Genomic DNA, 57,671 nt, shown 5'->3' with positions numbered 1-57,671 from the left:
AATATCGGACGCCCTTATCGACCACTTCATGGCGTTTGACCCTTCATCAAAAGTAGCTTGCGAAACATTAGTAACCACTGGTCAAGTAATTTTGGCGGGTGAAGTAAATACTAACACTTACTTAGACGTACAGAGTATTGCACGTGAAGTAATCCGCAAAATTGGTTATACAAAATCTGAATATATGTTCGAAGCAAATTCTTGTGGTATCCTTTCGGCTATTCACGAGCAATCTGCTGATATTAACCAAGGTGTTGATCGCAAGAACCCAGAAGAACAAGGTGCTGGTGACCAAGGTATGATGTTCGGTTATGCTACAAAAGAAACCGAAAACTATATGCCATTGGCATTGGATTTGGCTCACAAAATCTTGCAAGAACTTTCTTACATCCGTAACAATGAGCCAGCTTTGATTGGTTATTTGCGTCCAGATGCTAAGTCTCAAGTAACAATCGAATATTCTGATAACAACGAACCTCAAAGAATTGATACAATCGTAGTGTCTACTCAGCACGATGATTTTGACTCAGAAGAGGCTATGTTGGCAAAAATCAAAGAAGATATTATTGCCATTGTTATCCCTCGCGTAAAAGCAAAGTTGACTCCTGAGTTACAAGCTTTGTTTAGGGATGAGATTACTTACCATATCAACCCAACTGGTAAATTTGTAATCGGTGGCCCTCACGGAGATACAGGTTTGACAGGTCGTAAGATTATCGTAGATACTTACGGTGGAAAAGGTGCTCACGGTGGTGGTGCATTCTCTGGTAAAGATCCTTCAAAAGTAGACCGTTCTGCGGCTTATGCTACTCGCCACATTGCGAAAAACTTGGTAGCTGCTGGTCTTTGTGACGAAGTATTGGTTCAAGTTTCTTATGCAATCGGTGTTGCTAAACCATGTGGTTTGTATGTAAACACTTATGGAACTGCGAAAGTTGATTTGACTGACGGAGAAATCGCTCGTAAAGTAGAAGAAATCTTCGATATGCGTCCTTACTTCATCGAACAACGTTTGAAGTTGAGAAACCCTATCTATTCTGAAACTGCTGCTTATGGTCACATGGGACGTAAAAACGAAGTTGTTACAAAAACGTTCAAGTCTCCAGATGGTAAAGTTGTAGAGAAAGAGGTAGAGTTATTTACTTGGGAAAAACTTGACTATGTAGATGCAGTAAAAGCTAAATTTGGTTTGGCTTAGTACTTACAGTTTCGATATTAAAAAAGGCAAAGTCCACGGACTTTGCCTTTTTTTGTTATCAGTAGGATAAAAATTAGCGATAGCTTTCTAATTTCATTAATGGTGTTTGTCCATTAAAAAGTGTTAGTTCTCCACCGACGATATCAAAGCGATTAGCTTTGCCAAGTGCTTCAATAAAACGAGTTTCAGCCTGTAATTTATCGCAAGCCATTTTAGTGCTTATGATTTGGCTGAAGGTAACGTTTGTGCCATTGCTTTCTAAGTCTCCTCTTAATCTGTTACATCCTCCAGTTCCTGAAAATCCTTTTAAGTCTCTCGCAATTGTCAAATAAGCTGACTTCGAATTGGTAGGCTCCCAGGCACTACCTGTGTAGTAAGCAGATAAAATCCATTGTGATGCTAATGGAAGTTTGGGCAATTCGGGTTCTTGCTTAGAAACTACTCTTACTAATGTCCATTTGGTGTCTGGCGCATCGGCAGGAGGGTTTTTAAGCTTTGTTTCTTTTACCTTAATTTGATATTCAAATCCTTCAACAAATTTAAAACGGTCAATTGCGCCTGAGTACGTTTGCCATTCTTCTTGAGGAGCATATTTTACCTGAAAACATTTTAAAGGAGCCACACCATTACAATCGACCTGATGTGGTGCAATCCACACCGATTTGTAATTTCCTCCTCCACTTGAGCGACGAACTACACGGCTTACACGGTGCTTACTACGTTTTGAATGATGTTTTTTGCGACGAGGGCGTGCGTCAACTAATAGGATGCTACTTAATAGAAGCGATAAGGTTAAAATCCAATATTTCATGAAAATATAATGGTTTAAAAAACCTTGTATCTTCACAAGCGGGATGATACAAGGTTTTTGAAAGTAGTCGTATTTACGCAAATTAGTAAAACTCCTTTAGTTTATCGATAACAAATGGTAATTTTCGAATAGTCTGGATAGAATATATTTAAGAGGAGGGATGGTGAAATAAAAAAAGAGGCTACCTTTTGGGGTAACCTCTTTTAGTTTTAACCTATTTCGTCCAAATTGATTGGTAAATTTCGAAGTCGTTTACCAGTCAAGTTGAATATGGCATTACAAAGTGCAGGAGCAATAGGTGGTAAGCCTGGCTCGCCAACTCCTCCTGGTTCTTCGGTAGAATCAATAATGTGAATTTCTGTAGCTGGCATCTCATTGATGCGCATTACGTTATATTCGTGGAAATTGGTTTGTTCGGTGATACCATCTTTAATGGTGATACCATTTTTGATAGCTGCCGTCAATCCCATCACGATATTTCCTTCAGTTTGTGCCTTGATATTATCAGGGTTTACCGTCATACCGCAGTCAATAACTGACACAACTTTTTCAATTTTCACCCCTTTGCCTTGTTTCGAAACCGTAATCGCATGCGCTGCGATAGTACCAAACGAACGAGCCACTGCAATACCGATGGCCTGATTATTAGGTAATTTTTGATGATAGTTCGATTTCTTAGCTAAAGTCTGTAAAACTCTTGAAAAGCGTGGCGAGTCAGCTAACATTTCTAATCTAAAAGCCAGTGGGTCAATCTGCGCAGCATGTGCTAATTCATCCATAAAACACTCTTGACCAAATGCTGTAGTAGATGAATATACCGAACGCCACCAAAGAATAGGAATATCGGTTTCTGCTAGATTGAAAGATAGTTTTCTGTTAGCAATATCATAAGGACTATCTTCAAAATTAGCTGTTTCATGTGCCCAATCATCAGCTTTGTCTTTGAGTGGTACCCCAAATACTTGATGCTGAATCGAAGAACCCACAATTTGGTGATGGTGAGCCACTAAAGCACCTTTCTCATCAATCGCACCCTCCAATCTGTCAAGCATACCCGGACGGAACGGTCCTTGCGTCATATCGTCTTCGCGTGTCCAGATTACCTTAATAGGAGCATTAAGCTGTTTAGAAATATGTGCTGCTTCCATCACATAATCGAAATAGGCTTTTCTACCAAAAGCACCGCCCATAAATGGTACGTTTACTTTTACATTCTCAGGCTTAATTTTTAGGTATGCCGACAACTGTTGAATCAAGCCATCAGGACCTTGAATAGGAGCCCATACTTCTACTTTGTCGCCTTGCACCCATACAGTTGCATTCTCTGGCTCAAGAGGAGCATGCGCCAAGAAAGGTGTTTCATAAGAAGCTTCAAGTTTTTTACTCGCTTTTTGGAATGCACCTTTAAAATCACCTGCTTTTTCTGGATAGTCTATTCCTTCTTGTTTGGCTAACTGGCGAAGATTGGCATAATAAGCATCCGTCGAAATTTTGTCTGAACCCTCAGCATCCCATTGTATTTTAAGCGCTTTTCTTGCTTTCAAGGCAGCCCAATAAGTATCAGCAACGACTGCAACAGCTTCTACGGCACGGTGAGGCATTTTGCGTTCGGTTTTTACGACCTTTTTCACACCTTTTACCTTCAGCGCTTCTGCACTATCAATACTCTTTACTTTACCTAAAATAGTTGGAGAGCGCTGGATACTCGCATACAACATGCCTGGCACTTCGGCATCGATGCCAAAAACTGCACTACCATTAATTTTAGAAGGAATCTCTGGTCTTGGAACTGATTTTCCTAAAAGTCTGAAGTCTTTCGGGTCTTTGAGTTTAGGGTTTTTAGGCACTTCTAATTTTGAAGCCTCTTCCACTAATTCTCCATAAGTATAAGACTTGCCAGAAGGCTTGTGATATACTTTACCAAGTTGAGCGTAACAATCCGAAGTAGGAACATTCCATTTTTTGGAAGCAGCTGTAATCAACATTTCTTTTACCGCTGCACCAGCTTTACGCATAGGTTGCCAGCGTGTGCGAATAGAAGACGAACCACCAGATAACTGTGCACCATACTTACCTTGACCGTCGGTATTACGGATTTGAACTTGAGATAAATCTACCTCCAGTTCCTCAGCCAGTAATAGCGGTAAAGATTGATAAGTGCCTTGCCCCATGTCTGGACGAGCGTTAAATAAGGTTATTTGCCCATCGTCACTGATCAAGATATAAGGATTGAGTTCTAGTCCTGCTAATGAACTCGTTGTGTCAATTTTGGTAATGGTTGCAGCTTGTCCTTGTTGCCAAGGCAACGAAAAGCCGATAGCCAACAAAGCCCCAACTTTTCCCGTAGATTTCAAAAAGTCTCTACGACTTGAAGATTCTAATGATTTTGTCATGATAGTTTGAGAGTTGAAGGTAAACAATGGTTTTAGTAAGTGAGTGGGCAAAATAAACTGTTAGGCTTTTGGTATTCAGCTATGGGCAGTCGGCAATATATTTCTGTGTTATTTTAAATGCCTAATCCCTAGAGCTGAGAGCCTAAAGCTGATTTTGCCTAAGTACAATATTCTTATCTACCAGTTGTATTACCTGAATCTTTCATTAATTCTGCCGCACGGTGAATCGCTTTGCGAATACGTGGATAAGTTCCGCAGCGGCAAATATTACCAGACATAGCCTCATCGATATCCGAATCACTAGGATTTGGATTTGTTTTCAAAAGTGCCACAGCAGACATAATTTGTCCTGATTGGCAATAACCACACTGAGGTACTTGAGCTTCAATCCATGCTTTTTGTACAGCATGATCAGTGTTGTTAGAAATTCCCTCAATAGTAGTGATTTTATTGGTTGCCTTTACTGTAGAAACTGGCGTTGAGCATGAACGGATTGGCTGTCCGTCCAAATGAACGGTACATGCACCACAAAGTGCCATTCCACAGCCAAATTTAGTGCCTTTCAAACCCACGTAGTCACGAATCACCCACAAAAGTGGAGTGTCAGGATCAGCATCTACAGTATATTTTTTGCCATTTACAGAAAGATTGTACTTTGCCATGATGTGCGAAAGTTTAGGAGTTGATTAGTATCTAGAAGGATAGTGTTTGTAAAAGCAAGACGAAAGTCGTCTGACTTTATCTTTAACATTTATAAAAATACAATTTGTCCTTATTTTGTTCAAATTTTTTAGATGAAACACAAAGGATTTCAGCTTGCGGATGTTTGATTGGAGATTTGTTACAATATAAAGATAAAAAAAGAGACGCAATTCCTTACGTCTCTACAATTTATCAAAATCAATAATGCCATATTACCAGTCAGGTGTTACACCTCCACGTACTCTTGAGTTGAGAGAAATACGAATGATAGGGGTAATTCTTGAGGTTGGGGTATCCTTTGTGAAAGTACCATTTTCAAGTCGGTAGCCAAATTCTAAACGGAAAATACGAGCAATACCATCGATACCATAGCCAAATTCTGCATAGTGAAAATTCTTGTTGGCTGTATACATATAGTTAGCAAAGAACTCTTCACGTAGTGCCAATTTTCGTGCAATATTTAGTCTTGAAATTAGAAATTTTCTCATTCCAACCATGGTCATAATATCGATGTAAGTGCCATTTGTGGAATACAAATATGGATCAATGAATTTCTTACTTGCCCCCCAAATATAGTTATCATAAAAACCTACTAATCTGTGTGTGGTAAGCATATTTCCAATCGAAATCATATTGTTATTGCCATTAAAATGCTTGTAGTCGGCAAAAGTCATATTCTTTACATCGAAAAATGTACCAACTTGTGCTATGTAATTAAAGTTGGTATTGAGCGATATTGGAAAGTTATGAGTAATCCCCAATTCAACGGTATGAAAGTCAATGTCTGTATTAAGAACCTCGCTGAAGGCACCACGATACTTGAACATAATTAATGGCGACGAAGACAAATCGACCATTCTGATATTGTTGCGGTATTGCTTTTTGAGCGTAGGGCGATAGTTTACCTGAAAACTGACCGAAAAAGCTGTATTGGTTTTAAATTCGGTATTGCCAATTTCTTTATTTTCTGGGTTGTTAGGCAAATACGGCGTATTCTGGAAGTTAATCCAGTAATAATTGGTTGTGTTTTCCAAAGGAAATCTTCTTGCCCATTCCGCCGAACCACGAATGGCAAAGGCATTTGAAAGTCTTTCAACTAAACTAAAATTGATAAACTCTTTCTCGTAAATTTTTACGTAATTTTTCTTTAATAATAATGTCGATAATGAGTTAAGATCAAAGGCAATCGGTGTATCCACATTGTATTGCGATACAAACTTCCCACCAGTAATACTGATGTCGTCTTGTTGGGTTTTCCAACGAAGCTTAAGAGTTCCTGATGACTTATTTAAGTTGTAAGAATATCGCCAAGTTGGGTCTATTTCAAACCAATCATAACGAGCTTTTCTAAAACGATACAAAGCGCCCGTATTTTGAACGAATCCTTCAACAGTGTTGAAGTTAAAGTCTAAAACGGGAGATTTATAGTAAATTTCGTGTGGGTAAAAACCTCTTGTATTATCTCCCCAAAAATACGAGCGACTAAATAAAATACTTCCGACACCAAACTTGAGGTTGGCTTGACGATAGGTAGCATACTCGTCAGGTTGCGGAGGCAATGTTGATTTGGAAATCGCCGAAATAGAAAGTTGTGGGAGGTAGTTTTTTGTTTGATACGCTTTTTTTAGATTGTCCCACCATTCTTGTGATTGTGATTCGGGCAAAATCTCCAAGTTTATTTTATCATATCTTTTCAAGCCCGACCCAATATTAGCGTCGCTCCACGTATTTTCGAGATTAGCACCAAGCGTACCTATTACTTGCTTAAACTGCTGTACTTCGAAGTTACGCTCTTGAATATTATAAACTTCACGAAATTGATGTTCAGCAGGTCTCTTGATAGGCTCGATGTTTCCTAGCTGATAATTCCAAACATGTGCTACATACTGGTATTCGCCCTGAAATCCCATGAGTTTACCAGTGGTAGATATTTGATATTTTAGAGGAAGAACTACTGATTGAATAGATTCAAAATCTATTTCAAAGTGATATTGAATCGCATAATGATTTACTGAAACATCTAATCCGACAATCCATCCTTCGTCTTTAGACAACGCAATTTTTCCAGAAAAAACTTTTTCGTCATTATTACGTTTGGGGATAATTTCAAACCAATCTGCTTCTTTTCCAGCAAGAAATGCATTACCTATCCACTTAAAATCATAAAAGTGAAAAGCCTTAGGAGAGAGTGGAGAAATAGCTTTTGGCCCCACCTCAGCTTTATAGAAATTAGGGTTTACAAACTTGTCAGCACGAGCTTCTGCATGATAATTGTTACGAGTAGCTTTAAAATCAAATACATAATTATAGGCAGTGTCTACACGAAACTTTCCATAAGATTCTGATTGATACGCTAAATGGTCTTCTATTCCCTCTTTTTTGAGAGGACCTTTCCAAATACTTGGGATATGATTCCATTTCCCTGTATTTTGAATAAAAACCTCAGCAGAAAAATTGGCTTGTTTTTGGTCATGCTTGCTAGCATTCAAAATAGCTTTTTCTACAGCTTGACGAGTAAATGATGAGGAATCAGTCGTATTGATTTGAAAGGCATTGACAGTATAAACTTGGCAGCATATAGATAATAGTAATATCAGTGGCCGAATGAATTCTTTAAACATAAGGACTTGCAAAGCAAGGCTTTGCCTCAATGGTTGATATGGAGCTTATCTCCAAAATTTAATAAACGGAAAATTACCCTCTTTTAGTTTTGTTTATCTGAAAAAAAGGTGATATTTAGTTAAAGAAAATTTAAGTGAAAAAACTTATTTTTTCATGAAATAATACCATTACTCTTAATCTAGGACTAAATTACTAAATAATAAAAGGCAAAGCAAATTTATGCACCTCTTCAATAACCCTCAATGATAAAGCTCATGCGAAGAATAAATTCTAATATAAGATTAATGTCGGTCTCCCAATTGCAAGTAAAATAATAAGTAATTTTGTGCGTTCGACTTTATTTAGATTCTTTCCAAACTGTTCGAACAAGCTAATAATTCGTTGTTAGTGAACAATTAACCTTTAAAAAACCAACAACCACATGCAAAGCACTCAGTTAAGCCTTATCGTTAAGAAACTGACCGAGTTTTACGGCACTGAATTTAACAATTTCACATACCAGTCATCACTATCGCCGACTAAAACTTACGCTAAGGATAGTATCAACGACTTTGTGAATGACCTTATCCAAGAGGCCAGAAAACAACAGTTTTTAGTAGTCGAAAACTACGCTAATGCCAAAGAGTTCCACGTTCTAATCGAGCAAAGCTCTCATCCAATTATATTTTTTGATGATTCTCAAGGAGAGATTAGACCAATTTTAGCAGCTAGAAAACTCAAAGATGATGAGTCATTCTTTTGGCGTATTTTAGAAAATGAAACAGAATCGATTTCGTCGTCTTCATCTTTTAGACCAGCAGTCGTTTCAAATTCTCCTGACAAGTCTAATAACGGGAAGGTGAGATTTTTGAAAGTCTTTCCCCTCGAAAATATTGCAGAGGATAATGCCTTCGAGCAGTTATCTCCTGTACAGAGGCTGTTTAATATGCTTCGTAAGGAGAAAAAAGATATCACCACTATCTATATCTATGCCATTGTAGTGGGTATCATTAGCTTAACCTTGCCACTAGGCATTCAGGCTATCATTGGGCTTGTCTCAGGAGGTCTATTCTTTAGTTCTGTTTATGTCTTAGTCGGTGTCGTAATACTTGGAATTGTCTTTTCGGGTATCCTACAAATTTACCAACAAACGCTTGTCGAAATTCTTCAAAGAAGAGTTTTTGCCAAAGCTGCCTTCGAATTTACCTATCGTATCCCTAGAGTCAAATCTGAATCTTTATTAGGGGTCTACGCACCAGAGTTAATGAATCGTTTTTTTGACATTCTCAATGTTCAAAAAGCACTTCCCAAAGTACTTATCGACGTAACAGCAGCCGTAATCCAAATTGTGTTTGGTATTATATTGCTATCGCTTTATCACCCTTACTTCATTGCATTTGGGGCTATTACGGTCGTTGTTGTATCGTTAGTAGTCTATTATAATGCACCCAAAGGACTTGAGACCAGTTTAATTGAATCAAAGTATAAGTATAAAGTAGCGCAATGGCTTGAAGATATTGCTCGTACTTTGTATGCCTTCAAATCTGCTGGATCCACCAATTTGCCTATGCAACGCATGGACCATTTGGTAAATAATTATCTTAAGTATCGTAAAAAACATTTTAACGTATTGCTAATCCTTTTTGGAAATGCAGTATTCTTCAAAGCATTTATTACGGGTTTACTCCTAGTGTTGGGTACTGCCTTAGTTATCGACCGACAAATTACGCTTGGGCAGTTTGTTGCTTCTGAAATTATCATCGTATTGGTGGTAAACTCTGTCGAAAAATTGATTGGTAGTATCGAAACAGTTTTTGATTTGTTGACAGCCGTTGAAAAAATGGGAACTGTTACTGATCTTCCTTTAGAGCGTCAAACGGGCTTAAACTACGATTTAACCAGCATTCCGAAGGAATGGCCATCAAGTTGCAAAACTTGAGTTATAAATATCCAGATGGAAATAAAAAGGTATTGAGAAACTTGAATTTGGATGTGCGTCCAAACGAAAGTATTTGTATTACTGGTACCAATGGATCAGGTAAAGAAACTTTGCTTAAAATCTTATCTGCGATTTTTACTGAGTACGAAGGCTCTGTTTCTTACAATGGTATTTCGATTCGTGATTTGGACTTAAATGCCGTTCGTGATGCAATTGAGCGCAACCTTGCTGTGGACTTGATTTTTGACGGTTCATTAATCGACAACATAGTAATGGGACGCAAAAATATCACTTTCGAAGATTTGCAGTGGGCGCTCCGAAGTCTCAATATGCAAGATGTTATAGCTGAGCTACCTGATGGACTTAGTACCCAAATGATTGCTGGAGGCAAGCGTTTTTCAGAAAGCTTTATCGCCAAAGTATCAGTGGCTAGATGTGTAGTTGAAAAGCCAAAATTGCTGATGATTACCGATATCTATCGTGAGCTACACAAGGCCGAGCGAATGAAATGTATCTCATTTTTGACCGATAAACAAAATCCTTGGACCTTACTCACCATCTCGAATGACCCAATGGTGATGGCAACTTGTGATCGAGTTTTAGTAATGAATGAAGGCGAAATTGTATTGGACGGCCCATTTGAGGAGCTTATCAAAAACGATAAGTTTATGTCATTGGTGGATTAGTTGTTGAAAAAAAGGTATTGAGCCAAAACAATTATTTCAAACGTAATTTTAAGAATTAACTCATGTTAAATATATCAAAACAAAAAGTTCACGACCGTGTTCATGAGGAGTTTGATTTATACTCTCTCAACACTTTGCATACGCCACGGTCAGCAGTCGTCCTAAAAAGATGGCTTATTGGGATTGGGGTTGTTTTGTTGCTTATTATATTTTTGCCTTGGCAGCAAAATATTAATGGTAAAGGCGAGATTACAGCACTTACGCCCAAAGATCGACCTCAAAATATTCAAAATATCATTGCAGGTCGAATCGAGAAATGGCTCGTGAAAGAAGGTGACTATGTAGAGAAAGGGGATACCATTTTAGTGGTATCCGAAATTAAGGATGATTATTTTGATAAAAATCTTTCTGGAAGATTACAAGAGCAACTTGCTGCCAAAAGATCTGCTATTGAAAGCTATCATGTCAAAGTAAGAGCCCTTGAGTCGCAAATTGTGGCTTTGCAACAAAACCAGCAGTTTAGTTTGCAAAAAGCTAAAAACAAGGTAAAGCAAAACCAAGCCAAAGTAGTGTCGGATAGTACCGATATGTTGGCAGAACAAGTGCAAGTTAATATCGCACAGGTGCGTTATGATCGTGGCGAAGACCAATACAAAAATGGAGGTATTGTGTCATTGAGCGAACTAGAATCGCGTAAACTAAAATTGCAGGAGACAAAAGCAAAATATGTTTCGATACAAAATAAATTGTTGGTTTCTCGTCAAGAGCTTATCAATGCTCGTATCGAACTCAACTCTGTAAATGCAGAATATGCGGAAAAAATCTCAAAGGCAGAATCTGATAGAAGCTCAGCTCTATCGTCGGTTGCTACTGGGGAATATGAGTTGTCACAGCTACAAAATAAAATCTCCAATGTTGATTATCGCCTTGGACAATATGTTGTTAGAGCACCACAAGATGGATTTGTGGTAAAAGCCTTGAAAGCAGGTATTGGCGAAACCATCAAAGAAGGGGAGTCTATCTGTACGCTTCAACCTTCTAATCCAGATACAGCTGTAGAACTATATGTAAAAGCGATGGACGTGCCGCTTATCCAAGAAGGTCGTGAAGTACGTTTGCAGTTTGAAGGTTGGCCAGCATTGGTATTTTCTGGATGGCCTTCTACTTCGGTAGGTACTTTTGGAGGTACAGTCAAAGTTATCGACCGAGTAGATAGTAAAGGTGGAGAATATCGTATGCTAGTAATCCCGAAAAAAGGAGATGATCCTTGGCCAAAACAATTGCGAATGGGCTCAGGTGTAGTAGGCTGGGTAATGCTCGACAATGTACCTATTTGGTATGAAGTATGGCGTCAGCTCAATGCTTTCCCTGCCAACTTAAAGAGTGAACCAGAGGAAAAACAACCTGACAAACAAGCTAAAAAAGAAGATAAAAAATGATAAAGATGCAGAATAACACACATCAGGGTGCTTTTCTTGTCAAACCTTTCTTTTTTATTCTTATACTCTGGAGCTTTGCAGGCTTCAGAGTATCTGCTCAGACAGCTTTTAGTTTTGAGGATTTTAAAAGTTTGGTGCTCAAAAATCACCCCATGGTCAAGCAAGCGGATTTGTACCCACGCGATGCCGAAACCGAAATTATGCAAGCCAAAGGTCAGTTTGACCCCAAACTTAGCTCTACGCTCGATCGTAAAGCTTTGGGTGGAAGCGAGTATTATAATCGTTGGGAAAATGCCTTAAAAGTTCCTGTTTGGACAGGAACAGATTTAAAATTAGGGTATGAAAATCGTACAGGTAAAAAACTTTTACCTGAAGAATCTCCCGAATTACTGGTAGCGGGCATCACTGTTCCTATTGGACAAGGGATGATTATCGATGCACGTCGTACTACCTTAAAACAGGCACAATTGGCTAAGACAATTTCTGAAGCTGAGCGATTGAAATTGATTAATAAAACAGTTTTGTCTGCATCGAAAGCCTATTGGGAATGGTGGTTTAGCTATCAACAATTACAGTTTATTCAAGAAGGTTTGAATTTGGCGAATACTCGATATATAGCAACTAAAGAACGTGCTGCCATTGGCGAACAAGCTGCGATTGACTCTGTGGAGGCAAAGATTACCTTGCAAGACCGTCAGGTAGCATTGGAGCAAGCTTATGTCGAATTGCAAAATACCCGTTTGGCACTTTCTAATTTTTTGTGGGATGCCAACGAAAATCCATTAGAATTACCTGAAGGTGCTATTCCTCCAAAAATTCCGACCCGAAAACTTGACGAGGTCACTTTACAAAACCTCATTACTCAGGCGAAAGTCCAACATCCTGAAATTGTAAAATTGGATGTCAAAATCAAACAGTTGGGATTAGAGGAAAAGCTTAGAAAGGAATTGTTGAAACCACAATTGAATTTCAATTTCAATCTTATTACCAAAACTCTCAATAGCAATTACGGTCCAGAAGGAGGAGTCTCTTTTGATAATCACAAAATGGGTATTGAATTTGTAATGCCTATTTTTTTACGAAAAGAAAGAGGTAAGCTCGAACAAGTTCGTATCAAGCAATTGTCGACAGGTTTTGAATACAATTTAGCAAAAAGAGAGGTTGTGAACGATATTTATGCAGCTTACAACGATGTAAAAAACCTTGAACGTCAGCTTTCTATTCAACAACAAGCGACCAGCAATCAGGAACTTTTACTGAAAGCTGAACAACGTAAGTTTGAAATAGGCGAAAGTACACTTTTCCTAATCAACTCTCGTGAAAGTAAGTTTATCGACATGAAAGTCAAGGTTGAATCTTTGCGAAGTAAATACGAAAAAGCACTAGCAAGTTTAGCATATTACTCAGGTTTAAGTGAGTTATAGTCCAAAGCCCTACAGTTTAAGCTGTGGGGCTTTTTTTGCCTTGCATTTATTCTAGTACTTTTGTGGTATGAACGCTCCTTTATTTAGTCCAGAAGAAATCCAGTTTATACAAGAACATCTCAACGATGAACCCAGCAAATTGATGTTGCAGGCGCGTCGTTATCCGCATTTGCCGATAGCCAAGTTGGTTCAGCAAATTCAAGCTCGCCAAAAAGCTCAGCATAAATTACCCGATTGGTATGCCAATGCCAACTTGATATTTCCTGCCAATCTTTCGGTAGAGCAATGTTCTTCGCAAGTGACGGCTCAATTCAAGGCAAGTTTAATTCAGGGAGAAAGTTTGGCCGATTTGACGGGTGGAATGGGAGTGGATACGGCTTATTTGGCACAAGGTTTTCAGAAAGCTTTTCATTTTGAGCAAAATCAGGAACTTCAAGAGATAGTGGCATATAATTTTGAACAATTGGGCTTAAAACATATAGCCTTTGTGGGCGGTAATTCAGTTGAATGGCTCAATGCGCAGGCTGTTGCTCAAACACATTTTTCTTGGATATATCTCGACCCACATCGTCGTGATGAAGCAGGAGGGAAGGTTTTTGCCTTGAGTGATTGCGAACCCGATGTAGTGAAATACCAAGACTTGCTTTTTCAATTTTCTGAAAATATTCTGATTAAAGCATCTCCTATGCTCGACCTCGACCAGTCTATTCGAGAATTGAAGTGTATCAAACAAATTTGGGTAATTTCGGTAGATAATGAAGTGAAGGAGGTTCTTTTTCACCTGAAATCAAACCATAGCGAAGCACCAGTCATAACTTGCGTGGCGCTATATAAAAATCAGGATACTCAGACTTTGAGTTTTTACAAAGAAGAAGAAGCACAAACTGCTCCAAGTATTGGTCAGCCTGCTCGCTATTTGTATGAACCCAATGTGGCGTTATTAAAAGCAGGTGCTTTTAAGCTTCCTTGTAGTCGCTATGGGCTACAAAAAATTGCTCCGCACAGTCATTTATATACCTCAGCTGTTTTCCAGCCTGATTTTATCGGGCGCTCTTTTGAAGTACTAGCAGTTTGTAAACTTGATAAAAAAGCCATTGCTCCATTTATTTCGAATAATCAAGCCAATATTACCATCAGAAATTTTCCTTTAACAGTAAAACAAATCAGAGAAAAACTTAAAATTCAAGAAGGGGGGAATACCTATCTTTTTGCCACTACCGACGCCCAAGGGCAAAAAATCGTGATAGTTTGTCAAAAGGTGACTTCTTAAAGAGATATAAGTCTTATAGCTACCAAATACTCAAATAGTTGCTTGAAATCAAACCGAATAAGCGCTAAATTCGTTGGTAAGACACAATCAAAATTTTCGAAATCATGAAAAAACTTCTCATCTTATCCATCCTATTGTTCATTGGCAAATCTGGCTTTAGCCAGGTTTTTACTGGAACTCTCGAAGTTGACCGTGCCAATAAAGAAGGCTTATATACAACAGTATCAGTCGATGAAAAATATGTAAAAGAATCTTGGGCACAAGAATTGGCCAAATACGGACGTGTAGAGGACGGCAGAAGTGGCGTATATCGCATAACAGGGGCTAATATTCCTAGTGTATCGAGTCTTCCACTAATGGTGGTCAGTAAAGTATTTTATGATAAGGGGCGTACTAAAATATTTGTTTCTTTTGGTTTCGAAGACCAAGTTTATATCAATGGTGGGCATTCTCAATACCCACAAGCTGAAAAGTTTCTCAACAACTTTGTTGATCTGATTACTCAACAAGAAAATGTCAGAATTCAACAAAAAGCCTTGGATGATGTCACTGAAAAGCAAAAGAAGTTTGCTAAATCAGGAGATAGACTGGTAAAGTCTATTGAAGACAACAAAAAAGAAAAGGAACGCCTTTTGAAAAGAATAGAAGAAAATGGTGTAGCGCTTGAAAAGCTTCTTTCAGAAGTAGAACAAAACAAAAAAGATCAAATCAAAATTCAAGAAGAACTGGCCAATCAGCAGAAGAAATTAGAAGAGGCAAGAACAAAATTGCCAAAATAAGTCAATGTGAAAAACTCCTAATCAAGACATACTTGATTAGGAGTTTTTTTTGTTACCCGTCCAAAAACTCCATTTAGCCGTCAAAAACTGCCGTCCGTTTATTTTCGTCTTGAGAATTCTGTAGCTCCACATAACTTTCGAACATCAAACAAGGCAAAACAGCAACATTATCCCAATAATTAACTAAATTAGGCTGTAACCTTTGATTTGAAACTAGCATCAAACCTCGTAACAATTAATACTTACTACCATGAACGAAAGACTTTATCGCAATCCTTCAAAAGCTACTTTGGGGGGTGTTTGTGCAGGACTCTCAGAAAGATTCGGAATAGAAACTGTAATTATACAACTGATATTTTTCTTCGGAACAGTGTTGTCACATGGCTTTTTCTTTTGGATGTATATCATCCTTTGGATTGCCTTACCAGTTAAAAATACTTGGGACACCACTGTAAACGATGCCACTGCTTTCAATTTTAATAAACCTGATATGAAAAAAGAATCAAATAAAATTTGGGGTGCCGTACTTATCGGCCTAGGCTTAGTTTTCTTCTTAGATGAATGGATCCCAAGCTTTGATATGCATAAATTATGGCCTTTAGTACTTATTGGTGTAGGTGGTTACATCATTTTCAAGGATAGAAAGTCAAATGGCAATAATGATAATTACGGTCAATTCTAATATTCAAAACCTTTAAGCCATGAACTCTAAAAATATATTTGCAGGAGGTTTTCTAATTATATTAGGTATCCTCTTCCTCGGAAAAGAATATGGGTGGTTTCATATCCACTGGCATGATATCGCTCGAATGTGGCCATTGCTATTGATCTACATGGGCTTGATGGCCTTCGTGGGCAAAACCAGCCGCTCAGCCACCGTAATTTCTATTATCATGATGGCTATTTTTATTCCATTGGTATTGGTCAAGAGTTGTGTTGATGATGTGAAGTCAGAAGTGTTTGATGGAGATAAAAATTTCCATTTAAGATTTGATGATGACAATGATAACAACGACGATAAGGACCAGAGTGAGGATAACAATAGAGATGATAATAACGATGATGAAAAATCTTTTGGCGCTGGTGGCAAGCAACATATCACCGAACCAATGAGCTCATCTATCAAAACTGCTAATTTTGAGTTGAATGGTGGAGCAGCAGAGTTTATTATCGACGGCGGGACTTCTGAGTTAGTAGAAGCTGATGCCGATCTTGATTTTGGAAAAATCTCTTTAGGAAAAACTGGAGATGGCGATAACCCGAACGTAAAATTCAAACTTTCTGGAAAAAAAGAAGGGATCAATTTTGACAGTGACCGTCATAATAAAGTTGATTTGAAATTCAACCCTAATGTGCTTTGGAACATGAAATTTGAATTCGGTGCTGGAAAAGCAGATTTCGATTTTTCATCATACCGTATCAAACAATTGGATATCAAAACAGGGGTAACCAAAACAGATATCAAATTGGGTGAATTGTCAGATAATATGATTGTTAACGTAGAGTCAGGACTTACTTCAATTGAGTTTGAGGTTCCACAAAGTGTGGGTTGTCGAATCAAAGTAGATGGCGGATTAAATTCGAAAAACTTTGATGGGTTCACTAAGAGAGGTGACTATTGGGAATCTCCAAATTATGACAAGTCAAGCAAAAAAATCTTAATCAATTTTGAAGGTGGATTGCAAGATTTGAAAGTGAAAAGATACTAAGAATTGCTGAACCCTGATTTTTGATAACAATAAAAAGGAGCTCTCATTGATTTGAAGAGCTCCTTTTTACTTTATGAATATTACCCTTTATTTAATAGTTTGGCACAGTTCCACCAATACTGAATTTGTTGATTTTGGATGTAAAAAACATACCAATTTGTTATCAGCACCTTTTTTAGGCACCTCGTTCAATAATATAAAACCTTCTGATTTTAATCTCGTCATTTCGGCTTCAATGTCCTCGACTTCAAAGGCAATATGGTGTATACCTTCGCCTTTTTTCTCAATGAATTTTGCTATAGGACTATCTGGATTCGTTGCTTCTAAAAGCTCAATTTTTGTTTGTCCTGTCTGGAAAAAAGAAGTTAAAACTCCTTCTGATTCTACGCCTTCTTGTTTATAGGGTTGTACGCCCAGTAATTTACTAAATAAGCTATTGGATTCGGACAAGCTCTTCACTGCAATACCAATATGTTCTACGTGTTGCATCCTATGGTTTTGTTTTGATTTTCGATTAAACATTTATCTTTGACAAAGATCTAAAAACTATTATTTGATAGCCACAAAACTATCTCAACTTAGCACAAATAGAGTTGCCAAATCTAAAATTGTTTTAACTCTTTTGATGAATATCCATCAATAAGCGTAACAGAAAAGTGGGTTTGAGTAATTAAATTGTTGAAAGATAAGGTTTTGTATTGAAGGTTTCATGCTCATAATTCAATAATGTCGGTATGTCCAAACGTAAAAGAAATAACTCTCAAACAACATTAGGCACTTCACCTGGTACACTTACCTATGTAGGAGCGGACGTAAATTATGCTACCAAAATCACTTGGGTAGAATATAACAATGAAGAATATAAAGTATGTCAAATTCCACACTTTTCGGATTTGAATCAGCTAGAATTAAGTAAAAATAAAAGGCATTGGTTTAATATCGACGGTATTCACGAACCACAAGTGATTGCAACAATTGGTGAAATATTCAATTTGCATCCGCTTATTTTGGAGGATATCATGAATACTGAGCAAAAACCAAAATTTGAGTCTTATGAAGGAAATCAACTCTTTTTTACCTTCAAAATGCTCAATTATAATGCTTCTACACGAGAAATTGAAAGCGAGCATTTGAGTTTAGTCCTGATTGATAATTGTGTCCTTTCATTTCAGGAGGAACGTACCACCGATATTTTTCTACCTGTTCAAAATCGAATTGTGGCATCGGCAGGTAAAACTCGTAAGAATGGAGTCGACTACTTGATATATTGCTTAATAGACCTAGTCGTAGATAACTATTTTATGTGTTTAGATTGCCTTTCTGATGAGATTGAGCGTTTGGAGGAGGAGATTATTCAAGATGCCAAACCGATCGCAATGCGAGAATTATATGGTTTGAAACGGGAAGAAATGGCATTGCGAAAATCTATTTATCCATTGCGAGAAATGATAGCAACTGTCCTACGTGAGGACTACCCAAGTATTACGCATTATACTTCACTTTATTTTAGAGATGTACTTGATCATACTTCACAATTGATTGAAAATATTGATTCACATCGTGATTTGATTGCCTCCCTGATGGATTTGTATCTTTCGCAAGTGAGCAATAAAATGAACAATATTATGAAGGTGCTCACGGTCATTTCGGTCATTTTTATGCCTCTGACATTTGTGGCTGGGATTTATGGGATGAACTTTGATAATATGCCCGAATTGCACTGGAAATACAGTTACCCTGTTGTTTGGATCGTCATGATTGTCATGGTGATTTTAATGTTGATTGGGTTTAAACGAAAAGGTTGGCTGTAGTCTAGTAATAAATACTCATATTTGAGATTTGTTAAAAAACTGATTTTACTTAGTTGTAAAAAAAATAGTTTTTTATGTTTTTGAGCGATAATACTATTTTTATTGCCCTGTTTTATTGAAAAATATACTTTTTTAACAAAAACAGGGTAAATATGAATCCTCTATCATTATCAAATTGTATTTTGACTCTGCGAATGGTTGATTTATGAAGTATTTAACTACAAAAAGTGCAATAAATAATTACCATAAATCAAAAAATATTTTTTAAGGCAACTATGGGTGCAAAATCAATGTATTTTTTCAAAAAAATATTCATTTCTAAAAAAATAGGTTATAAAATTCTATAAATCCTTTGAAAAAAGATAAAATTGAAGGCTTTGTGGGTTATTTTAGAAGATGTTGAAATTTTGTGGAGGAGTTTTAACTGCTTGATTTTCTGATACTTTAGTCGGATATTTGAATTATAAAATGGTCTAAGTAACCAATGGTTTAGATAATCACTAAAAATCATAGAAGAGTATGGAAAGCGTGTTTGCTTCGATTTTGTTAATCTCGGGTCGTCCGACTCAGCCATTCACTGGTGTACCTCCAGTGGTAATGGTTATATTTATGGTAGTTTCTGTTGCACTGATAGTATTAGGTTTAGTAATTGCTAGAAAGCGTCAATCATGGTTGGAGCATTCACAAATTACGGAAGGTGAAATTGTAGAGGTAAGTAAACGTTACGAGCGTAGTGACAAAATGGGTCAGTCGCCGATTTATTTTCCTGTTGTGTCTTTTAGCTTCAAAGGAAGAACTTTCAAAATTGAATCTGAGACTGGAATGCCAAGAATCAGTCAAGTGGGTGAAAAAGTTGAGGTTCGCTTTAATCCTGAAAACCCATACGATTCTACGTTGGGAACTTCGAGTATTCCTGGCACAAAACCTGGTTTATTCTTTGTTCTTGGTGCTTTGTTATTAGTTGCAAGCGCAATTCTAACAGCACATGCACAAATGCCAATTGCTCTTAAGTAATTAAGGTCTCCATAAAATAAAAAAAGGTGTTAGCAATAACACCTTTTTTTTATGCAAGTATTTGCAATCTCATGCAAACTATAGTATTTCTACTGATTTTCCCTTGAAAGGTTGTAGTATTTTTTCATTTGGATTAAGGCTTGTTACCAGATAATCCAAATCGTCTACATCACATACTTTATAGTTTTCTACACGGTTCATTTTCTCCTCAATCACACAGCTTACTGTTTTTTTAGCAACGCTCATCATCTTTTGTTTGAGTAGAGATTCCTCATATTGTCTGATAGCTAATCCTTTTTGTGGATGGATACTGTTGATGCCCATGAAGTATAGATCGGCATTGATATGCTCCAAATCCTGCATGGTTTTACTTCCCAGAGTTATTTGGTACCGTTTATAAAATGAGCCACCAAGTAAGATCACTTCAATTTTGGGGTGTTCAGCCAATGCCGTTGCTAAATGAGGATTGTTAGTTACAACTGTAATTTCCAGGCTTTTAGGGAGTTGTTCGGCAATGTAAAAATTGGTTGTCCCTCCGTCCATCAATACGATAGAATGATTTTCTATCAGTTTTTGAGCCTTTTTGGTAATGATATTAAATTCATTGTTAGCAATACCCAAGCCACGACTTGCCTTCATTGATAAGTATGAGTTGGCAATAGCTCCCCCATGTACTTTTTTCAAAAGTCCTCGGTCTTCTAGCTCTATAACATCTCTCCTTACACTATCATACGAGACATTTAATAACTGCCCCAGCTCTACCAATGTTACTTTCTTGTCAGTTCCTAACTTTTCTAGAATTAGTTGTTGACGTTCTTCTTTAAGCATACCTTTAAACCTTTAATGGCCCACGCTTGCCCAAGATTGCAAGCACTTCTATTTTATTATAATAAGTGGTCAAATTTACAATTATTTCTTGCTAATATCCTAGAGTGGAAAGTTTTTTTTCGCAAAACTTTGAAAAAAGGTCTCAAACTATTGCAATTTTTTGCAAATTTACTTGCAATAGTTTGAAAAGTTTTTATATCTTTGTCTTGTAAAAAATTAACCATTTTTATATCTTTAGAGAATAATTAGTATTAATAATTGGATAGTAAGAATAATGTTCTGAAGGGTTATTAAAAAACGGTGACAGCTCTGCTGACACCGTTTTTCTTTTTTTCTTACACTTGGAAGAAAACTCGCTTGACTCGTTCACTTACATTGGTCAAAATTTCATAAGGAATAGTATCTATTTTTTGAGCCAGCTCAATGATCGATAAGTCTTTCCCAAAAATAATGACTTCATCTCCTTCCTGTACATTTGGCACATCGGTTACATCTATCATACACATATCCATACAGATATTACCTATCACTTTACAGCGAACTCCGTGTACTAGCACTTCGCCATTGCCGCGACTAAATCCTCTGTCAAAACCATCTGCATAGCCGATTGCAATTGTGGCTGTTTTAGTTTTTCGATTAAGGATTCCTTTGCGACTGTAGCCTACAGTTTCGTTGGCATCAACTGTTTTTATTTGGGAAATGACCGTTTTTAGCGTACCTACGGTTTGTAATTGCGCTTGGTCTTCGGGGGTAGCAGCTACGCCATATAGCCCAATGCCCAAACGAACCATATCCAAACGTGCTTCAGGAAAACGTGCAATCCCTGCCGAATTGGCTAGGTGCCTTGAAGGAAAATAGCCAATTGCTTCAGAAATCTCGTTTGCCATCTCGGTATAAAGCGCTGCTTGATTTCTGGTAAAATCATCATGTTCGGCACCATCTGCTCCAACCAAATGACTAAAAATGGTCGACACCCAAAGGTTGGGATTACAGGTTAGTACTTCTAATAGAGCAGGCAATTCGTGCTTTTCAAAACCCAAACGGTGCATTCCTGTGTCGAGCTTGATGTGGATTTTGGCAGTTAAATGATGTTCATCGATATATTCTGAAAATTCCCTTAATATGCGTTTGCTGTAGATTTCGGGTTCAAGATTATATTGAATAATTTGCTCAAAATCGTTGGGAGAGGGGTTCATAACCATAATAGGTAAATAAACGCCATTTTGTCTTAAAGCTACACCTTCGTCTGCATAGGCTACCGTTAGATAATCTACCCCATGAAACTGTAATAGATTGGCAACTTCAGTACTTCCTGCACCATAGGCGAAGGCCTTCACCATTACCATAATTTTGGTTTGTTGACCAATTTTATCTCTGTAGTAATTGAGGTTGTGCGTGATAGCATCCAAATTGATTTCGAGAATAGTGCCGTGGGTTTTCTTGACCAATTTACTGACTACCTGTTCGAAGCCGAATTTGCGTGCCCCTTTGACCAAAATAACACTATCTTTGATTTCTTTGATGAGCCTACTTTCAAGAAAATCTTGGGTCGTTCTGAAAAAATGTAGCGCTCCTTCGTGCACTCCATTTTTGGCAGGAATTGAAAACAAACCACAGTTGCGGGTAATAATTTCGCCAATCCCAATGACCATATCCAAATGTTTGGCCTTGACCAAATGTGCAATATGTTTGTAAAGCTCGCTTTCGACAACTCCTGTTTCAAGCAAATCGCTCAAAATCAATACTTTTGTTTCTCTTTGCTTTTGCTGATTAAGAAAGTTGAGTGCGATTGTCAAACCTGCTAAATCGTTATTGTAGGTATCGTCAATTAAGTAATTTCCTCTGACTCCTTGTTTCATTTCAAGTCGCATCGAAATGGGACGAAGGATTTGCAGACGAGCTTGAATCTCTAATTCATTATAACCCAAATGAATCATAGAAACAATGCAATGAATCGCATTCTCAATAGAGGCTTCGTCTGTGAACGGGACATCGAGTTTCATCGCATGTCCACCTTGAAATGGTAAATCCTCTTTTTCAGTATCGGGGTCGTCTAGCTGAAGCGTAACCAAGGTATTTTGAAGTCCAACCTCCCAATCAACCCTAATACCAAATGGTAAAACTCGCGACCATGAAAGGATTTTGCATGAAGGATTTTCAAAAATGAATTCCTTTTTTACAATCTCGTCAATCTCAACGTAATCAGAGCAGTATATTAAAGTTTTGGACTGTTGAAACAGCTTCATTTTTTCTCGAATTTTTTGACTTGTTTCAGCAAAAAACTCATTGTGAGCTGTACCAATGTTTGTGAAAATGCCGATAGTTGGTTGAATGACTTTTTGCAAAGCCTCCATTTCCTCTGGACGAGAAATTCCTGCTTCGAATATGGCTAGCGTATGAGCTTTATTCATCTGCCAAACCGACAAAGGCACACCAATCTGCGAATTATAGCTTTTAGGGCTTTTGACAATCTGAAAACGATTTGCCAATAGTTGCGACAGCCATTCTTTTACGACCGTTTTGCCGTTACTTCCTGTTACTCCAATGACAGGAATAGTAAACTGAGCACGATGCTGCGCCGCCACTTCTTGCATAGATAAAATGCTATCTTCTACTTGCCAAACCTTTGCCTCTGGCATTTGAGAAAGTTCTCGCATGACACCTATATTACAAGCTGATTTTTCGACCACAAATTCACGAACGCCTTTACGGTATAAATCGTCGAGATACTGATGTCCATCATGATGAAGCCCCTTTATGGCAAAGAAAATAGAAGAACTTGGAGATGAAAGCTGGCGACTGTCATTCAGCAAATATTGGGCGTGTGTGCTAATGGGGGCTGTTTGAAATTTCATTCTACAAAATATCCAAAAATATTGAGGGATTTATGATTGAGCCTGAGAGAGATTTCAATAAATCTATTTAGAAAAATCCACCCGAAAGTATCACTTTTAGCGCAATCCATCATTAAATCCTTATGAAATAGAAACAAAAAAAGTGAGGTAAAAATTACCTCACTTATCTTAATTTTATATTAGAAAAAGCTAAGTGGCTTATGATAAAGCAGCTACACCTGGCAAAACTTTTCCTTCCATGTATTCTAACAATGCACCACCACCTGTAGATACGTAAGATACGCGGTCACCATAGCCAGCGTTGTTTACAGCCGAAGCTGAGTCACCACCACCGATTAATGAGAATGCACCGTTTTCTTCAGTCGCTTTTACCACTGCATCAGCGATAGCGTTGGTACCGATAGCGAAGTTAGGGAATTCAAATACACCCATTGGACCGTTCCAAAGAACAGTTTTAGAGTTAGCAATTACTTCGCTAAACAATTTTACCGATTCAGGACCGATGTCAAGACCTTCCCAGCCATCAGGAATTTCGCCACGATTTACGATTTGACGGTTTGCATCGTTGCTAAAGTTATCAGCACAAGTATTGTCTAATGGCATATAGATTTTTACACCTTTGGCTTCAGCTTTTTCCAACAATGATTTTGCTAATTCAACTTTATCTGGTTCGTTGATAGACTTACCAATTTTGCCACCTTCAGCCAAAGAGAAAGTATAAGTCATACCACCACCGATGATCAGGTTATCTACTTTGTCTAAAAGACGCTCGATAATCAAAATTTTATCTGAAATTTTAGAACCACCCATGATAGCTGTGAATGGACGCTCAGCGCTTTCTAAAATTTTGTTAGCATTTTCGATTTCTGCCAACATTACATATCCACAAACGCGGTCTTCGAAGAATTGACCTACCACAGCCGTTGAAGCGTGTGCACGGTGAGCAGTACCGAAGGCGTCATTTACCCAAACATCGCCTAATTTTGACAATTTTTCAGCAAACTCAACATTTCCTTTTTCTTCTTCTTTGTAAAAACGAAGGTTTTCCAACAAAAGGATTTCACCTGCTTGCAATTCAGCAGCTTGATCGATAGCCGATTGTCCGATACAGTCGTCAGCAAATTTTACCTTGCGACCAAATACTACTGACAATGGATTTACTAAGTGCTTCAATGAATATTTTTCAGTTGGACCGTCTTTTGGTCTTCCCAAGTGTGACATCAAGATAACCGAACCACCATCATTAAGGATTTTGGTGATTGTAGGAATAGTTGCCTTAATACGAGTATCATCAGTGATTTCGAAACGTTCATTCAATGGAACGTTAAAATCAACACGAACTAACGCACGCTTGCCTGCAAAATTGAAGGAATTGACAGTCTTCATTTTTTTTCTTATGTTAATAGTTGTTTATAATTGGGAGATTTGTGAATCAACAAAGAAAAATTACGAAACGTCTAGTTATTTCAAAATAATATTACGTGAAATTAATAATTTGTAAAATTATTATAATCTTGATGCTTCGTTGACTTTCCTTTAAAAATCTTCGTGGCAAATATACATTTTTCAAGAATAATTCACGAAAAAACACAATCATTTGAGTATTTTTAATTAGAGATTATGCAATAAGTTACATTTTTTACAAGAATATTGAAATAATACAAAGTCGAGCTTCGGTATTTGTACTATTTTGACTAAAACCTTTCATGTATTCTTCTTTCCTGAATTATTCGAGCATTAAATCCGTTCTGTTATAGCAAATATTACTTTTGAAGCTCAATACAATTTTATGATACCAATCGAGAAAAAAGAACTTCCTCCTAAATACTATTTAACCTATTTTCAGTATTTGTTGGATTTTGTCAAACAGAAATATGCCCTCATTCTCAATGAGCAGGAAAATGCTTTTATTCAGGCATTTGAAGCGCTCAGCGAAGATGAACAATGTTTATATATTCGTTTCTCAAATCGTAGGGGTTCGTTTTTCAAAACTGATAAATTGAAATATTCAGAAATCGAAAATATTGATGCCACGCTGGATATCTTAATCACTAAAAATTTTATATCTGGGCTTAGTCATGAGCATATTGCTTGGGTAGGAAATGTTTTGGATATTCTTAACAAGACTGAGCTGATTCAGTTAGCCAAAATGTTGAATTTGGATGTTAAGGGTAAAAATGGACTTAAAAAAGAGGAGCTCCTAGACTGGCTTTTAGAATCGGCTACTTTTGATGAAATGGTGGCGTGGCTCAATCCTGAAATAGCAGAAAAACCTGCTATTATTAAGGTCAATTACGAGGAGGAAGTACAGATGCTCAAGTTCTTATTCTTCGGAAGTCGTTATGGCGATATGACCGAATTTGTGGTGCGAGATTTGGGCTTTCAGACTTATGAACACTACGATATGGATCAGTTGGTTCCACATTTTCAGAGTCGACAAGAGGCGGAGGATAAATTCAAAGTGAGTTTGGCGAGAGAAGATTTTTATGAAATGCAGGAGCAAAACATAGCGCCAGAAGAGATATATCACTGGTTTATGACTTGGACTGAAAAGTATAAGGAATCACTTTCTGAGATAGCCCAGCCCAGCTATGCAAGATTTGCCTTGAAAGTGGGGAGTTATTTTGAAAAGGCCAAATTACCAGATCTAGCCTTGCCTGTATTTAGACTTACGCCAGAGCCTCCATCCAGAGAAAGACAAGTACGTATTTTGCACAAAATCAAAAATAATGAAGAGGCACAAGCCTTGTGTGAGCAAATTCTTTCGGAGCCACAAAATGCGGATGAACAGTTTTTGCCCTTGATTTTTTTAATAAGCTAGAAGCACAAAATGCTAAGAAGAAAGTTAAAAAAGCGGTGACAGATAAGCTTCATAAGGCAGATGTGTTGGCGTTGGATAAATCATGGCAACGTCAAGTTGAGTTTGGAGTAATAGACCATTTTGAAAAACTGCATAAGAAAGCTGCTTTCACAGAAAATCACCTTTGGAGAAGTTTATTTGGCTTGCTTTTTTGGGATATTATTTTTGATACGGAGAGTATGGCTATTCATCATCCACTTCAACGCTCGCCTTCAGATTTGTTTAAACCAACATTTTTTGAAAAGCGTAGGCAAAAGATGGAAGAACGTCTCGAAATATTGGAAGACCCCGACACTTGGAATGTCTTTTTGAATCGAGTTTTCTTTGAAAAATATGGTATTACCAATCCCTTGGTAGACTGGTACGGAGGCTTATTTCCTTTAGTGATTACTTTATTAGAACGTCTTTCGAGTGAGCAAGTGAAGGCAGTAATGCTGGAGATGGCTCGCAATCTTCGTGAAAATGTCAGAGGCTTTCCCGACCTTTTTATTTGGGACGATGGCGACTATCAATTTATAGAAGTAAAGTCACCGACCGATAGTCTTTCCAACCAGCAACTCTATTGGTTAGGGTTTTTTGAGAGCATAAATTTGAGAGCTAAGGTTCTCCGAATAGAATGGAAAAAGCCTGATACAGAGTTAATAACTGCTTAATCTACGGTTTAATAACACGGAAAAGTTTTATTTTTTTGGATAAAATATAATAAAATCTTAACAAATTCTTATTTTTTGTACATTTTCAAGATTATTAGCTTGTTCTGTTATATAGAAGATTTCTAGTTTTGATTATTCGAAGAATCTGCAAAATGAGCTTGGATATATCAAATTAATCCTCTAAATTCATTCTAAGGAAATCGCTCAATAATGTATTTCAGTCCTGTGAAAGAATGGGGCTTTTACATAACATAAGTTTGGAGTCTGAGGAGTTAGCCTTTTGATGAAAGTATCGTAATGCTAGTTCCCAACTCCAAACTTGAGCAATTTTCTACTCAACGTCATTGGCACATCATACCAGATATACAAAAACTGTTCAGCCTTATATTTTATACACTAAAATTAAGCAGTGCCTCGTTGAGAGATAAATTATCTTTTAACCTTAAACTAGAGTGCGTATGAAATTACAGGTGCATTCAATTCACTTCGACGCAGACAAGAAGTTGTTGGAGTTTATCCAATCTAAGTTGAACAAGTTGGATACGTTTTACGACAAAATCACCGGTGGGGAAGTTTTCCTCCGACTCGATAAAGGGGACAGTACGAAGGTCAGAAGTAAAACGTTAGAAGTGAAAATCAATTTGCCGGGTGCTACACTATTTGTGAGGGAGATGGCTACTACCTTCGAAGAAGCAATGGATATTGCAATCGAAGCGTTGAAAGTTCAATTAAAAAGGTTCAAAGAAAAAGCGCAAGAAAAGTCTTTAGGCAGTCGCCAAGTTCTGATGAATTTGTCAATGGCTTCTGAAAGCTAAATATTAAAAGCCCAAGTGAAAGCTTGGGCTATTTTTTGTACTTAGTAAAAGCTTTTATTTTTTTCCACTAAAGAAAGCATTGAAAAAGTAAAAATGATTTCGTACCGATACCGACCAATATTTCCAATTGTGAGCTCCTGGGCGTTCGGTATATTCGTGAGGAATTTTATTATCCATGAGCTTTTGGTGTAAAGCACGGTTAACACCAATGAAGAAATCATCAATTCCACAGTCAATCAAAATCGTTTGAGCTGGCGTAAAGGTTTGATTGATTACAGCATTTTTTTCCCATACAGCTTTATTCTCTTCATATTTTCCGAGTCGACCTTTGATATTCCAATTGTTTGGAAAAGGAGCTATATCAACCCCTCCACTCATACTTGCCATTGCGCCAAACAACTCAGGATGGCGAGTGCCCAGATACAAGGCGCCATGTCCGCCCATACTCAATCCTGTGATTGCTCGTCCATTGGGTTCGGCCTTGGTTTTGAACTTACTGTCAACAAATGGAATGAGTTCTTTTGAAATATAGGATTCGTACTGATAAGTTGGTTCGATAGGACTGTCGAAATACCAGCTATCGTAACCGCCATCTACGCATACGGCAATTATTTGATATTGGTCTACAAGCTGTTGGAAGTCGGGAGAGGATTCTACCCATGAACGATGATTACCGCTGTAGCCATGAAGGAAATAAATCACAGGGAAATGTTTATCACCAGATGTCGTATAGGCTTGAGGAGTTACCACTACAATCGGGCTTTTCTTTTTCAAAAACTGACTATTTACCTGAATCGTATCGGTAGCACCAAATCCAAAAAATTGGACAAATAGCAACATGAAAAATAATGTACTTTTTTCATAGATAGTTAGAAATAAGATGATGGAATTGTTTCTTCAATAGATTTTTGGAAACAAAAATAGCTTAAATTTTATACAAAACAGATTTTGCAAATTTCTCGTTTGGATATATTCAACAGCACTCAAAAAGATAGCTCCAGCAATATGTTACTCGATTCGTTTTTTTGCGGATAGATAGGGATAAGAATTTATGGCAGAATCTGTTAATTTGATAAGAGTCCATAACTAAACCTTATGGATAGATCAGCTATTTTAAACCCAATTGATTAACTATGAAAAGGCGTTCCGCTATCAAAAACCTCTCAATGGCTGTAGGTGTGGCTATTGCTTGGCCTTCTTGGGCTCATGCTTGGACACCCGAAAGTCTCCCTCAAACGGCTCAACCAATTTTTTCTGGCTCGCTCGATTTATTGGGCGAAGTGGTAGAAACCATCATTCCTGAATCATCAACGCCTGGTGCAAAATCCTTGAAAGTTCATGTATTAGTCGACCGAATGATTCGTGACTGCTATGGTCCAGAAGCCCAACAGACGTATGCACAAGGATTAAATTTATGTAATGATTTTTCGGAAAAAATGAATCAAAAACCTTTCTCTCAAGCGTCAAAAACTGAACGAGAAAAAGTATTGAAGGAAATGTCTGTTTCGGATAACCCAGTCGCTAAGGGTTTTGTCACACTTGTGAAAAATCTGACTATTAGAGGATACATGAACTCGGAGTATGTCATGACTAATATCCTACATTTCAATATGGCTCCGGGCTATTATCATGGTTGTGTTCCTGTAAAATAGTTGTTTTTGAAAAGCATATTCTTGTTATCTCTCCCCAATTTATTATCCGAAAAATCAATGTCATACTTTAATATAGATTCAATCAAAGAAAGAACTTTCGATGCCATTGTGGTTGGCTCAGGAATAAGCGGTGGCTGGGCAGCCAAAGAACTAAGTGAAAAAGGGCTCAAAACCTTAGTGCTTGAGCGTGGTCGTGATGTCAAACACGTGACCGATTATCCAACAACCATGATGAACCCTTGGGAGTTTGAGCATCTTAATCAGATACCAAAAGCCGTCAAAGATGCTAATCCTATAGTGAGCAGATGTTATGCTTTTAACGAAGATGCAGCCCATTTTTTTGTCAAAGACAACGAACATCCTTATGTTCAAGAAAAACCATTTGACTGGATTCGTGGCTATCAAGTAGGAGGCAAGTCACTGATGTGGGCACGTGGTACACAGCGTTGGTCACAATATGATTTTGATGGACCAGCCCGTGATGGTTTTGCCGTAGAATGGCCAATAAGCTATAATGAGTTAGCACCTTGGTATAGTCATGTCGAGAAATTTGCAGGAATTAGTGGCAACAAAGACGGTTTGTCTCAATTGCCTGATGGAGAGTTTTTGCCACCACACGAACAGTCTTGTGTTGAGAAACATTTTTCTCAACAAATGGCGAAACATTACAACAATACTCGTCCTGTGATTATTGGTCGTTGTGCGCATTTGACCAAGCCACAGCCAATTCACTTGAAGCAAGGAAGAGGTCAGTGTCAAAATCGTTCGTTATGTCAAAGAGGATGCCCTTATGGTGGTTATTTTAGTAGTAACTCATCAACGATTCCTTGGGCGCTCAATACGGGTAATATGACCTTACGACCAGATTCGGTGGTGCATTCTATTATTTTTGATGAGCAAAAAAACAAGGCAACAGGAGTAAGAGTAATAGATGCCCATACTAAACAAATGACAGAGTATTATGCCAAAATTATTTTTGTGAATGCTGCCTGCTTAAATACCAACTTGGTATTACTCAATTCGGTGTCACATCGTTTTCCGAATGGATTAGGGAATGATAATGGCTTGTTGGGTAAATACATTGCGTTTCATAATTTTAGGACGACTATTACCGCAGAGTACGAAGGTTTTAAAGATACTATGTCAGACGGTATCAGACCGAATGGTAGTTATATTCCACGTTTTAGAAATGTACAAAAGCAAGAGACAGATTTCTTGAGAGGCTATGCCGCTGGCTTTGGCTCAAGCCGAAACATAGCGTACGATACCAGTGGTTTTGGAGATGATTTGAAAGCTAGTTTAAATCAAAGGAACTATGGGAACTGGCAAGTAGGCTCGCACATGATGGGCGAAACGATTCCGAAAGAAAGTAATTATGTGGCTTTGGATCAAACGCTGAAAGATGCTTGGGGAATACCGCAATTGCGTATTTCGGTAGGATATGATGATAATGATGAAAAAATGATTCGTGATTTTCATGAGCAAATGACCGAAATGTTGACTATTGCTGGTTTTATGAATATCAAGACTCATGATAAATCAGACAAAGCACCAGGCTTAGATATTCACGAAATGGGAGGTGTTCGTATGGGTAAAGATCCGAAAACTTCTTTGTTGAACAAATGGAATCAGCTTCATCATTGTAAAAATGTATTTGTGACAGATGGGGCTTGTATGACGTCGGTTTCTACACAAAATCCTTCTCTAACTTTTATGGCAATTACAGCAAGAGCGGCAAATTATGCGGTGGCTGAATTGAAAAAGAAAAATTTGTAGAACCAATGTGTCTTTCTTGGCGAAGGAGCTAATGTTTTTTGTCTGAAAAAATAGATTTTTGTCACAGGACGATTAAATTGTATTAAAAAATGAAATGAGGGAAAAGCAAGACGTTCTTCCCTCATTTTTATTTGTTGAAAGTGCCTTACGACTAAACCTTTTGATTGAACCCTTCAGCCTTTTTATTTAATCTCTAAAACATTCAACTATGAAGAATAATAGACAACAATCTATAGATTTTTTGCGTGGTTTGGTCATGGTCATAATGGCGATTGACCATATCAGAGACCTGATGTTAACTTCTGAAATAACCCAAGACCCCACAGATTTGGCATCCACGACGCCAAGTTTGTTTTTTACCAGATGGATTACTCATTTTTGCGCACCTACATTTGTGTTTCTTTCGGGCGTATCGGCCTATTTATCTTCTCGTAAGCATCATGATTGGGAGGCTACCAAACGATTTCTGATTACCCGTGGTTTGTGGTTGATACTACTTGAATTTACTATTGTCGGATTCGGTATTTGGTTTGATATACAGTTTAGAAGTTTCCTTTTCCAAGTGATAGGCAGTATAGGAATGGGCATGATATTATTGGCTTTTGTTTTCAAGCTTTCACCTAAAGTATTAGAAATCATATCCCTTGTTTTAATTTTTGGGCATAATGCCTTAGGCTTAGTTCCCGCTTTTGAAAACCCAGTGTTGAAGTTTCTATGGGCACTCTTCATCAGTCCAAACCTATTTCCAATTGGCTCCGACCACATGATAATGGTAATGTATCCAGTACTTCCTTGGTTTGGAATTATGCTTGCAGGTTTTGTAGTAGGACGTCTCTATGAGTTGGATCCTTTGGCACGGAAAAAAAATCTTACTACTTTATTTTCTTTCACTTTGATAGCTTTTATAGTGATTAGAGCAGTCAATATTTATGGAGATCCAAGACCTTGGTCGGTGCAGGAAAGTCCATTTTTTACCATATTGTCATTTGTGAATACCACGAAGTATGCTCCATCATTACTTTTTACGTTGATGACACTCAGTTTTGCTTTAGGAATATTGCTGTTGACAGATGGAAAGGAAACCCCTTTGATGCGATTTTTTGGGGTTTATGGAAAAGTACCGCTGTTTTACTATCTCTTTCATTGGTACATAATCCATTCTCTAACACTGATAATGGTGTTTATGCAAGGATTTACTTGGGAAAGTTTGGAGTTTGGAGTCTTCAAATTTGGGCGTCCAGCTATTGGTTCAGGGGTGTCATTAGGAGGAGTCTATTTAGTATGGATTGGAGTGGTGTTAAGTTTGTATCCCTTGTGCTTGTGGTATGGCAAATACAAAGCCTCACATCCTGAAAAACAATGGTTGAGATATTTGTAAGGTGAGAAGTTAAAAGGTAGCGTAAGTAATAGGGCAAAATAAGCTTTAAGCTGTGTGCTTTAGGCAACAGGCACTAGGCAAAGAGTTTTTAAAATATTTTTTGGTAAATACAGATATGTTTTGCCGAAAGCCCATTGCCGAAAGTCGAAAGCCAAATAGTTGAATTTTATTTTGCCTACTAACTTAATAGGAAGGTTTTGTGAAGATGTAAGAAAGAATGTTACTATGCTTTAGAAAATAAGCTAGACGCTACAGGTAAAAGTAATTTTGCCTCTTGCGGACATGAGATCCCTAAACACGTAAATGTGATACTCTTGAGTTCTAACGAACCTCTCTTTGTTTTTACAGCTAAAACTTAAAGTTGTTAAGCTAAATTTCGAACATTTAGCTTAAATTATGGGTATATTCGAATAAAAGATTGTCCTTTTTTACTTCAATCCTGAATTTGTAATGCGCACATCAACAGAACTCAATCGTCGTAACTTCCTCAAGGCTTCAGGGCTTTCGGGAGCTGCTTTTATTCTTGGTTTATCGGCTCGTGCTTCTGAGCCTTCTGAACAATCCATTGAAAACCTTAGCTTTCTCGAAGATTCTTTTGAATTAACTCCGTTTGTTATCATTGAAAAAACTGGAAAAATTACTATCATGAATTCGAAACCAGAAATTGGTCAAGGTACATGGCAGGCTATTCCGATGATTATTGCGGAGGAATTAGAGTTGGGGTTGGATCAATACGAGATAAAGCAAACTTCTGGTGATAAAAAATATGGAGGGCAAACCGCAGGAGGAAGTGCTTCGGTACGTACAAGCTATAATACCTTGCGCAAAACTGGCGCTGCTGCTAGAGAAATGCTTTTGCAAGCTGCAGCCCAAACTTGGAATGTGCCAGTAAATGAGTGTTATGCCGAACGTGCCAATATTTTCCATAAACCAAGTGGTAAAAAACTAGCTTATTCAGCTTTGGTAGAAACAGCTTCTAAATTGGAGGTTCCCAAAGAACCTAAGCTTAAAGATAGCAAGGATTTTAAGTTAATTGGAAAACAAACACAGCGTCAGGATATTCCTTTGAAAGTGAAAGGGCAAGCTACTTTTGGCATGGACGTAGAAGTGCCAAATATGGTTTATGCTTCGGTAGAACGTTGTCCTGTTTTTGGTGGAAAAATCCAACAAATAGATGATACTCAAACCCTAAAAGTAAAAGGTGTTTTGCAAGTTGTGCGTGCTGAGAGGGTTTTAGGTAAAAACAGATATGAAGTTGTTGCCGTAATCGCATCCAATTATTGGGCTGCATTGAAAGGTCGTAAAGCACTAAAAGTAACTTGGGATTATCAAGGAAATGACCAATTTAGCACAACCCAGTTTGAACAGCAATTACGTGATTTGGCTAAAAATGAAGGTGTTGTAGATCATAACCAAGGTGATTTTGACAAAAACTATGCAGAAGCTCCAGTAAAACTAGAAGCATTTTATGAAACGCCGATGGTGTCACATTCTCCGATGGAGCCAATGAATTGTATAGCTAGCTGGACAGGAGATAAGGTAGAAGTTTGGGCTTCGTCGCAAGGACCTGATTTGTTACGAAATAGAGTCGCAGAGGCCTTTGCCATTCCTGCTGATAATATCAAGGTGAATATTTTCTTTAATGGTGGAGGTTTTGGCCGTCGTTTGTACCAAGATTTTGCCACTGAAGCTGTATCGATTGCCAAAGCTGTAGGAAAACCAGTTAAAGTAATTTGGACTCGTGAAGATGATACCACGCAGGGACCTTTCAGACCTATGACTTTTTCAGCCTTTAAAGGTGCGCTTACAGCAGATGGCAAAGCTTTGGCCTTGCAGCATAAGGTAATATCGCCTTCCATTAATGCTACGCAAAATAAGAACTACGATAAAACGAAGTCTGACAATACCATGACAGAGGGTATTAGTGAGCAACAATACGAAATTCCTCATATCAAAAACTATTACGTTCATGCCGAAACGCATGTGCCATTAGCCGCTTGGCGTGCAGTAACGAGTACCACCTTATCATTTGCTCATGAGTGTTTTATTGATGAAATGGCTCATAAAGCAAACAAAGACCCTTTTGATTTTCGCTTGGATCTCTTACAAAAAGAAACAGATACCAAACGTGTAATGCTCAAGCTCAAGGAGGTATCTCAATGGGGCAAACCTTTGCCAAAAGGTTGGGCAAGAGGCGTAGCGCAATGGGAGTTTTTTGCAGGATTGGCGGCACAAGTAGTGGAGGTTTCGAAAAAGCCAAATGGAGGCGTAAAGATTGAAAAAGTATACGCTGTGATTGACTTAGGGACAGTTGTTAATCCTGACACTGTAAAAGCTCAAGTAGAAGGTGCCGTAACTATGGCCATTGGTGCAGCGACCAAAGACGCTATTACCTTTGAGAAAGGTCAAGTACAACAGTCTAACTTCCACGATAATAGAATGGTGAGGATTGAAGAAATGCCAATTGTTGAAATTCATATTTTGGCAGAAGGGGGACCTAAAATCAAAGGAGTAGGAGAGCCAGGGCTACCTCCGTTTGCACCAGCCCTAGCCAATGCGATATTCGCTGCCACAGGCAAACGCATACGTAAAATGCCTTTTGATTTGGATAAGGTTTGAGTGTAAGTAATTGATTGTCTCGCTATTTTGTGTAGATTAATTCATAACTTATACTGAAGTGGAATCCCTAAAGTTGTGTAACCCTATTTTATTGTTACTTATGGAATCGCTTGAAATTATTATTTTGGCGGCTGGAAACTCAAGTCGACTTGGTCAGCCCAAACAGTTGGTGGTTTATCAAGGGAAAACTTTAATTGAACATATTGTCTCCAATGCTTTGCAGGTAAGTCCGCATGTAACCGTGGTATTGGGGTCGCATGCTAAACGTATAGAATGGACGCTGAATCAGGCGCAGTTATTTCCTAAAATCGTTTATAATGCCGATTGGGAACAGGGAATGGGAACATCGATAAAAGCAGGAGTGAGCTCTTTGAACAATAAGCAAGCCCCCATCATGATTTTATTATCAGACCAGCCAGCAGTAAAAACGAGTTTGCTTTGGCAGATGATTCATTTGTATCAGGAAAAAAATCCTGAAATTGTGGCTTGTGATTATGGAGGCAAATTGGGCGTTCCGATGTTATTTTCTCCTCAAGTACGTCATGAATTATTGATATTGTCTGGCGATCAAGGAGCACGGAGTTTTTTATCCTATTACAGGGATACAACTCTCACAGTACCTTTTGCATTGGGAACTTGGGATATAGACACCCCTGAAGATATGGCAGAGCTTATGCGAAAAAAAAATTGAGCCAGTAAAATTATTTTCTTGTTAACTTTGAAAAGTTTTAGACAAAATGTGGAGGTAAAGCTTGATGAGTAAAATGATTTTTGTACAATTTATCTGAAAAAATATTGACATCTAAAAGCTGAAGGACAAAGTTCTTCGGCTTTTTGTTTAAGCAAGCTTTGGGACGATGGGATTTTACCAAAAAAGAAAGCTGCAAGGTAGTTACCTTACAGCTTTGCCATATTGCTTCTTGCTATTATTTGATCACTAACCTATTAGATAAGTTTTCGATACAAATATATACGATGAAATAACTAAGAAAGTCATAATGTTTGCGAAATTTATTTAATGGTATGTAAATGACCTTTTTTTGTTGTTTAAAATAAATAAATGGAAAAATGATATAGATATAATCCTAAATTATTGATATGAGATATTTTATTGAATGTGCGTATTTGGGGACTAATTATGCAGGTTGGCAAATACAACCCAATGCAATGACAGTTCAGGAGGAAATAGAAAAAGCATTAACCATTTTACTGAAAGAACCTACTAGTTTGATGGGTAGTTCGAGAACCGATGCAGGTGTACATGCCTATACGCAGGTAGCGCAGTTTGACCGAGAAAATCCAATTTCTGATATTTCACAACTGATATATAGATTAAATAAAATTTTATCTCAAAATATTTCTATAAAACAGATTTATTTGGTGCCAGACGATTTTCATTGTCGCTTCGAAGCTACTTTCCGTAAGTACGAATATCGGATATTAAGAAGAAAATCTCCTTTTTATCAGAATATGGCTTACCAATTCGAAATGCCTTTGGATGTGCTCAAAATGAATGAGGCTGCACAAATTTTATTCAAATACGAAGATTTTGAATGTTTTAGTAAACTGCACACAGATGTCAAAACATTTAATTGCACCATCATGGAGGCAGAGTGGCGTCAAGAATCAGATGATATATTAGTTTTTCATATCAAAGCCAATCGCTTTTTGAGAGGAATGGTACGTGCAATTGTGGGTACCTTGTTGGAGGTTGGTTTAGGAAAATTGAGTGTACAAGGTTTTGAAAAAATTATTACCGATAAAAATCGTCAAAATGCAGGGCGCTCGGTACCTGCTCAGGGTTTGTTTTTGATGGAAGTGAATTATGAGTTGTAAAAAATAGGGAAAGGTGCAAATTGCTTTTGCACCTTCTCTTTGAATGCCTATTTTCTCAAAATTTGTATAAAAACATCTTCTAGTTTCGACGCCATTCTGATTTTGATATCATAAGCATCCACATTTAAGCCTTTGGCATTGAATTTCGAAATCCAGATTTCTTTGAATCCCAACTTCTGCGCTTCTGCAATACGCTGCTCTATTCTGTTTACAGCACGGACTTCGCCTCCCAAGCCGACTTCCGCGGCAAAACAAACGGTATTAGGAATACTAATATCTTCGTAAGAGGATACAATAGAGGTACAAACTGCCAAATCTATTGCAGGATCTTCCACTTTGAGTCCGCCAGCAATATTCAAGAAAACATCTTGATTACCCAATCTAAAGCCTCCTCGTTTTTCAAGAACCGCCAAAATCATATTCAAGCGTTTGGCATCAAATCCTGTCGAGCTTCGTTGGGGTGTTCCGTAGGTGGCAATAGACACAAGCGATTGAATTTCAATAAGTAAAGGTCTGTTTCCTTCCAGCATCGCACCAATAGTGATACCAGAAAAATCCTCGTCTCGTTGTGAAATTAGTATTTCCGAAGGATTTGTCACTTCTCTCAAACCCGATTCTAACATTTCATAAATTCCTAGCTCAGATGTACTACCAAAACGGTTTTTGGTGGTGCGTAATATACGATATGCCAAATGTCGGTCGCCTTCAAATTGCAATACAGTATCTACCATGTGCTCTAGCACTTTTGGCCCAGCCAAGCCTCCATCTTTGGTAATATGTCCAATCATAAACACTGGCGTGCCTGATTCTTTGGCATATTTCATTAACTCTGCAGCGCATTCTTTCACTTGTGAAATACTACCAGCACCTGCTTCAATGAAAGACGATTGGAGTGTTTGAATAGAGTCAATAATCAAAATATCTGGCTCAAATTGCTCGATTTGTTTGAAGATATTTTGGGTTGAGGTTTCGGTCAAAATATAGCAATTGTCACTTTTGTGAGCCAAACGTTCAGCACGCATTTTGATTTGCTGTTCAGATTCTTCACCCGAAACATACAATACGCGGTAATTACTGAGTGTTAACGCAATTTGGAGCATCAACGTAGATTTACCTATACCCGGCTCGCCACCAATCAATATCAACGAGCCTAATACTATGCCTCCACCCAATACTCGATTCAGCTCTTGGTCTTTGGTTTTGATACGAGGCTGTTCTTCAAAATTAATTTCTTGAATCGCTCTGGGCTTGGCAGCTACTTTTAATGAACTGCTCGATTTCCAAGAGCCTTTGGTGGGCTCTTCTTTTTGAATGACTTCCTCTACAAAAGTATTCCATTCTCCACATGATGGACAGCGCCCCAACCATTTGGGTGCCTGATGTCCACAATTCTGACAAAAAAAAGAGGTTTTAGTCTTAGCCATAAAATTATTGTATATGTTATTGGGCAAACTAAAGTTAGTTTTACCCGCTCTAAGCAATATGCTGTAAGCTAAAAGTTCAAAAGCATTTCTAATGAAATCATGAATACATTTTTACTCAATTTGATAAATATTGATTTCAAAATGGGTGATGAGCAAATCTTAGCTGTCATGATTGTATGCCAGACCATTTTAGTAGGAAATAAATATCATTTTCTACGAAATTGGACGAATTTTTGTGTTTAAAACACATATATGCATAAAGGTGTTGATGTATTTCAAAAATGTATGCAAAGATACCGTTTACGAAATTATACGAAAAAAATGATTTATACTTGTATCACTAACACAACAGGTGTCGTTATTTCCCCAGTTTGAGTTGAACAACTAAAAGATTATTACTAGTCGCGCAACATTAACTTTAAATAAAACTTACTTATGAAAAAGACATTTGGATTCCTTGCCCTCTTTATGCTTTTGACTATGGTTTCAAAAGCTCAGTTCTTTACACTCGGTATCAAAGGTGGTGTAAACTTATCACAATTGAAATTGGGAAATGAATTGAATATGAATTCGATCGGTGCCAATTTTCAACAAAGTCTAGACACTAAAACTGGTTATGTGGGTGGTGTGTATATGCGTATTGGTAACAAAGTTTTTATTCAGCCCGAATTTTTGCTTTCAGCCAAAGGAGGTAGTTTGAATATTTTGAAAGGAGGAAGTACCGCCGACAAACAGACTGTTGATATTGAGTATACAAATATTGATATTCCTGTGTTGTTAGGTTTTAGAATGAGTCCTTTCCGTATCAATGGTGGACCATTAGCATCTTTCAATGTAAGTAAAGGAGCTACTTTAAATGAGTCAATTAAGGCATATACCCAAAATGGTGCTGAAGATGCTTTTAAAAAGGCTTCTTATGGTTATCAAGTTGGGGGTGGATTAGACCTTGGAGCACTTTCTCTTGATGTACGATATGAAGGTAGTCTTTCGGATGTAACCTCTGCTCAGTTTGCCAACGATATGAAATTTACCCAAAAAGGCAATTTGTGGCAATTGACACTAGGTTTGAAGATTTTGTAGGTACAACAAATATTTTTTTTAAGTCCCAAGTTTTAAAGCTTGGGACTTTTTTTTTGAACTGTATTGTATTGTTTTTGAAATAATTCAAGAAAGATTGCATTTTTTTGATAATCCATAAACTAAGCTTTTTAAGAATTATGTTCTTTTGTAAAACAATTCTCAAAAGACCAACAAATATCATCATGCAAACTTCCTTCAAAGACCTTTTGCAGACTGAGCTCAAAAGCTTGGTTGAACTAAAACATTCTGAGCGACCATGGCACATGCCACTGATTGCGGCTTTTTGTGCTAGTATAGCTTTGTTTTCGGGTTTGTATTTAGGTCAATTGAGTAATGGACTATTAGTTTGTTTGGGAGGTCATGTGATTTTGTATATGCCCTCGTTGCCCTTAACCAATCGAATGATTACGATGATTGTATGTTCTTTTGGGATGGTCTTGTCTTTTACAGTAGGTATCGCTTTTAGTTTTAATCCATGGATTTCGACCGTGGTGGTAGGTGCATACGCCACCTTGGTACATTGGGTGGTGGGTCATTTTAAATTGAAAGCCCCAGGGAGTTTCTTCTTTTTATTAATTGCTGTGATGGCAAGTTGTATGCCATTTGGCTGGAGCGAAATGCCTCAAAAAATTGGCTTGATTGCCATGGGAACCATGTTGGCTTGTATTATTACATTTATATACAGCTTGGTATTACTTAATACACAAAAAATGGTGGCTCATCCTCCCGTTACGATAGCGATTACCGTTCGTCGACAACGCTATCATAATCTAGTACAATCGATGATTGTAGGTTGTTTTGTAATGATATCACTTGGCATAGGACATTTTTTTGCTTTGAAAAATCCTTATTGGGTTGCTATATCCTGTTTGGCTATTATGCAAGGTATTAGTCGTCGCCATGTTTTGCAGCGTATTATTCATCGAATTTTAGGAACAACCCTTGGACTTGGTCTTTGTTGGTTGATATTACACTTTCAGTTACAACCTCTGACCTTGTGCTTAAGCATTGTGACATTGATGTTTATTATCGAGACCCTAATCGTGCGGAACTATGTACTGGCAGTGATTTTTATTACACCTATGACCATCTTTTTGACTCAAGTGGCCAATCCTTATTTTAACAATACTGATCTACTTTTTACCTTTCGATTGCTTGATATTGTTTTGGGTAGTTTGTTAGGAGCACTGGGTGGCTGGTTATTGTTTCATAATCAGTTTAAATACCAAACAGCCAAGCAAATACAACGAGTGAAATTGTTAGCTCAAAGACGCCATTCGACCCGAACGACGATTTGATGCTGCTAAGAAGCAAACGTTATCGGGAACGTTTGCATAAATAATTCAATGGTAATATTTGGAGAATGCTTTGTGATTAACCTACATTTGAAAGTAGTTTTTTAATATAAAATATTATTTTTCTTATGTACAGACCTCTAAAGGCATCGAGCGATTGCGAATTACTATCCCTATTGATGGAGGATAGCGATGCAGCTTTTGAGGAAATATACCGTCGTTATTTTACCAAATTATATGCTTTGGTAAAGCGCCGTCTTTGCGATGAACAGCAAACTGAAGATATCATCCATGATTTATTTTTAAATCTTTGGGTGAATCGTCATAAAGCAAACATAGATAATTTACCTAACTACTTAATGAAGAGCGTCAAGTATCGTGTGTTAGATGCACTTGACCACGATACCGTACGCCAAAATTTCTTGGATTATCAGGTTTACACTCCCCAAGAACACAATTCTACAGAAGAAAATATATTCTATTCCGACGCCCTCCGTGTGTACAATGAAAATTTGATGATATTGCCCGAAAAATGCCGAGAAGTATTTCTATTGAGTCGCGCGGGTTTATCTCAAAAAGAAATTGCTCAAAAATTAGGTATCTCAGAGAATACCGTAGAAAACCATATTGCCAAAGCGCTACGACTTTTGAAGTCGGGCATGGCCGAATATTTGACACCTAACACCTTGATTCCTATCCTTTTCTTCTTTTTTTAAAAAAATATTAAAAAAAAATCATATTCGAGTAGTGGAAGTCTTTTGCTAAACCGACTTATAGATGTAAGGAGTTAGTAAGACTTTATTGATAAAAAACAGTAATAAAACATGAGCCATCCTGAATTTAAAGATGATGACGAGATCATCAAGTCGCTCAGAGAAAAATATACTCCTGAAGAAATAGAGAAGCTGTTAGTTTGGTACGATGCTTTCGATGAAATAGCACCCTTGGAAGAGGATTTACCCAAAATCGAAAAGAAAGTTTGGGAATCCCTACAAACAGAACGTGGTATCACTCCCGATACAGAGGATGAGGAAATACAAGGTTCAGGCTGGAAAGAGTGGTGGATGCAAAACTGGATGATGCTTTCGGCAGCAGCAGCGGCTATTGCTATCATTGTTGGTATAGCTTCACAACCACAAAATAAAGGTGATATTGAAAGTTTGGTAGGAATTCCACAACTGTCTACTAAAGAAAAAAGTCTTTGGGAAACCGTTACCAATGTAGGAAAAGCTATTCAGGAAGTGAGCTTGCCAGACGGAAGTAAAGTTTGGCTGAATCCTTCAACGAGCATTATGTATAAAATTGTCAAAGGTGCGCCAACTCGTGAGGTATATCTCGAAGGAGAGGCATTTTTTGACGTAAAGCCCAATAAAGAACAGCCATTTCATGTCAAAAATAAAGGCTTGAATATCATGGTATTAGGGACGAGCTTTAATGTAGTTGCCTCAGCAAATACTGATAAATATGAAGTCTCGGTGGTGACAGGTAAAGTAAGAGTCAATTATCAAGAAGATGAGGATAAAGTCAATCAAGTAATTATTACACCTCAACAACAGGTAGTGATTCAGAAAGAAGAAAATACGGTTGAAACCCATGATTTTACAGTAGAACAACACACACATAAGCAAATTTGGGAACCGATTACGCTAAGTTTTGACGAAGTAATATTAGATAAAGTTATAGAACAAATTGAGGATGAATACGGAATCATAATCCGAACACCCAACACCGCTATTAGAAAATGTACCTTATTCGGGAATTTCAAAAACCAACGACTTCCCGTAATCATGGATATTATCTGTAGCTCAATTAGTGCCACTTACCAAATCGAAGGCAACGAAATAATCATCTTAGGTGATGGTTGCCAATAAGAGTTAGCATCATAGTCCGTTTTAGCGATTTATTTAAAAGAAAAATCTTGATGTGATTACCAGCAAGAAGTTATTTACCAGATGATTTCTTATTCATACAAAGACTATCGATTAAATAAAGTAGCTACCTATAAAAAAGCCTGAAGTGTTACCAGCACTTCAAGCTTATAAGCCTCCACGAGCATTTACCAGATGCCTGTAGAGGTATTGTAGATTTCACAACCAAATCGTACAAAGCAAATTTATGGAAAAACAATTTATTAAGACAACATTTTTCAAAATCATGAAGATGACTGTCATTCAGTTAGCCATAGCTATTGCCTTTATGGTGGTATCTTATGCAAAAGATGCCAGCGCGCAAGAAGTTTTGGCAAAACCAGTGACTGTTTCAGTAAAGAACAGCACTATTAAGGGTGTGTTGAAAGAACTAGAGAAAGAATCAGGTGTTTCTTTCATTTTTAGTTCTAAACAAACACTTACCCAAGCAAATAATCTGAGCCTTATTGCTAACAATGAAAGTTTGAGAACGGTCCTAAATCGTTTCTTAAATCCTCTTAACATGAGCTATAAAGTGGTGCATAATTCTATTGTACTGACTGCTTCGAACGGACTAGAAGAAAAGTCGGGAATGAATACACCCATGCTCGAAACCAGTCTCACAAAAGCCACAGCAGCCGATCCTGTTAAAGGAAAAGTCGTGGATTCAGAATCTGGTGACGCTCTTCCAGGAGTTACTGTCAAGGTAAAAGGTACTAACAATGGTGCTACTACCGACTCTCAGGGTCGTTTTAGTATCAATGCTCCCAAAGGAGCAACTTTGGTATTTTCATTTATTGGGATGAAAACCCAAGAAGTGAAAATTGAAGGAAAAGGCGAACTGAGTATTTCGCTCGCACCAGAAAACAGCATGCTTGCCGAGGTGTCAGTCGTGAGCGATGGTTATGGTGTAGTGAAAAAACAGATAATACAGGTTCGGTGGCATCGATGTCGGGTCGTGATCTCAAAAATATTCCTATCACAAGTGCCGCGCAAGCAATGACAGGTCGTATGGCAGGGGTAAGCGTTGTAACAACCGATGGTTCGCCAGATGCCGATGTAGTAATTCGTGTTCGTGGTGGAGGCTCAATTACACAAGATAACTCTCCTTTGTATGTAGTAGATGGTTTTATTGTCAATAGTATTAAGGATGTTCCTCCTTCAGACATTGAAAGTATCAACGTCTTGAAAGATGCAGCAGCTACAGCGATTTATGGGGCACAAGCTTCTAATGGGGTAGTTGTTATTACAACCAAAAGACCAAAAGCAGGTCGCACTACAGTATCGTATAACGGCTTTATGCAACTAAAAACCTTACCTTCTGACCGTGCCTATAAAGTGCTTTCGCCTTATGAATATGTGTTGGTTAACTATGAAAGAGCCAAGCTTCGCAGTACAACAGATGTAAACAATATGGAGAAGTTTTTTGGCAAGTATGGTGATTATGACTTGTATAAAGATAAAAAGGGTACTAATTGGCAAGATGAACTTTTTGGGGCTCCACGAACTACACAGTCTCATAATGTTAGTATTAGCGGAGGTACAGAGCTCACAACATTCAGTTTGAGTTTAACCAATAATACAGACCAAGGCTTATTGACAGGTTCGGGATATAATCGTAATGTAATCAACTTTAAGTTAAATCAAAATATTAGTAAAAAATTGAAATTTGATGCTTCAGCTCGTATCACGAACACCATAATCGACGGAGCAGGTACTTCAGGTTCGGCACAATTGAATATCAAAGATGCTGTTCAGACTCGCCCAACTAACGGTATTGCTGATGAATTAGACATTGATTTGTCGACCGCAGGTAGTGATGATGACTTTGCATCGTTCTTGTTGGCATTAGTAAATCCTAAGAAATTAGTAGCTCAAGATTGGCGTAAGCGTACTACTCAAGACTATGTATTGAATGCAGGTTTGAGTTGGTCAATTGTAAAAGGCTTAGATTTTAAAACGACATTAACAAGTTCAAAATCGTATGATAAAGTATTACGTTATTACGGTCCTTTAACAGGAGAATCTTTCAACAATGGTAGTAGCCTACCAATCGGTGAAAAAACAAACTTTGAAACTAATTCATTGCGTTGGTTAAATACCTTGAATTATCAAATGAAGGGTTTGGGTGCTCACAAGTTAGATTTCTTGTTGGGTCATGAAGTCTATTCAACAGGCGGAAATACAAGTTTCCTACGTGGCGAAGACTTCCGTGCTTCTATTACGCCTGAAGAGCTATTCGCCAACATGTCGTTTGGTCGCACCGACCGTCAATACACGACTGAAAATACCGACCAAAATCGTGTTTCAGGATTTGGACGTATCAACTACCAATTCAAAGATCGCTATTTGGCTGCTTTGACTTTCCGTGCAGATGCTTCAAGTAAATTTAGTGCTGCTAACCGTTTGGGCTTCTTCCCAGCTGTAGCTTTGGGATGGAAATTATCTGAAACAAAGCTACTTAAACAAGTTCGTGACCTCGATGAATTGAAATTGCGTGTCTCTTACGGTGCAACAGGTAACGACCGTATCGATGCAACGGCTACTCAATTCTTGTTTGAAGCAACAACTTTACGTGGGCCTGGCTTTGGCAACGTCGACAATGTGTATTATACCCCAACAGGAACCACATTGTATAATCCGAACCTAGTTTGGGAAACGACTATCAACCAAAATGCAGGTCTTGATTTTGGTTTCTTTAAACAACGCTTGGTTGGTAGTTTGGATTTGTATCATAACAAAACTAGCAACTTATTATTGCAGTCTGCCATTCCTTCGAGCTCTGGTTTTACCAGACAATGGAATAACGTGGGAAGTACTTCAAACCGTGGGGTTGAATTGTCATTGACAGGATATATTATCGACAAGCCAGATGCTTCATTTTCTGTAAACTTAAACTTCGGTATCAACAAAGCTAAAGTAGAGGCATTGGATGGAACTCAGGAGCGCTTCTTCCAGTCAAACTGGGCAAGCACCGATTTGCGTGACCAAGATGACTTCTATGTAAAAGTAGGAGGTACATTGGGAGATGTGTACGGATATGTATCGGATGGTTTTTATACCGTTGATGATTTTTCTGGATATGATGCAGCAACTAAAAAATATATCCTGAAAGATGGGGTTGTTAACTCAACTTCGATTACAGGTAATACTGCGATTCGTCCTGGATTTATGAAGTTAAAGGATACCAATGGCGATGGTGTGGTAAACAGCTTAGACCGTCAGGTTATTGGTAATACTTTACCAAAAGCTCAAGGTGGTTTCGGATTTAATGGTCGTTACAAAAACTTTGATGCTTCGGTTTTCTTTAACTGGTCGTATGGTAACAAGATTTATAATACTGGTAAAATCCAATATAACCAATTCCGTCGTGTGACTTACGGTAACCTTACTGACATGATGAGCATCAATAATCGCTTTACCTATTTGGACGTAGACGGAAAATACACAGGAACACCGGGTGAAATTGTGACTGATTTGGAGCAATTGAGACAATTAAATGCTAACAAAACTATTTGGTCACCACTAGGATTGGCAGATGCACAAGCGGTTATTTCTGACTGGGCACTTGAAGATGGTTCATTTATTCGTTTGAACAACCTAAACATTGGCTACTCTATTCCAAAACACATTATTTCGAAGTTAGGTATGTCTCAATTCAGAATTTACTTTACTGGAAACAATCTTTACCTATGGTCGAAATACTCAGGCTATGACCCAGAAGTTAGTACCACAAGAAGCGGATATTCAGGTTTAACGCCAGGGGTAGATTATTCTTCATTCCCGCGTAGCCGCTCATATACTTTTGGTGTAAATATTACTTTCTAGTCTTTGTTAAAAGTTTGAATTGAACTTTTAGTGTGTTTAACCTAAAAATCAGACTCAAGCCTCGGCAAAAGTCTATTCAATGTATTATGAAAAAGAAATTCCTCATACTCGCAGTGATAGCTTCTGGTTTTCTAACGTCTTGTAAAGACTTCTTAGAGCCAGATTCGTTATCAACTTTTGACGTAACTTATATTTATTCAAACCCAGATGATGCTCGTAAAGGTGTAAACGCTATTTATGAATCATTTGGTCAAGATGCATTCCGTTCTCGCCTTTCAAATAATATGGCAGGTAATACCGACATCGAGCACCAAAGTGGCTGGAGTAGTACTGCTGACCGTTATCAAATTTGGGATTTGAATGCGCTCGCTACCAATGGCGACCTTCGTATCGTATGGAATGCAGCTTACACTTCGATTCGTAACTGTAATATTGCCATTGAAGGAATTGAAGCCAGTGATGCCCTAAAATCTTCTGATGCTGCTACTTCAAGAAAAATGTATCAGATGCTTGGTGAGGCGTACACAATGCGTGCTTACTGGTATAGCATGCTGACGATGTACTTCGGTGATGTACCTAATGTACGTCAAGCGCCAAAGGCTGGTAATAACTTCTTTTTACCTAAGGAAGATCGTAACGTAATTTTATCGCAAGTCATAGATGACCTGATTAAAATTGAAGATAAGATGCTTTGGGCTGACCAAAATAACTACAGCATCGAACAAATCAACCGTGAATATACCATGGGTATGATTGCTCGCTTGGCACTTCAGCGTGGAGGGTATTTCTTGACTCCTGCTATGCAAATGGAGCGTAAGTCTGACTATTTGGATTATTATAAAATTGCGAAGACTTATACCGAAAAATTAGTTACGTTGAAAGACCGTGCTTTGCCGACTGATTTCAAACAGGTATTCTTGAATCAATCAAAATTTGTGACTCCATCTAATAGTGATGTATTATTTGAAGTACCATTTGCGATTGGTAATGGTGATGTGGGTTGGAATATTGGTATTACCGTAGAAGGTGGTACAACAGCAGCTCACAGCTATGGTTCGGGTAATAACTATATGGCGATTCCTCCAACGTATTATTTTTCATTCGATACTTTGGATGTTCGTCGTGACGTAACTTGTGCTTTCTACAAAATCAATACGAGTGCTCAGGCTGTGTTCGTAACCAACTCGATGAACATTGCCCAAGGTAAATGGAGTCGTTGGTTCTTAGATAAAGCGCCTGGGGCTTCTACGGCTAAAGGTACAGGTATCAACTGGCCAATGATGCGTTATTCGGATGTATTATTGATGTTGGCTGAAGCAGAAAATGAATTGAATGGTCCAACCGAAACTGCTCAAAATGCGCTAAAACGTGTTCGTCAGCGTGCGTTCTCTTCTACTTACTGGCCTACCAAAGTAGATGCTTATATTAAGTCTGTATCTGCTTCAAAACAAAGTTTCTTTAATGCTATTGTGGATGAAAGAGCTTGGGAATTTGGCGGTGAAATGATTCGTAAATATGAATTGATTCGCTGGAACTTATATGCACCAAAAATGAAACAAATGGTGGATGATTTGAAATTGATGGCAGATGCTGCGCAGACAGGTACAGGTAAATTCTCTGAATTACCAGACTATATGTACTGGAAACGTGATGCAAGTGGAACTTTCAAATTGTTGAACCCAAGCCGCAAATACGTAGGGACGCCAGATGCTACTTGGACACGAGTATCGTTCTTGGCGAGTTTGAAACCAACACCTACCACTTACGTGGATTGGATTACCAAAGACTGGGAGAAATACTACAATGGACCTGTAGCAGGTGTATCTCGTTATATTTTCCCTATCCCTGCCGAAGCAATTACAAATAGCCAAGGTAAACTAGCCAACGACGGTTACGGTTTTTAGGCTGTAGGTTTGAGTGCGATGACTTGTTAATGAGCTCATTGCACTCAAATATGGCAAGTTGTTTTCTTAAATTAAAAGGAGTTCCGACTGGGAGTCCTTTGTTTCAAGATCTTTTTAACAAAGAAAATTTATGAAAAAGTCATATATCAAACAGAGTATCTTGTTAGCAGTATCGGCTTTGGGTTTGCTTTTTGCCTGCAAGCCTGAAGAAGAAATTACTGCGGAAACTCGCTTATTTCGCCCTGTTTTAAATAAAGATTTATCTGCCAAAAACAATACCATTATTGTGAATATGGCCAACATCAAAGCGGCAGTGGGATATACCGTGGAAGTAAGTAGAGATACCTTCAAAACGGTTGACTATAAAGTTAATGTTGATACCAATTATGTGGTGGTTGACCAAACCTTATTAAAAGGAGAGTCGTTGTTTTGGAATACGCAATATCAAGTAAGAGCTACTGCTCATGCTGCCAATACCCAATATGACAGTAAGGTGTCAGATTTAGGTGGGGTAAGAACCGAGAAGTTTCCTACAATCATGGTTACTCCGACAGCTTCCGACGTGATTGACGTAGCAGCTCGTGTGCGTTGGGCAACTGGATCGACAGTTATTACTAAAATTAAAGTCTTTGCCAAAACAGATTTAAAACTAGCAACTCCATTGGCATCGTATGATGTGACTGATGCTGAGCAAAAAGCTGGAGCCAAAATCATTACTAAGTTGTTGCCATTAACTACTTATCAGTTAGCTATTTATAGTGCTGATGGGGAAATTAAAGGATGGGATAATTATACAACAATTCAGCGTGCTGTAGATACTACCCAACCTAACGTAATAGATTTATCTGAAAATGATGATCCAACAGCCTTGAATACAGCCTTGGCAAATGTTGTGGAGGGTGGCATTATTGTTTTGAAAAAAGGGGCAACTTATGTGATGCCTACCAATAGCTTTACAAAGTCTGTTACTATTACGAGTGCGTATGGCTTTGGCGACCAGAAAACAATCATCACTACATCGGGAGGTGGTAACATAGGAACAGGCGCAAATATAGCTTATCTCCGTTTTTCAAATATTGAATTCATCGGTGCTGATATTGCTGCTAGTTATATTTTTAACCCAAATATTAGTACTACTACGACTGTTGGAGAGTTGTCATTTGATAACTGTGTAATCTCAAATATGCGTGGTGTATTGCGTATTCGTGCCAAAGTATTCATTACCAATTATATTATCAAAAACTCTATTGTACATCAAATTGGTAACTACGGTGTATTGACTACTGATACTGACGGTGATGCCCAAGCAGCGGTTGATAATATCTTGTTTCAATCCTCAACTTTTAGTAAAATCAATATATTCTTAGTTTCTCGTCAAAATTCAAAATCGGTTGTTATCGAAGACTGTACTTTGAGTGAGATTGCTACCAACCAAGGTTCATTGTTCCAATGGAGAGGGGCTGCTGGTGTTCGTAGCAATGTAACAGGAGGTATTCGTATTAGCAACAGTATTTTTGGGCATGCTTGGGATCAGGCTGGAACAAGCTTGTTGACAGTACGTGGAAAATCTGCTGGCTTAGAGGCAACTACCTTTACCGTTCTTAATACTTACACAACAAGTGATTTTGGGTACGTTATTGGTACTGAAATTCCTGGGCTACCATCAAATGCCTATACTAAAAAGGCGACTGATTTGTGGATAAGCCCTTATTCAGGATTAAACTTCAATTTTAAAGATACCGCTTTCTCTGGTCGTCGCGATTGTGGAGACCCACGTTGGAGAGTGAAATAATTGTAAACTGCCCCCGAATTTTCGGGGGCAGTTTGCCTTCCAAAGATTATGATGAAAAAATCTTTTGCTTTAAGTTTTTTAGGCTTACTCCCTTCTCTTTTTCTGGCTTGTCATGCTGCTGAAATACAATCTACGGCTGTTCAAATAGTTGCTACAGAATATCTTCAAGATTCTGTAGCTGAAAGGATGCTTTTGTATCAAAGAGAAAATGGAGGTTGGCCACAGCCTGGCGGAAATGCTATCAATTATTCACTTACGATTAAACCAGAGCTTAGGAAAAAACTTTTATCTGATAAAAAAGTATATGATACTACTATTGACGATAAAGCTACCACTAAGGAGATTAATACGCTTGTGAAAGCCTATAGCCAAACTCAGAATCCGAGTTATCTACAGGCAGCAGAGAATGGAATTAAATATTTGCTCGAAGCGCAAAATAAAGCAGGAGGGTGGGGACAGTTTTATCCTGATACCGCTGGATATCGTAAACATATCACCTACAATGACAATGCCATGATAGATGTCATGAAGGTGATGAGAAGTACTGTTGAGGCAAAAGATGAGTACGCAAGTGTTTCTCCCAGCCTCAGACCTTTGGCTCAAAATGCTATGGAAAGAGGAATTAGCTGTATTTTGAATACCCAAGTTCGCCAAAATGGAAAACTTACCGTGTGGTGTGCCCAACATGACAGACTTACGCTAAAACCTGCCAAAGCACGAAAATTTGAACTACCATCATTAAGTGGTGCCGAGTCGGTTGGAATTATTAATTTTTTGATGTCGATTAAAAACCCTTCCGAAGAAATCAAGCAATCCATAAAGTCTGCGGTTTCCTATTTGGAATCAGTGAAAATTAAAGGAATAAAAGTGCAAGACATTGACGCACCAGCTCTTCCCAAAGGTAAAGACCGTGTAGTAATAGCTGATCCTAAGGGGAAAGTTTGGGCAAGGTTTTATGATTTGGAAACCAATCAACCATTTTTTGTTGGTCGTGATAGTGTACCCAAAGCGACATTAGCCGAAATTGAACATGAACGCCGCATTGGATACGGCTATTATGGCGACTGGCCCAGAAAACTCATTGAGGTAGATTATCCAAAATGGCTTGCCAAATGGAGCAAGTAAGCTCGGTCATTAGGTAAGTAAGTGCGCAAAATAAAATTTAATTTTTGAGCTTACGGCTTTCAGCTTTGGGCATTCGGCAAAAACAAAGCTATCGTTACTAAAACATTTAACACTCTTTGCCTTGTGCCTGTTGCCTTGTGCCTCCTAAAAATTACTATTTTGAGAGCTTTTAGCAATAGTCCAATGCTGATACCCCAAAGCTCAGACCCTATTTAAAACCTATTCAAGATGAAAATTTCTTCTTTTTTCCAAGTGAGAAAATACATTTTTTCACTTGCTGCTTTCATATTGTGTTTATTTTCAGAAACCCATGCCCAACAACTTGCTTTTCCCACTGCTGAGGGAGGGGGGCGCTTTGCCAAAGGTGGGCGAGGTGGAAGCGTATACGAGGTTACGAACCTCAATGATTCAGGTATTGGTAGTTTGCGAGATGCCATAAGTCAACCCAACCGAACTGTTATTTTTAAAGTTTCGGGAGAAATAAAACTAAAAAGTAGACTCGTAATCAGACAGAATAATATTACAATTGCGGGGCAAACAGCCCCTGGCGATGGGATTTGTATCACAGGATATACCCTTAATATTTCGGCATCAGATATAATCGTCCGATTCTTACGTTGTCGCTTTGGTGATGAAAATGCTTCTGAAGACGATGCTATGAACTGTTGGAATGGACCTTACCAAAATATTATCGTTGACCATTGCTCTATGAGCTGGTCAATTGATGAAACAGGGACTTTTTATGGAATCCGAAATTTTACTTTACAATGGTGTATTTTGAGCGAAAGCTTATATAATTCAAAGCATGACAAAGGAGTACATGGTTATGCAGGAATTTGGGGAGGCGCAAATGCTACTTTTCATCATAACCTGTTAGCTCATCACTCATCCAGAAACCCTAGATTCGGGGGAGCTAGAAAAGGATATGTTCCTTATGACCCAGCCGATGAATTGGTAGATTATCGCAATAATGTGGTTTATAACTGGGGAAATATCAACTCTTCGTATGGTGGCGAAGGTGGCAAAGTCAATATGGTGAATAACTATTACAAAGCTGGTCCCGCAACATCTGGTAACTTGACTACTAGTTCTGCCTCTAACAAAAGAAATCGTATTTTAAACTATACCAATTTCTATGTGGATGGAACAGACACCACGTGGGGAGGTAAGTTTTATATTGATGGCAATTTCGTAGCAGGGTATCCCGACGTAACGGCTGACAACTGGACAAAAGGTGTTCAAAAAGATAGTTATGCTAATGCAGAGGCGCTCATCAAAGCTGCTCGACAAGAAAAACCATTTGATACTGCACCCGTTCGTACTCATACGGCAGAGGAGGCATATTTGAGGGTATTGGATAGTGCTGGTGCTATCTTACCTCGTCGCGACCCTATCGATATTCGAATTACCCGTGAAACTCGTACTGGAACTGCAACCTATGAGGGAGCTACCTATGCACGTGTGACAGGAACAGGAATTTCACACCCCTCTGGGATTATTGATAGTCCTGCGAATGTAGGTGGAATTCCCAAATATGGCAGTAATACCGCCTATACCGATGCAGATAAAGACGGAATGGATGATACATGGGAATTGACAAATGGACTAAATCCCAAAGATGCTACAGATGGCAATAATATCGCTCCAAATGGATACACCCAACTCGAAAATTTTCTCAATAGTATCACTAAAGATACAGGTTCTGGCGAAATTGCTGGTGGAACAAAAACGGTAGATTTGATGGGTTACGATGCGGTGGTTGCTTTAGATGGAACAGGGTCGCATTCAACCGTTCAGGCGGCTATCGATGCCGTACCAGTGAATAGTACAGCACCTTTTCGAATTTTTATTAAAAATGGGAAGTATTTCGAAAAAGTAAATATTCCTGCTAACAAGCCCTTTATCTACTTGATTGGGGAAAGTGCCGCCAAAACAATTATCTCATGGAATGACTATTCTGGAAAGCCAAACCCCGCAGGTGGAACGTATGGAACAAGTACCTCAGGAACTTTGACGATTAAGTCAGATAACTGTGGCTTGTGGAATTTAACAGTAGAAAATACAACGGGTGACTCTCCACAAGCTTTGGCGGTATCCTTAGAAGGAGATAAGACCGTTGTAAAATCCTGTATTTTCTTAGGTGGGCAAGATACTGTATTAAGCAATGGCGATGGCAAACGCCAGTATTTTAAGGATACTTATATCGATGGTGTGGTGGATTTTATTTTTGGTAGTGCTACTGCCATTTTTGATTCTTGTATTGTGTATGCCAAAGACCGTGTCGATAAATTGGCAGGTAGTTATATCACAGCAGCTAATACGCCAACCACTCAAACGTATGGTTATGTATTCAGAAATACGATTTTACCCGCCAATAATGGGGTTACTTCTTATGTACTAGGTCGCCCTTGGCAAAATGATGCAGGCACTGCCGATGCTGCCAAAAAAGGAAATAAGGTTGTTTTTTTGAATAGTATTTATGGAAATAAAATAGTTAAATCGGAAGGTTGGTCAGTTTGGGATACTGGAACCAATACGAGTTTGATTACCTACGCCGAATATAAGTCAAAAGGTTTTAATGGTGCTTTGGCAGATGTAAGTAAAAGGGTTTCTTGGTCAAAACAGTTGACAGATGCTCAAGCTTTAGTTTATTATGATAATTCAAAAATATTTGGTACATGGGATCCTTGTATCGTGGCTAATGTATGTCCAACGGCTAAAGGGGAGTTGGTTATGTTAAATTTTAAAGTAACCAAAGGAGCTAATTTGTCGACACCAACAACCTTTGCATGGAATACTGCATGGAATATGAAAGATATTCAATTCTCAGTATATCGAAGCGTGGATACTAAAACCAATTTTGTCAAGCTCAAAGATATTACTAGCACCACCGATACGCTCTGGAATTATACCACCAATGATAATGCACCAGAAGCAGGAAAAACCTATTACTATGTGATTAAGGCGACTAAAACAGGTTTTAAAGAGTTTAATACTGACACTGTTTCAGTAACGAGTCTACCAACAATCACCTTAAATGGTACTCCATCCGATTTTCTACAAGGTCTAGGCGCTCCGTCAGCTTCTCAAGTATATACGGTTACTGGCGAAAACCTTCCTTCGGCATTGGTCATTACTTTGCCGAACAACTTTGAAGCCTCTATTGATGGCGGGAAAACATGGAATACAACCTCTGTTTCGATCAGTCCAGTAAGTGGAGTTGTTCCTACAACTTCTGTATTGATTAGGTTGAATGCAAAAGCTGCTGGAAATTATGCTGGTACTATTTCGCATACTAGTACAGGAGCAGGTACCAAGACATTGACGCTTACTGGGGTAACTCAGACAGAAGCGCTGGCATTTTCACAAAGGTTAGCATTCTGGTCTATGAATATTTCTGATGCAGATAGCGCTGCTGTTCGTGCCAAAGGGGTAACTGTAAGCAAACCTTCCCTAAAAAGATTGTATCTCTCTAACGGTTCGGTGATTCCTGCTTACTCTACTTTGCATGGTCAAGCTTTTGCGCCTTCTGCTAATGGTGGAGGATTGTGGACTACCGCAGGTGGGGGTTGGGGAAATAACCTTTACCGAGGTTCTTATGAGCAAATTGTGATAAAATGTAATACAGACTACACCCTCAGGGTAGACTCTTTACAATTGAAAACAGCCCTATACGCCGCAGCAACAGGTAAATTTGCTTTGGTATATTCAAAAACAGGATTCAAAAGTGATTCCTCCGAAGCAAGTGCTAGTTTGTCTGCAGGTATTCCTCTTGCTGCAGGGGCAAATGGTAAATTTGCTACGCCGATTGTACCCAATGCCGAGCCAAGTTCGACCACCACACGCTATCAATTTGCGCTGAATGGTTCAACAGGTATAAACATGGTGGCTGGGGATTCACTTACGTTTCGACTTTATTACAGCACAGGTAGTTCAAGTACTGGACGTTATGCCAAAATCAAAGATTTGGAACTTTTAGGAGTGAGTAAAGCTATCCTAAAACCTGCCTTGGCATTGACTCAGGCATTCCAAGATTTTAATTATATGATTGGCATGACCAACGAGCCGCAAAGCTATACTGTAACCGCCGAAAACATACAAGGAGAAATTCAATTAGTACCTTCTGCCTTTTTTGAATTATCCTTGGATAAAACTACTTGGGTAAATGCTGCTTCTGTATTGAAAATTACCCCAACCAATGGAATGGTTTCAACCAAAGTATATGTTCGCTTTACGGCAAGTACAGCTGGTAGTTACACAGGCACCATTACGCACAAAGCAACAGGAGTACAAGATATAACAGTAAATTTGAAAGGAGTTGTTACAAAACCTTTAGGTATCGACGAAATAGGAAATCATGCCTTGTTGCTCAGCCCAAACCCAAGCATCAATGAAGTTCAGGTTTCGCATCCTGCTGAAAAAGCTGAATTGCGCCTCATTGATTTGCAAGGTAATAGCAAAATTTCTCAATCATTGAATGGACATACTACCACAACAACCCTAAGTTTGCAAGGCTTACCTTCTGGTGTGTATCTGGTCGAATGGAGCTCTGGAGAGAAAAAAGCTACTAAAAAATTGGTTAAAGAGTAGTTTTACAGCAAAAGGCCTATTGTATTGATATGTTAAAATTTACATTCACAATTCATAATTAGGGTTGTACGAAGGATTTCCAATAATTGCTGATTTGGGATTTCTGATTTCGGAAATAAAGTAAAATACCTCTATTTTTTGCAAAACATTAAAGCTTACACTTCCGAAATCCAAAATCCGATATCCGAAATAGACAGTTTTAGAATCCTTCGTACACTACTAACTCATAATTCATCATTTTACAGATATACTGTTAAAAAATAACTTCTTTTCGTTTAGAGGGAATACATATGAAAACAAAGATTTTAATAGGCTTATTACTACTGATAGCCTTTGTGTCAACGGCTCAGAAGTATGATTTCGTGGTGGCACAAGATGGCACAGGGCAATTTCGAACTGTACAAGAAGCTTTCAATGCTGTGCCTGATTTTCGTAAAAAACCTACGACGATTTACATCAAAAAGGGGATTTATCAAGAAAAATTAGTGCTTGCTGAATCCAAAACAATGGTGAAGATTGTAGGGGAGAGCCTGAACGAAACTATTATCCAATACGATGATTTTGCCCAAAAGAAAAACATCTTCGGAGAAGAAAAGGGAACTACAGGATCATCAGGCTTTTATGTGTTTGGTAATGAGTTTTCGGCACAAAATATCACTTTCCAAAATACCGCGGGTCCAGTAGGGCAGGCGGTTGCAGTTTGGGTAAAAGGCGATAAGGTACAGTTCAGAAATTGTAGATTTTTAGGTTTTCAAGATACCTTGTACACCTATGGCTATGAAAGTCGACAATATTATTACAATTGCTATATCGAAGGAACGGTCGATTTTATCTTTGGCTCCTCTACTGCCTTATTTGAAAGATGTACCATATACGCCAAAAACGATGGTTATTACACCGCAGCCTCTACACCTCAAAATAAGGAATACGGCTATGTTTTTAAGAATTGTACCTTTACAGGCAGCGCCCAAGCAAATACCTTTTATCTAGGCAGACCTTGGCGACCGTATGCCAAAGTTGTCATCATGGAGTCGGTGCTAGACAAACAAATAAAACCTGAAGGTTGGAACAATTGGGATAAAGTGAGTAATGAATCAACATCCTATTATGCCGAATACAAAAATACTGGTGTTGGTGCGGATACCTCAAAGAGAGTCAAATGGTCACATCAACTCACAGATGATGAAGCCAAAAAATATACCAAGGAAAGCATCTTCGGAGATTGGAAGGTAGATGAGTAAATTATAGAGTTAAAGTAAAAAACGCTAATACTAAGTAACATGAGTCATTATGTGAAATTTGTATTCTATCAGTAGAGACGGAATGATTGTGTCATAAGCCGAGTAAAACCATCAACATGAGTCATCCCGAATTTTGTTGTGCGAAGTAGCACCATAGCATGTTTTGGATGGCAGTTCTCAATCGATAAATCGGTGTCAAAGCATTTTGGCACCGATTTCCTGTTCTATGAGCAAATTGATTGATGATTATCTTGATAATAGATGGCCAATTCCTGATGAGTTTCATCAAGAAGTCGTAAATGAGCGTGACAATGGCTAATAATTTGAGGGTATTCTCGAAAAACCATAACCTTGGAGATTCAATAGCTAGCTCAGTTTTGGCGAATCTAAACGCCTGTTCAATATTCCATCGGTGCATGTAGCTATGACATATTTCC

The 57,671-nt window shown here is 38.2% G+C and carries 41 protein-coding genes and 1 pseudogene (1 of these 42 running past the window's edge); 31 read left to right on the top strand and 11 right to left on the bottom strand.

From position 1 onward, the window contains the following. Window positions 1-1,198, top strand: the 3' portion of a protein-coding gene (metK, locus tag BWI92_RS04035) for a methionine adenosyltransferase (protein ID WP_095160850.1). 62 nt of this gene lie to the left of the window's left edge; the window shows 1,198 of its 1,260 coding nt (coding positions 63-1,260); its start codon lies beyond the left edge, outside the window; it ends in the stop codon at window positions 1,196-1,198. Window positions 1,199-1,271: 73 nt separating this feature from the next. Here metK and BWI92_RS04030 read toward each other — a convergent pair whose 3' ends face one another. The 4 genes from BWI92_RS04030 to BWI92_RS04015 form a co-directional block, all read right to left on the bottom strand. Beyond that, window positions 1,272-2,009 (bottom strand): DUF4377 domain-containing protein, encoded by a 738-nt coding sequence (locus tag BWI92_RS04030; RefSeq protein ID WP_095160849.1) that lies wholly within the window; start codon window positions 2,007-2,009, stop codon window positions 1,272-1,274. Window positions 2,010-2,218: 209 nt separating this feature from the next. Beyond that, window positions 2,219-4,402, bottom strand: coding sequence for a molybdopterin cofactor-binding domain-containing protein (locus BWI92_RS04025; protein ID WP_095160848.1), 2,184 nt, complete (start codon window positions 4,400-4,402; stop codon window positions 2,219-2,221). A 173-nt stretch (window positions 4,403-4,575) separates the two neighbouring features. After that, the gene (locus BWI92_RS04020) at window positions 4,576-5,064 is read right to left on the bottom strand and encodes a (2Fe-2S)-binding protein (RefSeq protein ID WP_095160847.1); all 489 of its coding nucleotides are present in this window, start codon (window positions 5,062-5,064) and stop codon (window positions 4,576-4,578) included. Between the two features lie 252 nt (window positions 5,065-5,316). Next, window positions 5,317-7,725 (bottom strand): DUF5686 family protein, encoded by a 2,409-nt coding sequence (locus tag BWI92_RS04015; protein ID WP_095160846.1) that lies wholly within the window; start codon window positions 7,723-7,725, stop codon window positions 5,317-5,319. 422 nt (window positions 7,726-8,147) lie between these two features. On the opposite strand from BWI92_RS04015, the gene BWI92_RS04010 reads away from it, so the two are divergent. The 8 genes from BWI92_RS04010 (at window position 8,148) to BWI92_RS03975 (ending at window position 16,951) form a co-directional block, all read left to right on the top strand. Beyond that, window positions 8,148-9,644: an ABC transporter transmembrane domain-containing protein gene (locus BWI92_RS04010; protein WP_310588855.1), complete on the top strand. Its 1,497-nt coding sequence runs from the start codon at window positions 8,148-8,150 to the stop codon at window positions 9,642-9,644. Continuing rightward, window positions 9,620-10,330: an ATP-binding cassette domain-containing protein gene (locus BWI92_RS04005; RefSeq protein WP_095160845.1), complete on the top strand. Its 711-nt coding sequence runs from the start codon at window positions 9,620-9,622 to the stop codon at window positions 10,328-10,330. The genes BWI92_RS04010 and BWI92_RS04005 overlap by 25 nt, the downstream gene beginning before the upstream one ends. 62 nt (window positions 10,331-10,392) lie before the next feature. Continuing rightward, window positions 10,393-11,769: an HlyD family secretion protein gene (locus BWI92_RS04000; RefSeq protein ID WP_095160844.1), complete on the top strand. Its 1,377-nt coding sequence runs from the start codon at window positions 10,393-10,395 to the stop codon at window positions 11,767-11,769. 5 nt (window positions 11,770-11,774) lie between these two features. Beyond that, on the top strand, window positions 11,775-13,193 hold the full coding sequence (locus BWI92_RS03995; protein ID WP_176464347.1) for a TolC family protein: 1,419 nt from the start codon (window positions 11,775-11,777) through the stop codon (window positions 13,191-13,193). Between the two features lie 67 nt (window positions 13,194-13,260). After that, window positions 13,261-14,463, top strand: coding sequence for a THUMP-like domain-containing protein (locus BWI92_RS03990; protein ID WP_095160842.1), 1,203 nt, complete (start codon window positions 13,261-13,263; stop codon window positions 14,461-14,463). Window positions 14,464-14,567: 104 nt separating this feature from the next. Further along, window positions 14,568-15,242 (top strand): hypothetical protein, encoded by a 675-nt coding sequence (locus tag BWI92_RS03985; RefSeq protein WP_095160841.1) that lies wholly within the window; start codon window positions 14,568-14,570, stop codon window positions 15,240-15,242. A gap of 250 nt (window positions 15,243-15,492) precedes the next feature. Beyond that, a complete protein-coding gene (locus tag BWI92_RS03980) occupies window positions 15,493-15,924 on the top strand; it encodes a PspC domain-containing protein (protein WP_095160840.1) in 432 nt (143 codons plus the stop codon). Window positions 15,925-15,943: 19 nt separating this feature from the next. Further along, the gene (locus BWI92_RS03975) at window positions 15,944-16,951 is read left to right on the top strand and encodes a LiaI-LiaF-like domain-containing protein (RefSeq protein ID WP_095160839.1); all 1,008 of its coding nucleotides are present in this window, start codon (window positions 15,944-15,946) and stop codon (window positions 16,949-16,951) included. A gap of 87 nt (window positions 16,952-17,038) precedes the next feature. Here BWI92_RS03975 and mce read toward each other — a convergent pair whose 3' ends face one another. After that, window positions 17,039-17,440 (bottom strand): methylmalonyl-CoA epimerase, encoded by a 402-nt coding sequence (gene mce / locus BWI92_RS03970; protein WP_095160838.1) that lies wholly within the window; start codon window positions 17,438-17,440, stop codon window positions 17,039-17,041. Window positions 17,441-17,685: 245 nt separating this feature from the next. Between mce and corA the strand changes: the two genes are divergently transcribed. Beyond that, window positions 17,686-18,762: a magnesium/cobalt transporter CorA gene (corA, locus tag BWI92_RS03965; protein ID WP_095160837.1), complete on the top strand. Its 1,077-nt coding sequence runs from the start codon at window positions 17,686-17,688 to the stop codon at window positions 18,760-18,762. A gap of 519 nt (window positions 18,763-19,281) precedes the next feature. After that, complete coding sequence (locus BWI92_RS03960; RefSeq protein WP_095160836.1) at window positions 19,282-19,776, top strand: DUF3592 domain-containing protein; 495 nt, start codon at window positions 19,282-19,284, stop codon at window positions 19,774-19,776. Between the two features lie 78 nt (window positions 19,777-19,854). On the opposite strand, the gene BWI92_RS03955 is transcribed toward BWI92_RS03960, so the two are convergent. The 3 genes from BWI92_RS03955 to BWI92_RS03945 form a co-directional block, all read right to left on the bottom strand. After that, window positions 19,855-20,604, bottom strand: coding sequence for a DeoR/GlpR family DNA-binding transcription regulator (locus BWI92_RS03955; RefSeq protein WP_095160835.1), 750 nt, complete (start codon window positions 20,602-20,604; stop codon window positions 19,855-19,857). A gap of 335 nt (window positions 20,605-20,939) precedes the next feature. Continuing rightward, entirely contained in the window at window positions 20,940-23,459 is a 2,520-nt protein-coding gene (locus BWI92_RS03950) for a bifunctional UDP-N-acetylmuramoyl-tripeptide:D-alanyl-D-alanine ligase/alanine racemase (protein WP_095160834.1), read from the bottom strand. Window positions 23,460-23,657: 198 nt separating this feature from the next. Then, on the bottom strand, window positions 23,658-24,845 hold the full coding sequence (locus BWI92_RS03945; RefSeq protein WP_095160833.1) for a phosphoglycerate kinase: 1,188 nt from the start codon (window positions 24,843-24,845) through the stop codon (window positions 23,658-23,660). Between the two features lie 403 nt (window positions 24,846-25,248). On the opposite strand from BWI92_RS03945, the gene BWI92_RS03940 reads away from it, so the two are divergent. The 3 genes from BWI92_RS03940 (at window position 25,249) to hpf (ending at window position 27,787) form a co-directional block, all read left to right on the top strand. Then, entirely contained in the window at window positions 25,249-26,280 is a 1,032-nt protein-coding gene (locus BWI92_RS03940) for a hypothetical protein (protein WP_095160832.1), read from the top strand. A gap of 35 nt (window positions 26,281-26,315) precedes the next feature. After that, window positions 26,316-26,972 carry a VRR-NUC domain-containing protein gene (locus BWI92_RS03935; RefSeq protein ID WP_095160831.1) on the top strand — a complete coding sequence of 219 codons (657 nt, stop codon included), beginning with the start codon at window positions 26,316-26,318 and terminating at the stop codon, window positions 26,970-26,972. A 458-nt stretch (window positions 26,973-27,430) separates the two neighbouring features. Then, window positions 27,431-27,787 (top strand): ribosome hibernation-promoting factor, HPF/YfiA family, encoded by a 357-nt coding sequence (gene hpf, locus BWI92_RS03930; protein WP_095160830.1) that lies wholly within the window; start codon window positions 27,431-27,433, stop codon window positions 27,785-27,787. 54 nt (window positions 27,788-27,841) lie between these two features. Here hpf and BWI92_RS03925 read toward each other — a convergent pair whose 3' ends face one another. Then, window positions 27,842-28,627, bottom strand: a complete 786-nt coding sequence (locus tag BWI92_RS03925; RefSeq protein WP_095160829.1) for an alpha/beta hydrolase family protein — start codon at window positions 28,625-28,627, stop codon at window positions 27,842-27,844. 293 nt (window positions 28,628-28,920) lie between these two features. On the opposite strand from BWI92_RS03925, the gene BWI92_RS03920 reads away from it, so the two are divergent. The 6 genes from BWI92_RS03920 (at window position 28,921) to truA (ending at window position 37,048) form a co-directional block, all read left to right on the top strand. Continuing rightward, the gene (locus tag BWI92_RS03920) at window positions 28,921-29,439 is read left to right on the top strand and encodes a gluconate 2-dehydrogenase subunit 3 family protein (RefSeq protein ID WP_095160828.1); all 519 of its coding nucleotides are present in this window, start codon (window positions 28,921-28,923) and stop codon (window positions 29,437-29,439) included. Between the two features lie 57 nt (window positions 29,440-29,496). Then, the gene (locus BWI92_RS03915) at window positions 29,497-31,215 is read left to right on the top strand and encodes a GMC oxidoreductase (protein WP_095160827.1); all 1,719 of its coding nucleotides are present in this window, start codon (window positions 29,497-29,499) and stop codon (window positions 31,213-31,215) included. 208 nt (window positions 31,216-31,423) lie between these two features. Then, window positions 31,424-32,593, top strand: a complete 1,170-nt coding sequence (locus BWI92_RS03910) for a DUF1624 domain-containing protein (RefSeq protein WP_095160826.1) — start codon at window positions 31,424-31,426, stop codon at window positions 32,591-32,593. 450 nt (window positions 32,594-33,043) lie between these two features. Continuing rightward, on the top strand, window positions 33,044-35,212 hold the full coding sequence (locus BWI92_RS03905; protein WP_095160825.1) for a molybdopterin cofactor-binding domain-containing protein: 2,169 nt from the start codon (window positions 33,044-33,046) through the stop codon (window positions 35,210-35,212). A gap of 100 nt (window positions 35,213-35,312) precedes the next feature. Continuing rightward, window positions 35,313-35,903 carry an NTP transferase domain-containing protein gene (locus BWI92_RS03900; protein ID WP_095160824.1) on the top strand — a complete coding sequence of 197 codons (591 nt, stop codon included), beginning with the start codon at window positions 35,313-35,315 and terminating at the stop codon, window positions 35,901-35,903. A 407-nt stretch (window positions 35,904-36,310) separates the two neighbouring features. Continuing rightward, window positions 36,311-37,048 carry a tRNA pseudouridine(38-40) synthase TruA gene (gene truA / locus BWI92_RS03895; RefSeq protein WP_095160823.1) on the top strand — a complete coding sequence of 246 codons (738 nt, stop codon included), beginning with the start codon at window positions 36,311-36,313 and terminating at the stop codon, window positions 37,046-37,048. A 47-nt stretch (window positions 37,049-37,095) separates the two neighbouring features. Here the strand turns inward: truA and radA are convergent, their stop codons facing one another. Continuing rightward, window positions 37,096-38,472 (bottom strand): DNA repair protein RadA, encoded by a 1,377-nt coding sequence (gene radA / locus BWI92_RS03890; RefSeq protein ID WP_095160822.1) that lies wholly within the window; start codon window positions 38,470-38,472, stop codon window positions 37,096-37,098. A gap of 435 nt (window positions 38,473-38,907) precedes the next feature. On the opposite strand from radA, the gene BWI92_RS03885 reads away from it, so the two are divergent. From BWI92_RS03885 to BWI92_RS03840, 11 genes are all read left to right on the top strand, one after another. Beyond that, window positions 38,908-39,552: a porin family protein gene (locus BWI92_RS03885; protein ID WP_095160821.1), complete on the top strand. Its 645-nt coding sequence runs from the start codon at window positions 38,908-38,910 to the stop codon at window positions 39,550-39,552. A 182-nt stretch (window positions 39,553-39,734) separates the two neighbouring features. Next, window positions 39,735-40,850, top strand: a complete 1,116-nt coding sequence (locus BWI92_RS03880; protein ID WP_176464346.1) for an FUSC family protein — start codon at window positions 39,735-39,737, stop codon at window positions 40,848-40,850. Window positions 40,851-40,975: 125 nt separating this feature from the next. Beyond that, window positions 40,976-41,563, top strand: a complete 588-nt coding sequence (locus BWI92_RS03875; protein ID WP_095160819.1) for an RNA polymerase sigma factor — start codon at window positions 40,976-40,978, stop codon at window positions 41,561-41,563. Between the two features lie 108 nt (window positions 41,564-41,671). Beyond that, the gene (locus BWI92_RS03870) at window positions 41,672-42,718 is read left to right on the top strand and encodes a FecR family protein (protein WP_095160818.1); all 1,047 of its coding nucleotides are present in this window, start codon (window positions 41,672-41,674) and stop codon (window positions 42,716-42,718) included. A gap of 244 nt (window positions 42,719-42,962) precedes the next feature. Beyond that, window positions 42,963-43,757: a carboxypeptidase-like regulatory domain-containing protein gene (locus BWI92_RS28050; RefSeq protein WP_229362682.1), complete on the top strand. Its 795-nt coding sequence runs from the start codon at window positions 42,963-42,965 to the stop codon at window positions 43,755-43,757. Continuing rightward, window positions 43,703-46,582, top strand: a complete 2,880-nt coding sequence (locus tag BWI92_RS03865; protein WP_229362680.1) for a SusC/RagA family TonB-linked outer membrane protein — start codon at window positions 43,703-43,705, stop codon at window positions 46,580-46,582. The genes BWI92_RS28050 and BWI92_RS03865 overlap by 55 nt, the downstream gene beginning before the upstream one ends. An 86-nt stretch (window positions 46,583-46,668) precedes the next feature. Continuing rightward, window positions 46,669-48,486 (top strand): RagB/SusD family nutrient uptake outer membrane protein, encoded by a 1,818-nt coding sequence (locus BWI92_RS03860; RefSeq protein WP_095160817.1) that lies wholly within the window; start codon window positions 46,669-46,671, stop codon window positions 48,484-48,486. A gap of 130 nt (window positions 48,487-48,616) precedes the next feature. Next, window positions 48,617-50,278, top strand: a complete 1,662-nt coding sequence (locus BWI92_RS03855; protein ID WP_095160816.1) for a DUF5123 domain-containing protein — start codon at window positions 48,617-48,619, stop codon at window positions 50,276-50,278. Between the two features lie 48 nt (window positions 50,279-50,326). Next, window positions 50,327-51,403, top strand: coding sequence for a pectate lyase (gene pelA, locus BWI92_RS03850; RefSeq protein WP_095160815.1), 1,077 nt, complete (start codon window positions 50,327-50,329; stop codon window positions 51,401-51,403). A gap of 228 nt (window positions 51,404-51,631) precedes the next feature. Next, a complete protein-coding gene (locus BWI92_RS03845; protein WP_095160814.1) occupies window positions 51,632-55,993 on the top strand; it encodes a pectinesterase family protein in 4,362 nt (1,453 codons plus the stop codon). Between the two features lie 290 nt (window positions 55,994-56,283). Then, window positions 56,284-57,234, top strand: coding sequence for a pectinesterase family protein (locus BWI92_RS03840; RefSeq protein WP_095160813.1), 951 nt, complete (start codon window positions 56,284-56,286; stop codon window positions 57,232-57,234). 121 nt (window positions 57,235-57,355) lie between these two features. Here BWI92_RS03840 and BWI92_RS27210 read toward each other — a convergent pair. Then, window positions 57,356-57,671: pseudogene (locus BWI92_RS27210) on the bottom strand (hypothetical protein); the annotation flags it as partial.

It is taken from the genome of Flectobacillus sp. BAB-3569 (assembly GCF_002270355.1).
Classification (GTDB): Bacteria; Bacteroidota; Bacteroidia; order Cytophagales; family Spirosomataceae; genus Flectobacillus; species Flectobacillus roseus.
The sequence above is the reverse complement of the archived record's forward strand: the minus strand, read 5'-3'. Positions and strand labels throughout refer to the sequence as shown.

Bases quoted from the DNA above. Each gene is read 5' to 3' on its own strand.
- BWI92_RS04030 (WP_095160849.1), bottom strand. From the start codon at position 2,009: ATGAAATATTGGATTTTAACCTTATCGCTTCTATTAAGTAGCATCCTA.
- BWI92_RS04025 (WP_095160848.1), bottom strand. From the start codon at position 4,402: ATGACAAAATCATTAGAATCTTCAAGTCGTAGAGACTTTTTGAAATCT.
- BWI92_RS04020 (WP_095160847.1), bottom strand. From the start codon at position 5,064: ATGGCAAAGTACAATCTTTCTGTAAATGGCAAAAAATATACTGTAGAT.
- BWI92_RS04015 (WP_095160846.1), bottom strand. From the start codon at position 7,725: ATGTTTAAAGAATTCATTCGGCCACTGATATTACTATTATCTATATGC.
- BWI92_RS04010 (WP_310588855.1), top strand. From the start codon at position 8,148: ATGCAAAGCACTCAGTTAAGCCTTATCGTTAAGAAACTGACCGAGTTT.
- BWI92_RS04005 (WP_095160845.1), top strand. From the start codon at position 9,620: ATGGCCATCAAGTTGCAAAACTTGAGTTATAAATATCCAGATGGAAAT.
- BWI92_RS04000 (WP_095160844.1), top strand. From the start codon at position 10,393: ATGTTAAATATATCAAAACAAAAAGTTCACGACCGTGTTCATGAGGAG.
- BWI92_RS03995 (WP_176464347.1), top strand. From the start codon at position 11,775: ATGCAGAATAACACACATCAGGGTGCTTTTCTTGTCAAACCTTTCTTT.
- BWI92_RS03990 (WP_095160842.1), top strand. From the start codon at position 13,261: ATGAACGCTCCTTTATTTAGTCCAGAAGAAATCCAGTTTATACAAGAA.
- BWI92_RS03985 (WP_095160841.1), top strand. From the start codon at position 14,568: ATGAAAAAACTTCTCATCTTATCCATCCTATTGTTCATTGGCAAATCT.
- BWI92_RS03980 (WP_095160840.1), top strand. From the start codon at position 15,493: ATGAACGAAAGACTTTATCGCAATCCTTCAAAAGCTACTTTGGGGGGT.
- BWI92_RS03975 (WP_095160839.1), top strand. From the start codon at position 15,944: ATGAACTCTAAAAATATATTTGCAGGAGGTTTTCTAATTATATTAGGT.
- mce (WP_095160838.1), bottom strand. From the start codon at position 17,440: ATGCAACACGTAGAACATATTGGTATTGCAGTGAAGAGCTTGTCCGAA.
- corA (WP_095160837.1), top strand. From the start codon at position 17,686: ATGTCCAAACGTAAAAGAAATAACTCTCAAACAACATTAGGCACTTCA.
- BWI92_RS03960 (WP_095160836.1), top strand. From the start codon at position 19,282: ATGGAAAGCGTGTTTGCTTCGATTTTGTTAATCTCGGGTCGTCCGACT.
- BWI92_RS03955 (WP_095160835.1), bottom strand. From the start codon at position 20,604: ATGCTTAAAGAAGAACGTCAACAACTAATTCTAGAAAAGTTAGGAACT.
- BWI92_RS03950 (WP_095160834.1), bottom strand. From the start codon at position 23,459: ATGAAATTTCAAACAGCCCCCATTAGCACACACGCCCAATATTTGCTG.
- BWI92_RS03945 (WP_095160833.1), bottom strand. From the start codon at position 24,845: ATGAAGACTGTCAATTCCTTCAATTTTGCAGGCAAGCGTGCGTTAGTT.
- BWI92_RS03940 (WP_095160832.1), top strand. From the start codon at position 25,249: ATGATACCAATCGAGAAAAAAGAACTTCCTCCTAAATACTATTTAACC.
- hpf (WP_095160830.1), top strand. From the start codon at position 27,431: ATGAAATTACAGGTGCATTCAATTCACTTCGACGCAGACAAGAAGTTG.
- BWI92_RS03925 (WP_095160829.1), bottom strand. From the start codon at position 28,627: ATGTTGCTATTTGTCCAATTTTTTGGATTTGGTGCTACCGATACGATT.
- BWI92_RS03920 (WP_095160828.1), top strand. From the start codon at position 28,921: ATGAAAAGGCGTTCCGCTATCAAAAACCTCTCAATGGCTGTAGGTGTG.
- BWI92_RS03915 (WP_095160827.1), top strand. From the start codon at position 29,497: ATGTCATACTTTAATATAGATTCAATCAAAGAAAGAACTTTCGATGCC.
- BWI92_RS03910 (WP_095160826.1), top strand. From the start codon at position 31,424: ATGAAGAATAATAGACAACAATCTATAGATTTTTTGCGTGGTTTGGTC.
- BWI92_RS03905 (WP_095160825.1), top strand. From the start codon at position 33,044: ATGCGCACATCAACAGAACTCAATCGTCGTAACTTCCTCAAGGCTTCA.
- BWI92_RS03900 (WP_095160824.1), top strand. From the start codon at position 35,313: ATGGAATCGCTTGAAATTATTATTTTGGCGGCTGGAAACTCAAGTCGA.
- truA (WP_095160823.1), top strand. From the start codon at position 36,311: ATGAGATATTTTATTGAATGTGCGTATTTGGGGACTAATTATGCAGGT.
- radA (WP_095160822.1), bottom strand. From the start codon at position 38,472: ATGGCTAAGACTAAAACCTCTTTTTTTTGTCAGAATTGTGGACATCAG.
- BWI92_RS03885 (WP_095160821.1), top strand. From the start codon at position 38,908: ATGAAAAAGACATTTGGATTCCTTGCCCTCTTTATGCTTTTGACTATG.
- BWI92_RS03880 (WP_176464346.1), top strand. From the start codon at position 39,735: ATGCAAACTTCCTTCAAAGACCTTTTGCAGACTGAGCTCAAAAGCTTG.
- BWI92_RS03875 (WP_095160819.1), top strand. From the start codon at position 40,976: ATGTACAGACCTCTAAAGGCATCGAGCGATTGCGAATTACTATCCCTA.
- BWI92_RS03870 (WP_095160818.1), top strand. From the start codon at position 41,672: ATGAGCCATCCTGAATTTAAAGATGATGACGAGATCATCAAGTCGCTC.
- BWI92_RS28050 (WP_229362682.1), top strand. From the start codon at position 42,963: ATGGAAAAACAATTTATTAAGACAACATTTTTCAAAATCATGAAGATG.
- BWI92_RS03865 (WP_229362680.1), top strand. From the start codon at position 43,703: ATGTCGGGTCGTGATCTCAAAAATATTCCTATCACAAGTGCCGCGCAA.
- BWI92_RS03860 (WP_095160817.1), top strand. From the start codon at position 46,669: ATGAAAAAGAAATTCCTCATACTCGCAGTGATAGCTTCTGGTTTTCTA.
- BWI92_RS03855 (WP_095160816.1), top strand. From the start codon at position 48,617: ATGAAAAAGTCATATATCAAACAGAGTATCTTGTTAGCAGTATCGGCT.
- pelA (WP_095160815.1), top strand. From the start codon at position 50,327: ATGATGAAAAAATCTTTTGCTTTAAGTTTTTTAGGCTTACTCCCTTCT.
- BWI92_RS03845 (WP_095160814.1), top strand. From the start codon at position 51,632: ATGAAAATTTCTTCTTTTTTCCAAGTGAGAAAATACATTTTTTCACTT.
- BWI92_RS03840 (WP_095160813.1), top strand. From the start codon at position 56,284: ATGAAAACAAAGATTTTAATAGGCTTATTACTACTGATAGCCTTTGTG.